The following is a 55,742-nucleotide window of genomic DNA, read 5'->3' as shown; positions in this document are numbered from 1 at the left end:
GACGGCCGACGACGCCCGCGAGAGGCTGGACGCCGGCGCCGACCTCGTGCAGGGCTACACGGCGTTCGTCTACGACGGCCCGCTGTGGCCACGACGCATCGTGAAGGGGCTCCGTTAGATGTTGGGTTTCGAGACACCGGTTGCGAGCGCCGAGGGCGCTCGCACGGCTCCTCAACCTCCCCGCGTGAGCCACCTCCGAGCAAGCTCGGAGGTGGCGCGGTGAGCTTCGGTGACTACCAGATCGCGCTCTACCTCGGCGCGCTCGGCGGCGTCCTGCCGCAGCACCCCTTCTCCTACGCCGAGCTGGAGGCCGCCGCGCTCGCCGCGCTGCCGCCCGAGCTGCGCACCTACGTCGCCGGCGGGGCCGGCGACGAGACCACCCAGCGCGGCAACGCCACGGCCGTCGACGACTACGCCGTGGTGCCGCGCATGCTCCGCGCCTCCGAGAGCCGCGACCTGTCGGTCGAGCTGTTCGGCACGACGCTGCCCAGCCCGCTGCTGATGGCGCCGGTCGGGGTGCTGGGCCTGTGCTCGCCCGACCAGCACGGCGACGTCCACGGGGCCGAGGCGGCCGCCGCGACCGGCGTCCCGTTCATCGGCTCGACCCTGATGAGCGACCCCCTCGAGGACGTCCTGCCCGCCACGGGCGACACGCCGGCCTGGTTCCAGCTCTACACCCCCAAGAACCGCGACCTCGCGGCCAGCCTGGTCTCGCGCGCCGAGGCCGCGGGCGCCGAGGCGCTCGTCGTCACGCTCGACACCTGGGTGCCCGGCTGGCGCCCGCGCGACCTGGCGAGCGGCAACTTCCCGCAGCTGCGCGGCAAGGCCCTGGCCAACTACACCTCCGACCCGGTGTTCCGCGAGCTCGTCGGGCCCGACGCCGACGTCGGCACCATCGTGATGACGTGGGTCGGGCTGTTCGGCCACCCGGTCACCTGGGACGACCTCGCCTGGCTGCGCTCGCTCACCGACCTGCCGCTCGTGCTCAAGGGCGTCTGCCACCCCGACGACGCCCGCCGCGCGCTCGACGAGGGCGCCGACGGCATCTACGTCTCCAACCACGGCGGCCGTCAGGCCAACGGCGGCGGGGCAGCGCTCGACTGGCTGCCCGACGTGGCCGCCGCGGTGGGGGAGCGCGCGCCGATCGTCTTCGACTCCGGCGTGCGCACCGGCGACGACGTCGTCAAGGCCCTCGCGCTCGGCGCCACCGCGGTCGCGGTCGGCCGGCCCTACGTCTACGGGCTCGCCCACGGCGGGGTCCCCGGTCTCGTGCACGTGCTGCGCTCGCTGCTCGCCGAGGCCGACCTGCTCATGGCCGTCGACGGCTACCCGACCGTCGCCGACCTGACCGCCGACGCCCTGAGGAGGCTCCGATGAGCTTCGGCAGGCGTTTCAGCCAGGCCCTCGAGGCACGCGGCCCGTTCTGCGTCGGCATCGACCCGCACGCGGCGCTGCTACGCGAGTGGGGTCTCGACGACGACGTCGCCGGGCTCGAGCGGTTCGCCCTCACCGTCGTCGAGGCCGTGGCGCCGCTGTGCTCGATGGTCAAGCCGCAGTCGGCGTTCTACGAGCGGTTCGGCTCGCGCGGCATCGCGGTGCTCGAGCAGGTCGTGGCCGCCTCGCGCGCGGCCGGCGCGCTCGTGCTGCTCGACGTCAAGCGCGGCGACATCGGCTCGACGTCCGAGGCCTACGCCGAGGCCTACCTCGACCCCGCGAGCCCGCTGGCGGTCGACGCCGTCACCGTGAGCCCGTACCTCGGGTTCGGCTCGCTCGACCCGTTCGTCGACGCCGCCCGGCGCCACGACGCCGGCCTGTTCGTGCTCGCGCTCACCTCCAACAAGGAGGGTCCGGAGGTGCAGCACGCCCGCACCGACACCGGTGAGACCGTCGCCGACCGGGTGCTCGACCACCTGCGCCGCCTCAACGCCGGCGCCGAGCCGCTGGGCTCGTTCGGCGCCGTCGTCGGTGCGACCATCGGCGAGACCGGGGCCGACTTCGCCTTCAACGGCCCGATCCTCGCGCCCGGCTTCGGCGCCCAGGGCGGCACCACCGCCGACATCGCCCGGATCTTCGGCAGCGCCGCGCGGCACGTCGCCCCCAGCTCGTCGCGCGAGGTGCTGCGCGCCGGACCCGACGCCGGCGCCATGCGCGACGCCGTCCGCCGGGCCAACGACGACCTCCGGGCGTTGGGGTGAGGCTGGCCCCGACCGTCCTCGTCGTCGTGCTCGCCGCGGCCGGGCTCGCCGCGTGCGGCGAGGAGGACCGGTTCGAGGCCTACTGCGACGTCGTCGCCACCGAGGCGCCCCGCATCGCCGAGGCCCTCGACCGTGACGACGGAGCGTCCGGGCTGCTGCCCGCCCTGCCCAGCTTCGAACGGCTCGGCGAGGCCGCCCCCGGCGATATCGCCGACGACTGGTCGGTGATCGTGCAGCGCCTCGACACCCTGGCCGACGCGCTCGAGGACGCCGGCGTCGACCCGTCCGACTACGACCCCACCGACCCGCCCGACGGCGTCACCGACGAGCAGCAGGAGGCCATCCGGCTCGGTGCCGGCAGCGTGGGCACCGAGGCGGTCCAGGAGGCGCTGGCGAACGTCCAGCAGCAGTCGCTCGACGTCTGCGGCCAGGCCCTGGTCCCGCCGGGCTGAGTCGGCAAGATCACCCTGGCCCGGAGGGCGGTGCGCCCACGTTGCCGCTCGTCGAGTGTCGTGACTAGTGTGAGCCGCTAGCGGCCCTCCCTCCGCTGCTCATCCAGCCCTCAGAAGGACCCGCACACGTGGCACTTCCTCGCCAGACACCCGAACAGCGCCAGGCAGCGCTCGACAAGGCCGCTGCGTCACGTCGCGAGCGGGCCGAGGTGAAGAACCGTCTGAAGAACTCCGGCGCCTCGATCATCGAGGTGATCCACGAGGGCCAGGTCAACGAGGCCATCGGCAAGATGCGCGTCGTCGACCTCCTGCAGTCGATGCCCGGGCTGGGCAAGGTGCGCGCCCGGCAGGTCATGGAGCGCCTCGGCATCGCCGAGTCGCGTCGGGTGCGCGGCCTCGGGACCAAGCAGATCGCCTCGCTCGAGCGCGAGTTCTCGCCCGAGCAGAGCTGAATGACCGAGCCCCGACCCACCCGGCTCGTCGTGCTCGCCGGGCCGACCGCCGTCGGCAAGGGCACGGTCGCGGCCGCCGTCCGGGCCGACCACCCCGAGGTCTGGATCTCGGTCTCGGCCACCACCCGCAAACCGCGCCCGGGCGAGGTCGACGGCGTCCACTACCACTTCGTCGACGACGCCGAGTTCGACCGGCTCGTCGCGGCCGACGAGCTGCTCGAGTGGGCCGTCGTGCACCGCGCCGCGCGCTACGGCACGCCGCGCGGGCCGGTCGAGGCGTCCCTGGCCGCCGGACGCCCCTCGATGCTCGAGATCGACCTGCAGGGTGCGCGGCAGGTCCGGCAGACGATGCCCGGCGCCCTGTTCGTCTTCCTCAAGCCACCGTCGTGGGACGAGCTGGTCCGTCGGCTGGTCGGCCGGGGCACCGAGACGGCCGAGGAGCGCGAGCGCCGACTGGCCACGGCGCGCGACGAGCTGGCGGCCGAGGAGGAGTTCGACGTCACCGTCGTCAACCACGAAGTTCATGAGGCAGCCACCGAGTTGGTAGCCTTGATGACGCTCGGTTGATCAGTCGCTCCGCGACGTGCTCCACCTGCCCCTCCGAGCTCACCATCTTCACTAGCGAGGCACTTGCATGGCTGCGCCCAACATCGATGCCGTCGGCGTCACGAACCCGTCGATCGACGACCTGCTGACCAAGACCGACAGCAAGTACAAGCTGGTGCTCTACAGCGCCAAGCGTGCGCGTCAGATCAACGCCTACTACTCCCAGCTCGGCGAGGGCCTGCTCGAGTACGTCGGCCCGCTCGTCGACACCCACGTGCAGGAGAAGCCGCTCTCCATCGCACTGCGTGAGATCGCCGACGACAAGCTCACCTGCGAGGACGTCGACCCGGCCGAGCTCGCCGCCGAGGAGGCCGCCGCGAAGGCTGCTGCCGCCGACGCCGCCGCCCAGGCCGAGTGACCAGGTCCTGACGCTGACCGGCCACACCACCGAGGCCGCGACCCCCCCGGGGTCGCGGCCGTCGGTCGTTCTGGGGGTGAGCGGCGGCATCGCGGCCTACAAGGCGTGCGAGCTGCTGCGGCGCCTCACCGAGTCCGGTCACGACGTCACCGTCGTGCCCACGGCGGCCGCGCTCGAGTTCGTCGGCGCGCCCACGTGGGCGGCTCTGTCGGGCAAGCCGGTCGCCACCGACGTCTGGACGTCGGTGCACGAGGTGCCGCACGTGCGCATCGGCCAGTCCGCCGACCTCGTCGTCGTCGCCCCGGCCACCGCCGACCTGCTCGCCAAGGCAGCGCACGGCCTCGCCGACGACCTCCTCACCTCCACGCTGCTCACCGCCCGGTGCCCGGTCGTGCTCGCCCCCGCGATGCACACCGAGATGTGGGAGCACGCGGCCACGCAGGCGAACGTCGAGACCCTGCGCTCGCGGGGCGTGCTCGTCGTCGAGCCGGCCGAGGGCCGGCTCACCGGCAAGGACACCGGCAAGGGCCGCCTGCCCGAGCCGGCCGCGCTGTTCGAGGTGTGCACCGACGTGCTCGCCCGCGGCGCCGTCCCGGCCGACCTGGTCGACCGTCATGTCGTCGTCTCAGCCGGCGGCACCCGCGAGCCGCTCGACCCCGTCCGCTACCTCGGCAACCGGTCGTCCGGCCGCCAGGGCTACGCACTGGCCCGCGCCGCGGCGGCCCGGGGAGCCTCGGTCACGCTGGTCGCGGCCAACGTCGACCTGCCCGACCCGGCCGGTGTCAGCGTCGTCCGGGTGGGCACCACGGCCGAGCTGCGCGACGCCGTCGTCGCCGCGGCGAGCACCGCCGACGCGGTGGTGATGGCCGCGGCGCCCGCCGACTTCCGGCCCACCGACGTCAGCGGCGCCAAGATCAAGAAGACCGCCGACGGCTCGGCGCCCACGATCGCGCTCGTGCAGAACCCCGACGTCCTGCACGAGATCTCCACCCACCGTGCCCGCGCCGGCTCGGTCATCGTCGGCTTCGCCGCCGAGACCGGCGACGCGACCGGCACCGTGCTCGACCTCGCCCGCGCCAAGCTGGCCCGCAAGGGCTGCGACCTCCTCGTCGTCAACGACGTCAGCGGGGGAGCGGTCTTCGGCAGCAGCGACAACGAGGCCGTCATCCTCGGCGCCGACGGTGGCTCGCGGGAGGTGCCGCACGGCACCAAGCACGCGCTCGCGCACGTCATCTGGGACGAGGTGGCCCACCGATGGGCCCCGGGATTCGCACCGTGAGACGGCCGTCTTGCATGCTGGTCCCTCTCTACACTTTTCACCTGCAGCTACTGCCTTCGATCGAGAGTGAGTACCACCGTGGCTGGACGCCTGTTCACCTCCGAGTCCGTGACCGAGGGGCACCCCGACAAGATCGCTGACCGGATCAGTGACACCGTCCTCGACTACTTCCTCGAGAACGACGAGCAGATCGCCGACCTGCGCGTCGCCTGCGAGACCCTGCTGACCACCGGCCTCGTCGTCGTGGCCGGCGAGGTGCGCTCCACGGCGCCGCTGCCGCCGCCGACCGTCATCCGCGAGGCCATCAAGGACATCGGCTACGACCACTCCGACAAGGGCTTCGACGGCGACACGTGCGCCGTCCAGTTCGCCGTCGGTGCCCAGTCGGCCGACATCGCCCAGGGCGTCGACTCCGGCATCGAGCAGCGCGTCGGCGCCTCCGACGACGAGCTCGACGCGCGGGGCGCGGGCGACCAGGGCCTGATGTTCGGCTACGCCTGCGACGACACCGACGTGCTCATGCCGCTGCCGATCGTCATCGCCCAGCGCCTCGCCGAGAAGCTCACCGAGGTGCGCAAGAACGGCACGATGGCCAACCTGCGCCCCGACGGCAAGACCCAGGTGACCATCGAGTACGACGAGCACGACGTGCCCGTCCGCATCGACACCGTCGTGCTCTCGACCCAGCACTCCGAGGACACCGACCTCGACAAGCTCGAGGCCGAGATCAAGCAGCACGTCATCGACCCCGTGCTCGCCACCTTCACCCTGCCCTCCGAGGGCTACCGCCTGCTGGTCAACCCGACCGGGCGGTTCGTGACCGGTGGCCCCATGGGCGACGCCGGCCTGACCGGCCGCAAGATCATCGTCGACACCTACGGCGGCATGGCCCGCCACGGTGGCGGCGCCTTCTCCGGCAAGGACCCGTCGAAGGTCGACCGCTCCGCCGCCTACGCGATGCGCTGGGTCGCCAAGAACGTCGTCGCCGCCGGCCTGGCCAAGCGCTGCGAGGCCCAGGTCGCCTACGCCATCGGCAAGGCCCAGCCGGTCGGCGTGTTCATCCAGACGTTCGGCACCGGCGTCGTGAGCGACGAGAAGATCCAGGAGGCCGTGCTCGAGGTCTTCGACCTGCGCCCCGCCGCGATCCTGCGCGACCTCGACCTGCTCCGCCCGATCTACGCCAAGACCTCCGCCTACGGCCACTTCGGCCGCGAGCTGCCGGAGTTCACCTGGGAGAAGACCGACCGCGCCGACGCGCTCAAGGCTGCCGCCGGCGTCTGACGCCTCGCGCCGACCGACGTCCGGGCCGGTACCCCTCGCCACGAGGGGTGCTGGCCCGGTCTCGTCGGTGGGCGCTGCTAGACAGGCCCCATGACCGAACGACCGAGCCCCGACGAGCAGCCCGAGCTGCTCCCGGGGCTCGTGCGCGCCACGGTCAAGCAGGCGCAGGCCAAGGCGCGTGCCACGCGCGAGCGCAAGGCGGCCGAGGCGGCGATCACCGACGTCCTGCCGGTGGCCCGGGTGCTGGTCGACGTCGCCCTGGCCCACCTCGACCGCACCTTCGACTACGCCGTGCCGGCGACCATGGCCGACTCCGCCGTCCCGGGCGCGCGGGTCAAGGTCCGCTTCGCCGGTCAGGACGCCGACGGGTTCGTGCTCGAGCGGGCCGAGAGCTCCGACCACGCCGGCCGGCTCGCCCCGCTGCGGCGCGCGGTCAGCGCCGAGCCCGTGCTCACCCCCGCCGTGGCCGGTCTCGTCGCCGACGTCGCCGAGCGCTACGCCGGCGTCCGCTCCGACGTGCTGCGCCTCGCCGTCCCGCCCCGGCACGCCACCACCGAGAAGCAGCCGTCGCTCCCGGCGCCCCAGCCACCCCGCCCCCCGGTCGCCGATGCGTGGGCCGGCTACCTGCACGGCGCCGCGTTCCTCACCCACCTCGCCGACGGTGGCCGACCGCGCGCCGTCTGGTCGGTGGCGCCGGGCGACGACTGGCCCGCTCTCGTCGCCGCAGCGGCGGCCACCGCTCTGGCCGCCGGGCGCGGCACGGTGGTGTGCGTGCCCGACGGCAAGGACGTCGCGCGCGTCGACGCCGCCCTCTCCAACGCCTTGGGCGAGGGTCACCACGTCGCCCTCACCGCCGACGCCGGCCCGGCCGCCCGCTACCGCGACTTCCTCGCCCTCAGTCGCGGTGCCCGGCGTGTCGTCGTCGGCACCCGTGCGGCCGCCTTCGCCCCGGTGGCCGACCTCGGCCTCGTCGTCTGCTGGGACGACGGCGACGACCTCCACGCCGAGCCGCGCGCGCCCTACCCGCACACCCGCGAGGTGCTGCTGCTGCGCTCCGAGCGCGAGGGCGCGGCCGCGCTCGTCGGCGGGTTCGCGCGCAGCGTCGAGGCGGCCTACCTCACCCGCGGCGGGTGGGCCCACGAGCTCGTCGCCCCGCGCGAGCGGCTGCGCGCCGCCGCCACCGTCGCGATCGCCGGCGCCAGCGACCACGACCGGGCCCGCGACCCCAGCGGCGCCGGTGCCCGCATCCCGTCACAGGTGCACGCCCTGGTCAAGCAGGCACTCGAGGCCGGGCCGGTGCTGGTGCAGACGCCGCGGTCGGGCTACGCGCTCGCGTTGGCCTGCGAGCGGTGCCGCACCCCGGCCCGCTGCCCGGCCTGCGCCGGTCCGCTCGGGCTCACCTCGCCCACCACCCCGCCCGCGTGCCGCTGGTGCGCCACCCCGGCCGTCGGGTGGTCGTGCCCCGAGTGCGCCGCGGTCGGGCTCCGCGCGCCGCTGCTCGGCGAGGCCCGCACCGCCGAGGAGCTCGGCCGGGCGTTCCCGTCGGTGCGCGTGCGCGCCTCGGCCGGCGAGCACGTGCTGGCCGAGGTGCCCGACGTGCCGGCCATCGTCGTCGCGACCCCGGGTGCCGAACCGGTCGCGGACGGGGGCTACGCGGCCGTCGTCCTGCTCGACACGTGGCTGCTCCTCGCCCGCGACGACCTCCGGGCCGCCGAGGAGGCCCTGCGGCGTTGGAGCAACGCCGTCGGTCTGCTCCGCACGGGCGGACGGGCCCTCGCCGTCGGCGACCCGACGCACCCGGCGCTCCAGGCGCTCGTGCGCTGGGACCAACCCGGCTTCGCGCGCCGCGAGGCGATCGACCGTCACGGCGCCCACCTGCCGCCCAGCACGCGCGTCGCCACCGTCACCGGCGAACCGGGCGCCGTCGACGACGCCCTCACCCTGCTCGCCCCGCCCACCCACGTCGAGGTGCTCGGCCCGGTGCCGGCCGGCCCCGACGACGAGCGTCTGGTGCTGCGCACCCCGCGCTCCCACGGGGCCGACCTGTCGCGCGCGCTCGCCGACCTGCAACGGGTCCGCTCCAGTCGCAAGCTCGACGCCGTCCGGGTGCAGGTCGACCCGGTCACGTTCTGAGGCGCGTCGGAGGCACGCTCCGCGTGGGCGACGTCACCGTGCCCGGGTGACGCCGAACCCGCCCGGTCGCTCACCGCGCGGCCGTAGGATGATCATCGGCCAGACCACCCCGACACCGCAGAGGAGCTCCGTGGCGATCCAGCCGATCCGGCTCTTCGGCGACCCGGTGCTGCGCCGTCCGGCGGCCGCGGTCGTCGACTTCGACAAGGAGCTGCGCACGCTCGTCGCCGACCTCACCGACACGATGCTCGAGGCGCCCGGCGCCGGGCTCGCGGCCCCGCAGATCGGCGTCGGCCTGCGGGTGTTCACGTGGTTCGTCGACGGCGAGGTCGGCCACCTGGTCAACCCCGACCTGACGCTGTCGGAGGAGACCCAGCACGGCCCCGAGGGGTGCCTGTCGATCCCGGAGCTGCGGGCCGACTGCACCCGCGCCCTGTCCGTCGTCGCCCGCGGCTGGGACATGCACGGCGAGCCCCTCGTCGTCGAGGGCTCCGAGCTGCTCGCGCGCGCCATCCAGCACGAGACCGACCACCTCGACGGCGTCTTGTTCCTCGACCGGCTCGACACCGCGGCCCGCAAGGCGGCGATGAAGGAGATCCGCGAGTCCGAGTGGTTCGGACTCGAACGACCGACGGTCAAGGTCAGCCCGCACGCCACCCGCGGGTTGGGCCTGTGAGCACGACTGCGAGCATCCTCTGATGCGTCTCGTCTTCGCCGGCACCCCCGAGGTCGCCGTCCCCAGCCTCGACGCCATCGCCGCGTCCGGTCACGAGCTCGTGGGCGTGGTCACCCGCCCCGACGCGCCCGCCGGTCGCGGACGACGCCTCGTGGCCAGCCCGGTGGCCCAGCGCGCCGACGAGCTCGGCGTCCCGGTGCTCAAGCCCGACCACCCGCGCGACCCCGACTTCCAGGCGGCGCTGCGCGCGCTCGAACCCGACTGCTGCCCCGTCGTCGCCTATGGCGCGCTGCTACCGCAGTCGGCGCTCGACATCCCCCGGCACGGCTGGGTGAACCTGCACTTCTCCTGCCTGCCGGCGTGGCGCGGTGCGGCCCCGGTGCAGCACTCCATCTGGGCCGGCGACGAGGTCACCGGCGCCACCACGTTCCGCATCGTCAAGGCCATGGACGCCGGGCCCACGTTCGGCGTCATGACCGAGCGCATCCGTCCCACCGACACCGCCGGCGACCTGCTCGGCCGCCTCGCCGAGGGCGGTGCCGGGCTGCTCGTCACCACGCTCGACCACCTCGAGCAGGGCACCATCGAGGCGCGCGAGCAGCAGGCCGAGGGCGTCAGCATGGCGCCGAAGATCACCGTCGATGACGCCGAGGTCGTCTGGACCGAGCCCGCCGTCGCCGTCGACCGCCGGGTGCGCGCGTGCACCCCGGCCCCCGGCGCCTGGACGACGCACGAGGGCGAGCGCCTCAAGCTCGGCCCGGTGCGGCCTACCGACGAGACGGTGCCGGCCGGCACCCTCGAGGTCCGCAAGCAGGAGGTCCTGGTCGGCACGGCCACGACCGCCGTCCGGCTCGGCGACGTGAAGCCGTTCGGCAAGAAGCAGATGCCGGCCGCCGACTGGGCGCGCGGCGTCCGGCTCGAGAGCGGCACCCGCCTCGGAGGGCCGCTCGGGGCCGCGCCGTGACCGAGCGCCCGGTCGACCGAGCCGCGGTGCCCGCCGACGTCGACGAGATCTGCGCGGCGCTGCCCGAGACCGAGCTCGGCACGTCGTGGGGCGACGTCCCCACGTGGAAGGTGCCGCGCGGCGACAAGGGCAAGGGCTTCGTGCTCTACCGCCCGCCCGGCCGCACGGCCATCGACCCGGCCACCGGCGAGCCCTACGACGACCTGCTGGTGATCGTCACGCCCACCGAGGCCGAGAAGGCCGCTCTGGTCGACGACGAGACGACGCCGTTCTTCACCGTCCCGCACTTCGACGGCTACGCCGCCGTGCTGGTGCAGCAGTCACGCATCGGCGAGGTCGGGCGCGACGAGCTCGCCGAGATCATCTTCGACGCCTGGGCCACGCGCGCGCCGAAGCGGCTCGTGCGTGAGCACCTGCCGGTGACGGGACGGCCGGGCGGGGCCGACCGTGGCTGAGCGCGGCGGCGGCGGCAAGGCGCGGGCGGCCGACCCGGCCCGGCGAGCGGCCTGGGAGGTGCTCAAGACCGTCCGGGTCGACGACGCCTACGCCAACCTCGTGCTGCCGGCGGTCATCGAGCACTTCAGGCTCGACCAGCGCGACGCCGCCTTCACCACCGAGCTCGCCTCGGGCACGCTGCGCTGGCGCGGGCTCTACGACGCGATCCTCGCCACCTGCGTCGACCGTGCCCTGTCGCGGGTCGAGGCGCGCGTGCTCGACGCCCTGCGGCTCGGGGTGCACCAGCTGCTCGCGATGCGGGTGCCGACCCACGCCGCGATCAGCGCCACCGTCGACCTCGTGCGTGACATCGGCAACGAGGGCGCGGCCGGGTTCACCAACGCCGTCCTGCGCAAGGTCTCGGCCCGCGACCGCGACGAATGGGTCGCCGAGGTCGCCGGGCCGGCCGGCACGCGCAAGCACCTCGAGGTCGCCCTCAGCCACCCCGCCTGGGTCGTCGAGGAGCTCGCCCGCGGCCTCGGCCCGACCCGCGTCGACGAGCTCGCTGACCTGCTCCAGGCCGACAACGACCCGCCTGCGGTCACCCTCGTGGCCCGCCCCGGACGCGCCGAGCCCGCCGAGCTGCCGGGCACCCCGACGCGCTACTCGCCCTACGGCGTCGTGCTCGACGGCGGCCGCCCGTCGGCCGTGGCCGCGGTGGCCGAGGGCCGTGCCGGCGTGCAGGACGAGGGCTCGCAGCTGGTGGCGCTCGCCCTCGCGCGTGCCGGGCTCGACGGCCCCGACCGCACCTGGTTCGACATGTGCGCCGGCCCGGGCGGCAAGAGCGCGCTGCTGGCCGCCCTCGCGGCCGAGCGCGGCGCCGTCCTGCTGGCCGGCGAGCGAGCGCCGCACCGGGCCGGGCTGGTCCGCAAGGCCCTGGCCGGCGCCTCCGGCGTCGCCGGTGTCGTCGTCGCCGACGGCGCTCGCCCGCCGCTGCGGCCGGGCTCGGTCGACCGGGTGCTGGTCGACGCGCCGTGCACCGGCCTGGGCGCCTTGCGCCGTCGTCCCGAGGCCCGGTGGCGGCGCCGCTACGACGACATGATGAACCTCGTGCTGCTGCAGCGCTCGCTGCTGAGCAGCGCGCTCGACCTCGTCCGCCCGGGCGGCGTGGTCGCCTACGCCACCTGCTCGCCGGTCTACGCCGAGACCTCCCAGGTCGTCGGCAGCCTGCTCGGCGGCCGCCAGGACTTCGTGCTCGACGACGCCACGCAGCTGCTGCCCGAGGTGCCCGACGCCGAGGGCACCCTGGCCGGCACCGTGCAGCTGTGGCCGCACCGCCACGGAACCGACGCGATGTTCGTGGCGGTGCTGCGCCGGTGGGACTGACCCGCCGCGACGGCGTCCTGGGTGTCAGTCGAGCACGTGGCGCAGGTAGCGCTGCGGGGCGTCGAGGTACGCCTTCCAGTGCTGCACCAGCTCGAGGTCGTCCCACGCCGTGCGCCGGTAGCCCCAGTCGCCCACCTCGAGGATCGTCGCGCCCGGCAGTGAGCACAGCACGGGGGAGTGGGTGGCGCAGAGCACCTGCCCGCCCGCTGCCGCGACGTCGTGGAGGGCCGCCATCGCACCCAGGGTCGAGGAGAACGAGAGCGCCGCCTCCGGCTCGTCGAGGCAGTAGAACGCGGGTGAGTCGAAGCGGCTGCGGAAGACGGCGAGGAACGACTCGCCGTGGCTCATCTCGTGGAAGACCGGGTCGCGGGCGCTGCCGACGGAGTCGAGGTAGGTGTACCAGCCGTGCATCGTCTCGGCACGCAGGAAGAAGCCCCACCGACTGGCGCCGATGCCGCGCCGCAGCGTGAGAGCCCGGCCCAGGTCCGACTCCGTGACGCGGGTGGAGTGGCTGCTGTGCGTCGAGCCGCCCTCGGGCGACAGGCCGTAGGCGATCGCGATCGCCTCGACCAGGGTCGACTTGCCCGTCCCGTTCTCGCCGACCAGGAACGTGACGCCCTTCGGCAGGTCGAGGCCCTCCCGTGCCAGCTGGGCGACGGCGGGGATGGTCATCGGCCAGGCGTCGCGGTCGAGCCGCGCCTGACGTGAGACGTCGACACGCACGACCGGAGGCTGGTCGAAGTCCATGCCCGTCAGACTAGGTTGGGATCGTGGCGTCGAAGTCCCCGTCGGTCGAGATCGAGGTCGACGACCGCGTCGTCCGGGTGAGCAACCCCGACCGCGTGTACTTCCCGCAGAGCGGCGCGACCAAGCGCGACCTCGTCGACTACTACCTCGCCGTCGGGCCCGGCATCGTCAACGCGCTGTTCGAGCGGCCGTGCATGCTGCACCGCTTCCCGAAGGGTCTCGACGGCGACAAGGTGCACCAGAAGCGGCTGCCCCAGGGGGCGCCGGGCTGGGTCGAGACGGTCCGCCTGCACTTCCCCCGCTGGAACCGCACCGCCGACGAGCTGTGCGTCACCGAGCTCGGCTCGGTCATCTGGGCGGTGCAGATGTCGACCGTCGAGTTCCACCCCTGGAACAGCCGTCGTGCCGACCCCGAGACGCCCGACGAGTGGCGCATCGACCTCGACCCCGGACCGGCGTCCGACTACGCCCAGGTCCGGCGGGTGGCGGGCGTCGTCCACGAGGTGCTCGACGAGCTGGGCGCCGTCGGCTACCCGAAGACCAGCGGCGGCAAGGGCCTCCACGTCTACGTGCGCATCGAGCCCGACCACGAGCACCCGGCCGTGCGGCGTGCCGCGCTGGCGTTCGCACGCGAGATCGAGCGACGCCTGCCCGACGACGTCACAACCACGTGGTGGCGCAAGGACCGCGACCCCCACCACCTTTTCGTCGACTACAACCAGAACGCCCGCGACCACACGATCGCCGCCGCCTACTCGGTGCGCGGCCTGCCCGACGCCCGCGTCAGCGCGCCCGTGCGCTGGGACGAGATCGACGACGCCGACCCGCGCGACTTCACCATCTTCACCATGCCCGAGCGGTTCTCCGCCCTCGGCGACCTGCACGCCGACATCGACGACCACGTCTTCGACATCGCCCCGCTGCTGGAGTGGGCCGACCGCGACGAGGCCGACGCTGCCGAGACGCCCGACGAGCCCGAGGACGACGCGGGGTGAGCGGAACCCGAGCCATGAGCCAGCCGCGACTCGTGCTCCTCAACGGCATGCCGGGCGCGGGCAAGTCGACGCTCGCGCGTCGCTACCGCGACGACCACCCCGGCGTCCTGTGCGCCGACGCCGACGACCTCCGGACGGCGATCGGCGGCGTCCCGGCCGACCACGACGAGGCGACGCAGCGGCTCGTGCTCGCGCTGGCGGCCGCGCACCTCGCGTCCGGCTACGACGTCGTCGTCCCGCAGCTGGTGGTGAGCCCCGAGCACCTGGCCCGGTTCGAGGAGGTGGCCCTCGACGCCGGCGCCGAGCTCGTCGAGGTCGTGCTGCACGGTGGCGTCGTCGACTCGCGGGTGCCCGACGCCGCCGTCGAGCACCTCGTCGAGTACGCCCACGGCCTCGCCGACCTGCTGGTCCACCGCCCCGGCACCCACCGCCTCGCCACCCGCCACGGCGACGTCGACGCCGCCTACGGTGCCCTCGTCGACCTGCTCGACCCCGACCTCCCCGCCTGAGCCGCCCCGGGATACTCCGGTCGCTGGTCGACCTGTTCCGGCGGATCGAGGTCGACCAGGGACCGGAGTATCCGGCCCGGCGGATAGGGTCGGGACCCGTGAGTCACGTGCAGATCACCCCGTCGATCCTCAACGCCGACTTCGCGGCACTGGGCGCGGAGGTGGCCCGCATCGGCAGCGCCGACTGGGTGCACGTCGACGTGATGGACAACCACTTCGTGCCGAACCTGACGTTCGGCCCGACGATGGTCGAGGCGATCGCGCGCGGCACCGAGGTGCCACTCGACGCCCACCTGATGATCGAGGAGCCCGACCGGCACGCCCCCGCCTACATCGAGGCCGGGTGCGGGTCGGTGACCTTCCACGTCGAGGCCGCGAAGGCGCCCGTGCGCCTGGCGCGCGAGATCCGCCGGCTCGGGGCACGGGCGAGCATGGCCCTCAAGCCGGCCACGCCCGTCGAGCCCTACGAGGACCTCCTGCCCGAGCTCGACATGCTCCTGCTGATGACCGTCGAGCCCGGCTTCGGCGGCCAGTCGTTCCTCGACCTCGTGCTGCCCAAGATCCGCCGCGCCCGGGCCCTCATGGCCAAGCACGGCGTCGAGACCTGGCTCCAGGTCGACGGCGGCGTCTCCCTCGACACCATCGCGCGGTGCGCCGAGGCCGGCGCCGACGTGTTCGTGGCCGGCAGCGCCGTCTACTCGGCCGACGACCCCGACCGCATGGTCGCCGAGCTACGCGCCGCGGCCGAGGCCGCCCGGGCAGGGGACGACGCATGACCGCGTTCACCCGCGGCGCCCACCTGTTCCGTGCCGCCACGGCCGACCTGACCCCGTCCGAGCTCGACTGGCCGGTGCCCTCGTGCCCTGGCTGGACGATCTCCGACGTCATCACCCACGTGGCCGACAACCTCGCCGCCGTGCTGCGCCACCACGGCGTCGACGACGCGGTCGCCGACGTCACCGTCGCCTACGAGCAGCACCTGCTCAAGCAGCCGCGCGCCCTCATCGACGCCCTCGACCTGACCATCCACGCCTGGGACGTCGCCCACGCCCGCGGCATGAAGGCCGAGCTCGACGACGTCGTCCTCGACTTCCTGCTCGCCTTCGCCGTCGACGCCGGCGAGCAGCTCTACGTCGACGGCGAGTTCGAGCTGATGCTCGTCGGCGACGACGAGTCGAAGCAGGCGCGGGTGCTCGCCCTCTACGGTCGCGACGCGCGCGAGCCGAAAAGCACCTGAGCCGACGCGCCGCCGCAGGCAGACTGTCCCGGTGCTGCTGACCATCTCGACCACCGACGCCCGGGCGCCCGCGACCGATCTCGGCTATCTGCTGCACAAGCACCCCGAGCGGGTGCAGTCGTTCCCCCAGTCGTTCGGCACGGCCACGGTGGTCTACCCCGAGGCGAGCGCCGAGCGGTGCACCGTCGCGCTGCTGCTCGAGGTCGACGCCGTCCGGCTGGCCCGCACGCGGGGGCGCGACAGCCCCGACTTCAGCCTCGCCCAGTACGTCAACGACCGGCCCTACGCCGCGTCGTCGCTGCTCGCGGTCGCCCTCGCCGACGTGTTCTCCACCGCGCGCGCCGGCATCTGCAAGTCGCGCCAGGACCTCGCCGACGGCCCGCTCCCGCTGACGATCACCATCCCGGTGCTGCCGTGCCGCGGTGGCCCCGACGTCGCCCGCCGGTTCTTCGAGCCGCTCGGCTGGACCGTCGCGGCCACGTCGGTGCAGCTCGACCCGGCGTTCCCCGAGTGGGGCGCGTCGCGCTACGTCTCGTTGGTGCTCACCGGCGAGGTCCGGCTCGCCGACGCGCTCAACCAGCTGCACGTGCTGCTGCCGGTGCTCGACGAGTCCAAGCACTACTGGCAGGGCCCCGACGAGGTCGACAAGCTGCTCCGATCCGGGGGTGAGTGGCTGGCCGCGCACCCCGATTGCGAGCTCGTCGTCCGCCGCTACCTCGGCCGCCGGACGACGCTCGCCCGGGTCGCGCTCGCCCGTCTCGCCGAGCTCGACGACGTCGCCGAGGCGGACGTCGACGCCGACCCGGACGACGAGCACGCCGTGCCGGAGCCGGCCCGCGTGCCGCTCAACACCCTGCGCCACGAGGCGGTGCTCGCGGCCCTCGCCGAGGTCGGCGCCGAGACCGTGATCGACCTCGGCTGCGGACCCGGCCAGCTGCTGCGGAAGCTGGTGGCCGACCACCGGTTCGTGCGGCTCGCCGGGGTCGACGTGTCGGTGCGCTCGCTGCAGCAGGCCGCGCGCGCCGTCCGGCTGGAGAAGATGAGCGAGCGGCAGGCCGAGCGGACCTCGTTGTTCCAGGGGGCGCTCACCTACGAGGACCCCCGCTTCGCCGGCTACGACGCCGCCGTGCTGATGGAGGTCGTCGAGCACGTCGACCCGCCGCGGCTGGCCGCGCTCGAGCGCGTCGTGTTCGGCGTCGCCGCACCCGCCACCGTGCTGGTCACGACGCCGAACGTCGAGTACAACGACCTCTACGAGGGGCTCACGGGTCACCGCCACCACGACCACCGCTTCGAGTGGACCCGGGCCGAGTTCCGGGCGTGGTGCGACGCGGTGGCCTCCGAGCACGGCTACTCCGTCGAGGTCCGCGGCATCGGCGACGTCGACCCCGAGCGCGGCACTCCTTCGCAGCTGGGGGTGTTCCGTCGTGGCTGAGACCACCCGGGAGATCTCCGTGCCGCAGATGGGTCTCGTGCTGCTCGTCGGGGTGTCCGGCAGCGGCAAGTCGACCTTCGCCGCCCGGCACTTCCGGCCCACGCAGGTCGTCTCGAGCGACGCCTGCCGCGGTCTCGTCGCCGACGACGAGACCGACCAGTCGGCCACGCCCGACGCCTTCGACGTGCTGCACTACATCGTCGGCACCCGTCTGCGTCGCGGGCTCCTCACCGTCGTCGACGCCACCAACGTGCAGAAGGACGCCCGCGCCCAGCTCGTGCGCCTGGCCAGGAGCCACGACGTGCTCGTCGACGCGATCGTGCTCGACGTGCCCGAGCAGGTGGCCGTCGAGCGCAACGCGAGCCGGCCCGACCGCACCTTCGGCCGCCACGTGATCGCCCGCCAGCGCCGCGACCTCCAGCGCTCGCTCAAGGGCGTGCGCCGCGAGGGGTTCCGGCGCGTGCACGTGCTCGAGGGCGCCGAGATCGACACGGTGACCATCGGTCTCGAACGGTCGTGGAACGACAGGCGTGACCTGACCGGGCCGTTCGACGTCATCGGCGACGTGCACGGCTGCGCCGCCGAGCTGCGCGCGCTGCTCACCACCCTCGGCTACACCGTCTCGGCCGACGGGGCCCACCACCCCGCCGGCCGCACCGCGGTCTTCGTGGGCGACCTCGTCGACCGCGGTCCTGACTCGCCCGGCGTCCTGCGCCTGGTGATGGGCATGGTCGCCGCCGGCGACGCGCTGTGCGTGTCGGGCAACCACGAGGCCAAGCTGGTGCGCGCGCTCAAGGGTGCCGACGTCAAGCGGACCCACGGCCTCGCCGAGTCGCTCGAGCAGCTCGACGCCGAGTCCGAGGAGTTCCGCGCGGCGGCGCTCGCGTTCATGGACGGGCTGATCAGCCACTACGTCCTCGACGACGGCCGCCTCGTCGTCGCGCACGCCGGCCTGAAGGAGAGCTACCACGGCCGCTCCTCGGGCCGGGTGCGCTCGTTCGCCCTGTACGGCGACACCACCGGCGAGACCGACGACTTCGGCCTGCCGGTGCGCTACCCGTGGGCGAGGGAGTACCGAGGGCAGGCCGTCGTCGTCTACGGGCACACCCCCGTGCCGACGGCCGAGTGGGTCAACAACACGATCTGCCTCGACACCGGGGTCGTGTTCGGCGGCGAGCTCACCGCGCTGCGCTATCCCGAGCGCGAGCTGGTCGCCGTCCCGGCCGAGCAGCAGTGGTACGAACCCGTACGACCGATCGACGCCGGGGCGATCGGCAGCCGCGAGCCCACGGCGCTGCACGTCGACGACGTCACGGGCACCCGGTGGCTCGAGACGCCGCACGCCGGCAAGGTGAAGGTCGGCGAGGAGCACGCCGCCGCCGCGCTCGAGGTGATGAGCCGCTTCGCGGTCGACCCGCGGTGGCTGGTCTACCTCCCGCCCACCATGTCGCCCGCGCCCACCTCCACGCTCGACGGGTTCCTCGAGCACCCCGAGCGCGCCTTCGACGCCTACGCGGAGGCCGGCGTCACGCACGTGGTGTGCGAGGAGAAGCACATGGGCTCGAGGGCCATCGCCGTCGTGTGCCGCGACGCCGACGTCGCCGCCACACGCTTCGGCGTCGACGACGGCACCTCGGGGGCGGTCCACACGCGCACCGGGCGCCCGTTCTTCGCCGACCGCGAGGTGCATGCCGAGCTCGTCGCGCGCGTGCGCCGCGCCGTCCTGCCGCTGCTCGACGAGCTCGGCTCCGACTGGGTCGCGCTCGACGCCGAGCTGCTGCCCTGGTCGGCCAAGGCGATCGGTCTCGTCCGCGACCAGTACGCCGCCGTCGGCGCCGCGGCCCGCACCGCGCTGCCGGTGGCGGTCGACGTCCTGGCGAGGGCTGCGGCCCGCGGCGTCGACGTCGGCGACCTGCTCGCCCGTACCGAGCGGCGGCGCGAGCACGCCCGGGCGTTCCGCGACGCCTACGCCGGCTGCTGCGAGCCCGACACCGGCCTCGACGGCGTCCGCCTGGCGCCGTTCCAGGTGCTCGCGGTCGAGGGCGAGACCTGTGCCCTCACCCGCCCCCACCCGTGGCACCTCGACGTGCTCGGCCGGCTGGACGACCCGCTCGTCACGCCGACGCGGCACGTCGCGGTCGACCTGACGTCGTCGGCCGAGCGCGAGGCCGCGACGCGGTGGTGGCTCGACCTGACCGACGCCGGGGGAGAGGGCATGGTGGTCAAGCCGGCCGCCGTGCCCGAGGCCGGCGCGCGCGTGCAGCCGGGCCTGAAGGTCCGCGGCCGCGAGTACCTGCGGATCATCTACGGCCCCGACTACACCGACGCGCTCGACGTGCTGCGGGGGCGTCACCTGGGCAGGAAGCAGGCGCTGGCCCACCGCGAGCACGGCCTCGGCGTCGACGCCCTCGACGCCTTCGTGCGCCGCGAGCCGCTGTGGCGCGTGCACCAGCTGGTCTTCGCCGTCCTGGCGCTGGAGTCGGAGCCGGTCGACCCCCGCCTGTGAGGCCGATCGGGCATTTATGTCAGTCAAGACGACTGAGATAGTTGCTTTTGTGGGGTCCGCTGCCGAGACTGCGAGCATGACGCCCACGGCCCGCTACCTCGCCGACCCGTGGCTGCGCGCGTGCGCCGCCGTGGGCGCGCTGGGTCTCGCCGTCGAGGCGATCGCCGGGCTGCCGTGGCCGCTGTGGTTCGGCTGGGCCTACGTCGTGCTGCTCTCGGCGTGGGAGGTCGCACGCCACCGCGAGGGCTGACCGGTCCACTCCGTGACACGACCCACACCGTGCCGGTGGGACGCGTGTGGCAAACTCGACCCGACGAGTGAAGTTTGCTCGCGTGCTCTGGGGTCGGTGCAATTCCGAGCCGGCGGTGACAGTCCGCGACCCACGCGCAGCCAGTGCGTGGTTGACCAGGTGGAACTCCTGGACCGACGGTGAAAGTCCGGATGGTAAGCGCACGCAGGTGGTCCGTCGACGATCTCTCCCGGTGAGAGCGTCCCCGGCCGTCGTCCCCGGAGACCGTGAGCCCGACCGGCCCGGAGGGTGAGATGGCGTTCAGCGCCGCCGAGCGCGACGCGATGGCGCGCGCCCTCGCGCTCGCCGCCACCGACGGCGTTCCTCTCGGCCCGAACCCGCGCGTCGGTTGCGTGCTCCTGGCCGACGACGGCTCCACCGTCGCCGAGGGCCACCACCGCGGCGCCGGCACACCGCACGCCGAGGCCGACGCCCTCGCCCGGGCCGGCGCTGCCGCCCGCGGGACGACGGCCGTGGTCACGCTCGAGCCGTGCAACCACACCGGACGCACCGGTCCGTGTGCCCGTGCACTCGTCGAGGCCGGCGTGCGCCGCGTGGTGATCGCGCAGCGCGACCCGAACCCGGTCGCGGCCGGCGGAACCGAGACCCTGCGGGTGGCCGGCATCGAGGTCGAGCACGGCCTGCTCGCCGACGACGCGCGTGCCCTCAACGAGGTCTGGACCTTCGCGGTCGAGCACGCTCGTCCCTTCGTCACCTGGAAGCTGGCCACCACCCTCGACGGCCGCAGCGCCGCCGTCGACGGCACCTCGCGCTGGGTCTCCAGCGAGGCCGCGCGCCGCGACACGCACCGGCTGCGGTCGCTCGCTGACACGATGCTGGTCGGCACCGGCACGATCGCCGTCGACGACCCGCTGCTCACCGTGCGTGACGCCGAGGGCCGACCGCACGCCGTCCAGCCGCTGCGGGCGGTCATGGGCGAGCGCGACCTGCCGGCGTCGCGGCGGGTGTTCAACGACGACGCCGAGACGGTCCACCTGCGCACCCGCGACCCGCACGTCGCGCTGGCCGAGCTGCGCGCCCGCGACCGCCAGCACGTGTTCCTCGAGGGCGGCCCCACGCTCGCCGCCGCGTTCCTGCGCGTCGGCCTGGTCGACGAGGTCGTGGCCTACGTGGCGCCGATGTTCCTCGGCGCCGGTCTGTCGTCGCTCGGCGACCTCGGAATCACCACGATCGCCGCGGCGTTCCGGCCCACGGTCACCGACGTGACCGTGCTCCCGGACGACCCCGAGCACAACGTCCGCTACACCCTGCGACCCGAGAGGGACTGACATGTTCACCGGCATCGTCGAGGAGCTCGGCACCGTCGAGTCCGTCGAGGACCAGGGCGACGCCATCCGGCTCACCCTTCGCGCCACCGTCGTGCTCGACGACGCCGCGCTCGGCGACTCCATCGCGGTCAACGGCTGCTGCCTCACCGTGGTCACGCACGACGGCGAGCTCTGGACCGCCGACGTCATGCAGGAGACCCTCGACAAGACCAGCCTGCACGGGGTCGTGCCCGGCGACGTCGTCAACCTCGAGCGCGCGGTCACCGCCGACAAGCGCCTCGGCGGCCACATCGTCCAGGGCCACGTCGACGCCGTCGGACACGTCGTCCGACGGACCCCGAGCGAGCACTGGGAGGTCGTCGAGGTCTCGATGCCCGCCGAGCTCGGCAAGTACCTCGTCGACAAGGGCTCGGTCACGGTCGACGGCGTCAGCCTCACCGTCGTCGAGGCCGGCCCGACGTCGTTCACGGTGAGCCTCATCCCCGAGACCCTCGCCCGCACCACCCTCGGCCTGCGCCAGCCCGGCGACCGGGTCAACCTCGAGGTCGACGTGCTCGCCAAGCACGTCGAGAAGCTCCTCGACGCCCGCCTCGACAGCCTCGAGAACCGCGCGAACCGCGAGAACCGCGACGACACGGCCAGCACCACGGCCAGCACGGAAGGAACCGCACGATGACCTACCCCACCATCGAGGAGCAGCACGGTGGCGTGCGCCTCGACCCCGTCGAGCGCGCCATCGCCGACATCGCGGCCGGCAAGGCCGTCGTCGTCGTCGACGACGAGGGCCGCGAGAACGAGGGCGACATCATCTTCGCCGCCAGCAAGGCGACGCCGGAGCTGATGGCATTCACGATCCGTCACTCCAGCGGCGTGATCTGCGTGCCGATGCCGGGCTACATGCTCGACCGCCTCGAGATCCCGCTGATGACGCCGCACAACAAGGACAAGCTGCGCACGGCGTACACGATCTCGGTCGACGCCCGCGACGGCGTCACCACCGGCATCAGCGCGGCCGACCGGGCGCACACCGCCCGGGTGCTGGCCGACAGCGCCACCGAGCCGTGGGAGCTCACCCGGCCCGGGCACGTGTTCCCGCTGCGCTACCGCGACGGCGGCGTGCTCAACCGCCGCGGCCACACCGAGGCCGCCGTCGACCTCGCCACCCTGGCCGGGCTGACGCCGGCCGGCGTGCTCGTCGAGGTCGTCAACGACGACGGCACGATGAAGCGCGCCGACGAGCTGCGGGCGTTCGCCGACGAGCACGGCCTCGCGATGATCTCCATCGAGGACCTCGTGCGCTACCGCCGTCGCACCGAGAACCTCGTCGAGCGCGTCGCCGAGACCCGACTGCCCACGCGGCACGGCGACTTCACCGCCTACGGCTACAAGGTCACCACCGACGACTCCGAGCACATCGCGCTCGTGCTCGGCGACGTCACCGGCCCCGAGCCGGTGCTCACGCGGGTGCACTCCGAGTGCCTGACCGGCGACGTCTTCGGCAGCGCGCGCTGCGACTGCGGCCCGCAGCTCGACGAGGCGCTCGAGCGCATCGCCGCCGAGGGCCGCGGCATCGTGGTCTACCTGCGCGGCCACGAGGGTCGTGGCATCGGCCTCGTCGCCAAGCTGCAGGCCTACCAGCTGCAGGACGGCGGCCGCGACACCGTCGACGCCAACCTCGACCTCGGCCTGCCCGCCGACGCGCGGCACTACGGCACCGCCACGCAGGTGCTCAAGGACCTCAAGGTCGAGAGCGTGCGGCTGCTGACCAACAACCCCGACAAGGTCGCCAACCTCGAGATGTACGGCGTGCCCGTCGTCGAGCGGGTCGGCCTCACGCCGCACCCCAACGACCACAACCTCGCCTACCTGCTCACCAAACGCGACCGCATGGGCCACGACCTGCCCGACCTCGACCCCGCCCACCTCACCACGGAAGGACCGACCGTCTGATGGCCGGCCACGGAGCACCCACCGACGCACCCACCGACGCCAGCGGCCTGCGGGTCGCCGTCGTCGCCGCCAGCTGGCACACCGTCGTCATGGACGGCCTGCTCGCCGGCGCCCAGCGCGCGCTCGAGGCCTACCGGGTCACCGACGCCGACGTCGTCCGCGTGCCCGGCACGTTCGAGCTGCCCGTCGTCGCCTCCGCGCTCGCCGCGCAGGGCTACGACGCCGTCGTCGCGCTCGGCGTCGTCATCCGCGGCGGCACCCCGCACTTCGACTACGTGTGCAACGCCGCCACCGACGGCCTCGGGCGCGTCGCCCTCGACCACACCGTCGCGGTCGGCTTCGGCGTCCTGACCTGCGACACCGAGCAGCAGGCACTCGACCGCGCCGGACTCGAGGGCTCGGCCGAGGACAAGGGCTACGAGGCCACCTCCGCCGCCATCGTCACCGCCCAGACGATCCAGCAGGTCCGGCGCGGCTGACCCGCGCCATCTCAGAGGGGTCGGGCGGGTTCGGGACGGCGGAGCCGGGCACCTAGGCTGAGGGCCGTGAAGACGTTCGACGGGTTGTGGGCCGAGCTCTCCGAGAAGGCGCGCACGCGCCCGGAGGGGTCCGGCACCGTGGCCGCGCTCGACGCCGGCGTCCATGCGATCGGCAAGAAGCTGGTCGAGGAGGCCGCCGAGTCGTGGATGGCCGCCGAGCACGAGGGCAGGGAGCGCGCCGCGGAGGAGATCAGCCAGCTGATCTACCACCTCCAGGTGATGATGCTCGCCCTCGACCTCTCGCCCGACGACGTCTACAGCCACCTCTGACCCCGGAAGCGCCCCGATGACCCTCCGCATCGCGATCCCCAACAAGGGCTCGCTCGCCCAGGCCGCCAGCGAGATGCTGCGCGAGTGCGGCTACCGCCAGCGCGACGACTCCAAGCAGCTCACCCTCGTCGACGCCGACAACGACGTCGAGTTCTTCTACCTCCGCCCCCGCGACATCGCGCTCTACGTCGGCGAGGGCACCCTCGACGTCGGCATCACCGGCCGCGACCTGCTGCGCGACTCCGGCGCGAAGGCCGAGGAGGCCCTCACGCTCGGCTTCGGCCGCAGCACGTTCCGCTGGGCCGGCCCGCAGGGCCGCTACACCGACGTCGCCGACCTCACGGGGTCCCGCATCGCGACGTCCTACACCGGCATCGTGCGCTCCTACCTCACCGAGCGCGGCATCGAGGCCACCGTCACGCGTCTCGACGGCGCCGTCGAGACCAGCATCCAGCTCGGCGTCGCCGACGTCATCGCCGACGTCGTCGAGACCGGGGCCACCCTGCGCCAGGCCGGCCTCGAGACCTTCGGCGAGCCGCTGCTGCAGTCGGAGGCCGTGCTCGTCACCCGCGCCGGCGCGGCCGACGGGCCCGGGTTCGACGTCTTCAAGCGACGCCTCGAGGGCGTGCTCGTGGCCCGCGCCTACGTGATGATGGACTACGACATCGCCGAGGCCGACCTCGAGCGCGCCGTCGCGCTCACGCCCGGCATCGAGAGCCCGACCATCGCCCCGCTCAACCGCGACGGGTGGGTCGCCGTCCGGGCGATGGTGCCGCGCGACGGCGTCCACCGCCGCATGGACGAGCTCTGGGAGATCGGCGCCCGCGCCATCCTGCTCACCGACATCCACGCGTGCCGCCTGTGAGCCCAGCCGACCCGACCCCGGTCTCCCTGCCCCGCACCTGGCGCCCGCTCGGCCCGCGCATCGCCGGGATCGCCGGCGGCGGGTCGCTGGTCGCCATCATGACGATCTTGTGGATCGGCCTCGACGACGACGTCAAGGAGACCGTCACGCCGCTGCAGCGCGGCATCGTCATCGGGGCGTTCCTGCTCGGTTTCGCCTGCCTGTACGCGATGATCCGCTCGCGCGTGGTCGCCCGCGAGGACGGGCTGACCGTGGTCAACGGCTACAAGCGTCACGACTACGAGTGGGCCGAGATCGTCGCCGTCCGGCTCAACCCCGGCGCCCCGTGGGTGACCCTCGATCTCTCCGACGGCGAGAGCGCGCCGGCCATGGGCATCCAGGGCTCCGACGGCGCCCGCGCGAAGAAGGCCGTGCGCGAGCTGCGCTCACTCGTCGACCGCTCGAACCCCCCAGGACACTGACACCTCGTCGCCCGGCTCGCCGGCCGGGGCGAGCGCGAGCAGGTCGACCCCCGAGCGGAACGCGTCGGCGTTGGCCGTCATCGGCTCGACCGCGATCGAGCGGCGCGCCGTGGCCGGGACGTCGTCGGCGGTGTAGAGCAGCACCCACCGGATGCCCTCGTCGACCCACAACGCCACGGCCCGGCCCGTCGACGGGTCGCGCAGCGTCACCGTCGCCACCCCGCGCTCGTCGCGCGCGAGGTCGGTGAACGCGCCGTTGAGCTCGGTGTCGCGCAGCGGGCGGGCCACCCGGAAGTCGTAGGGCGTGCCGTCGACCGGCTCGGTGCCGACCGGGATGAGCACGTCGTCGGTGATCGAGCGGGTGGACGCCGGCAGCGTCAGCTCCCACGAGTCGACCGGGCCGGGGCCGACGCTCAGGTAGGGGTGGGCACCGCACGCGTAGGGCGCGGGCTCGGGGGACAGGTTGGTCGCGGTCTGCGTGACGGTGAGCCCGTCGGCGGACAGGTCGTAGAGCACGTGCAGGTCGAGCGCCCACGGGTAGCCCGTCTGCGCCATCAGCCGGTACTGCAGCGACACCGACCCGGCCGTGTGCTCCTCCGGCGTCCACGCGACCCACCGGGCCAGGCCGTGCGAGGCGTGATGCCGCTTCGGCTCGGTGAGCGGCAGCTGCAGGTCGCGACCGCCGAACGTGTACTGCCCGTCGCGCACCCGGTTGGGCCACGGCACCAGCAGCTGGCCGCGTCCGCCGGGCGACATCTCGTGCTCGTCGAATCCGTCGAGCAGCGCCCGCCCGGCGTGCGTGAGCGAGCGCAGCGCCCCGCCGCTCTCGGTGACGACGGCCTCGTAGCCGCCGGCGGAGATGCGGAACTGGTCGCCGCTGGGTGCGATCCGAGAGCTCATGGGGGACACCTCATCACACGCGATCACTCGGGGGAGACACCTGCCGCGCCGTCCACGACCAGGTCGGCCCGCTCGCGCGTGCGGTGCCGGGCGAGGTGGGCGTCCTCGGCGTCCTGCCAGGCGTGCCACTGGGCGCGCAGCGCCTCGCCGTCGCGGTCGATGCCGCGCCGCAGCCGGAGGTCGCGCGGCGCCTCGACCCACACCAGCGCCGTCGTCAGGTGGGCGACGGACGGCGACCCCGAGCCGACGCCCTCGACCACGAGCAGCCCGGACGCCGGCACCGCGACGTCGACGGTCTCGGCAAACGCGTGGGCGTGCCAGTCGTAGCGGCGGTAGCGCCCCGGCCGACCGGCCGACAGGGGCTCGAGCAGCGTGCGGAGCTGGGCCGAGACCGTGTCGAGGCCGGTCCAGCCGTCGTACAGGTCGTCCATGTGGACGACGTCCGCCCCGGTCGCGGCGGCCACGGCGGCGGCGAGGGTGGTCTTGCCCGAGCCGCCCGGGCCGTCGACGGCCAGCAGCCGCGCCGGCCCGAGCGTCGGCGTCCGGCCGGCGAGCAGCGACAGCACCCGCTCGAGCACGGGGTGGTTCAGCTGATGCCCCGGTTCTTGAGGATCGCCTCGATGTCGGCGAGGTCGTCGTCGATCGGCGCCTGACCCTGCGGCGCGGGGCGGGACGGCGACGGCTGGGACGCCGGCAGGCGGCCCGGGTCGCGCTGGTCGCGCTGTCGGGGGGCCTTCGGGGGAGCGTCACCGGTGCGCGCATCGACCACGCGGCCGGCGCCGTAGAGCAGCACCCCGACCCCGGCGAGCACGATGCCCACCCACACGACCGGGCTGAACACCAGGCGCGTGGCCCAGTCGCCGACGGCGTCCCCGACGCGCACCAGCATCTCCAGGGTGTCGGTCAGCCACGCCGCGATCGGCAGCAGCGTGATGCCGGCGCCCTTGAGCCCGGCGCCGAGGCCGCGCTTCTGGTAGGCGAACCAGGTGGCGACGCCGGCCACGAGGCTGAGCGCGACCGCGAGGGCACCGTAGGAGAAGTCGTCCATGTCGCGAGCCTACGGCGCGGTCTCCGTCCGCGCGTGCCGCGGCGCTTCCCGCGGCCGACCGGGACGCCGGCGCGCCGCGGCGTGGAACGGGTTGAGATGATGAGGTCATGTCCGGCCCGCTCGACCGTCAGCTGCTCGCGCCGGCCTACCCCGACGACGACGGCACCGCCGACGCCGCCCTGGCCGCGGCGCTCGCCGCCTACGCCACCGACCGGACGGCGCTGCCCGCCGCCCTCGCCGCGCTCCAGGGCGCCCGCCTGCTGGTGCCCGTGGTCGCCGTCGCCGGCGAGGTCGAGCTCGACGAGCGCGGTCTCGCCCACGACAAGACCAGCGACATGGCCGCCGTCCTCGTGCAGGGGCCCGACGGGCGCCGCGGCCTGCTCGCCTTCACCAGCACCGAGACCATGGCGCGCTGGGACCCCGCCGCCCGGCCAGTGCCCGTGCCCGCCCGCACGGCGGCCCTGGCCGCCGTCCAGGACGACGCCGACGCGCTCCTGGTGGACCTCGCCGGCCCGGCCCGGCTGGTCGTCGAGGGCGACCACCTGCGCCCCCTCGCCGCGGGGTGGCGGCTCGTGCGGGTGGGGGCCGACCTCGGGTGGGTCGAGCCAACGGAGGCATGAGCGTCGTGAGACCCGCCTGGATTGGTCAGCGCGGGGAACAGTGGCCTAGAGTTCAGCGTTGACCGAACTGTGAGCACCTCCGGGTGCCCATAGTTCTACAAGCGGAGACCAGGCTCGATCGTCTCCCACCCGCATCGACCGCCGCTCCACCAGGTCGTCGGGTCCGGTCCATGAAGGCTTCCGGCCAGACCTCCCGTGCACGCCATGCACGTCGGGATCTCGGACGAGATGGTCGCTGACTGGTCTCCGCTTGTGCACCCACGCGGAGGCCTCGTTGCTTTTTCAGGGCAGGCGCCGGGTGGGACCGACCACCGTCTGACCCCTGGAGGACACATCAGCACCGAGCTCCGCATCAACGACCGGATCCGCGTTCAGGAAGTCCGGCTCGTTGGCCCCAGCGGTGAGACCGTCGGCATCGTGCCGACGGCCGACGCCCTGCGCCTCGCCCAAGAAGCCGACCTCGACCTCGTCGAGATCGCCCCGATGGCCCGTCCGCCCGTGTGCAAGCTCATGGACTACGGCAAGTTCAAGTACGAGAACGCCCAGAAGGCGCGCGAGGCCCGTCGCAACCAGACGAACGTGATCATCAAGGAGATGAAGCTTCGTCCGAAGATCGACGCCCACGACTACGAGACCAAGAAGGGCCACGTCGTCCGGTTCCTCAAGGCCGGCGACAAGGTCAAGATCACCATCATGTTCCGCGGCCGCGAGCAGCACCGCCCCGAGCTCGGGTTCCGGCTGCTGCAGAAGCTGGCCGAGGACGTCACCGACCTGGGCTTCGTCGAGTCGTCGCCCAAGCAGGACGGCCGCAACATGATCATGGTCCTGGGCCCGCACACCAAGAAGGCCGACGCCAAGGCCGCCCACGCCGTGCAGAAGGCCGAGAAGGAGGCCGAGCGCGCCGCCACGAAGGCCGAGGAGCAGGCCGAGCGCGACGCCGCCCACGCCGCCGGCCCCGTGGCGCAGAAGAAGGAGCGCGGCCGCTCCGAGAACCTCGACCCCGAGATCGAGGCCTGACCCGGCCGCACGGCCCCCGACCTACGTGCGGCCCCACCGGGCCGCACGTCGTACCACCCGAGGAGAGAACTCATGCCCAAGAACAAGACGCACTCCGGTGCCAAGAAGCGGTTCAAGGTGACCGGTTCCGGCAAGATCATGCGGCTGCAGGCCGGTCGCAAGTCGGGCGCTGCGTTCGCCTCGCAGCCCACCACCGGCAGCCGGAAGAAGCAGCGCCGCAACGCCGGGGCGGTCGAGCTCGAGAAGGCCGACGTCGCTCGCGCCAAGAAGATGCTCGGCATCTGAGCGCCTGACCTCCACGACCGTCCCTCGCACCACCTGAACCAAGGAGCAACCCCATGGCACGCGTCAAGCGCGCAGTAAACGCCCACAAGAAGCGCAAGGTCACCCTCGAGCGCGCCGCCGGCTACCGCGGCCAGCGCTCGCGCCTGTACCGCAAGGCCAAGGAGCAGGTCACCCACTCCCTGGTCTACAGCTACAACGACCGCCGCAAGAACAAGGGCAACTTCCGTCGCCTGTGGATCCAGCGCATCAACGCCGCTGCCCGCGCGGAGGGCCTGACCTACAACCGCTTCATCCAGGGCCTCAACCTGGCCGGCGTCGAGGTCGACCGCAAGATCCTCGCCGACCTCGCCGTCAACGACGCGCCCGCCTTCTCGGCCCTGGTCGAGGTCGCCAAGGCCGCCCTGCCGGCCGACGTCAACGCGCCCCGCGCGACGACCGAGGTCCCGGCCTGAACGAGACACCCCTGAGCGCGGGCAACGCCCGCCTCAAGGAGCTCCGCAAGTTGAGCCGTCGCTCGGTACGCACCGAGCGGCGGCTCTTCCTCGCCGACGGCCCGAAGGCCGTCGAGGGCGCGCTCGGCGTGCCCGGGTGCGTCGTCGAGGTGTTCACCACGGTCGCCGGCCGCTCGCTCGTGCCGGCCGGCCTGCCCGACGACGTCGCCGTGACGCTCGTCGACGACCGCGCGCTCGCCGGGCTCAGCGACTCGGTCACCCCGGCCGGCGTCGTGGCTGTGTGCCGCTTCGTCGACGTCGACCTGCCGGCCGCACTGTCGGGCGGGCTGGTCGCGATCTGTGCCGACGTGCGCGACCCCGGCAACGCCGGCACCGTCGTCCGCACGGCCGACGCCGCGGGGGCCGACGCCGTCGTGCTCGCCGGGTCGTCGGTCGACCTGTACAACCCCAAGACCCTGCGGGCCTCCGTCGGCAGCGCGTTCCACCTGCCGGTCGCGCTCGCGCCCGACCCGCTCGACGTCGTCCGCGCGGCGCAGGCCGCGGGGTTCACCGTGCTCGCGACCGCCGCCGACGGCGAGCTGGCCCTGCACGACCCGCTGCCCGCCGGCCCCACGGCCTGGCTCTTCGGCAACGAGGCCCACGGCCTGCCCGCCGACCTCGCCGCCGCGGCCGACCACCGGGTGAGCATCCCGATCCACGGCCGTGCCGAGAGCCTCAACCTGGCCACCGCCGCCGCGCTCTGCCTCTACGAGTCGGCCCGCCACCGGGCTCGCTGAGCCGCGACCGACGCTCAGAGGTCCTTGCGCAGGTGCACGTCGTCGTGGCCGACGTCCGGCACGGCGTCCCAGCGGAGGATCTCGCGGTAGCCCAGGCGCTCGTAGAAGGCCGGCGCCTGGAAGGTGAACGACGTGACGAAGGCGTGCGTGCAGCCGCGCCGCCGGGCCTCCTCCTCGAACTGCGTCATGAGCCGGGCGCCGAGCCCGGTGCCGCGGTGGTCGGCGCGCACCCAGGTCATCGCGATGCCGGCCGCCGTGCCCCAGGTCCACCCGCTCACGCCCCCGGCGAGCCCGTCGGCGTCGTCGGCGCGCACGGTCAGCTCCTGCTGAGGCGCGACGTCGAGGTCGCCCGTCGCGCTCGCGTTGAACGCGTCGAGCTCGTCGCTCAGCCGCTGGTCGAGGTCGGGGTCGCCTGCCCCCGTCGAGAGCTCCACGCACCTAGTGTGGACGCCGTGACCGACCCGAGCGCCCAAGCCCTCGCCGATGCGCTGCCCGACGGGGTCGTGCTTGCCGACGCCGACGGGCGGGTCACGCTCGTCTCGGCCCTGGCCGCGCGGATGCTCGGCCGGGTCGGCGAGGACGACGTCGGCCGCCCGCTCGCCGAGGTGCTGCGCCTGCAGGACCAGGACGCCCACGACTGGGCGTCGTGCAACACGCCGTACGACGGGCTGCGCACCCGCACCGGCGTGCCCGAGCAGCCGTGGCTCACGCCGGGCGGCATCGAGGTGCTGGTCGCCGCGCGGCTGCACCGGGCCGAGCGCCTCGGGCCGGTCACCGGCGTCGCGCTCACCATCCGGTGGGGCCACGGTCGCGCCCGGCTCGACCGCGAGCGCTCCGACCTCGTCGCCACCGTCGCCCACGAGCTCCGCTCGCCGCTCACGGGCGTCAAGGGCTTCGTGCAGGCTCTCCTCAACCGCTGGGACAAGCTCAACGACGAGCAGAAGAAGCTCATGCTCACCACGGTCGCGGCCGACTCCGACCGCCTCAGCCGGCTCATCGCCGAGCTGCTCGACGTCGCCCGGATCGACACCGGCCGGTTGCAGCTCTACCCGCGCCCGGCCGATGCCGCGGCGCTCGTCGAGCGCTGCGCCGCGTCGGTCGGCCAGGGCACCCACCGCGAGATCGTCGTCCGGCTGGCCGACGACCTGCCCGACGTGTTCATCGACCCCGACAAGTTCACCCAGGTCGTCACCAACCTGGTCGAGAACGGCGTGCGCCACGGTGAGGGCACCGTCGTGGTCGCGCTCGCGCGCGAGCCGCACGACGACGCCCCCGACGGCGTCCGGGTCACGGTCACCGACGAGGGCGAGGGCATCCCGCCCGAGCTGCGCCGCCGGGTGTTCACCAAGTTCTGGACCGGCGGCACGTCGGGTGGGTCCGGCCTCGGGCTCTACATCGTCAACGGGCTCGTGCGGGCGCACGGCGGCGTGGTCGTCATCGACGACGTCGAGGGCGGGGGAGCGCTGCTGTCGTGCACCTGGCCGGGGGTGCCGGCCGAGCTGGTGATCTGAGCGGCTCGCACCTGACGGTGGTCGAGGTGCGAGGTGCGAGGTGCGAGGTGCGAGGTGCGAGGTGCGTGAGCTGACGCTGGTCGAGGTGCGACGAGCTCTGCGAGGAGCCGCGAGACCCCGGCTGTGGCTGGCCTGGCCTCGTGGGGCCGGTGATCTCGAGGCTCGGCCGCAGGCGGCCTCGCACCTCGATCAGCGAAGGCCGGTGGTCGAGGTGCGACGAGCTCTGCGAGGAGCCTCGAGACCCCGGCTGTGGCTGGCCTGGCCTCGTGGGGCCGGTGATCTCGAGGCTCGGCCGCAGGCGGCCTCGCACCTCGATCAGCGAAGGCTCGACCTGCGATCAGTGGGCGGCGGGGGCGGTCCAGTGCGGGTCGCGGCCGTACCAGCCGAGCAGCCGCTGGTAGGAGGACGCGTCGTCGTCGACCTCGACGACCGGGCCGAAGGGCACCTCGTCGAGGTGGCGGATCTCGGCCGGCAGGAACCGGCGGGTCGGCTCGAGGCACGCCGCGGCGACCTCGTCGTCGAGGTCGGTGGTGCGGCCGAGGGCGGCGGCGAGGTCCCAGCCGTGGGCGGCGAGCTCGCTGGTGTAGGCGAGCATCGCGCCGGCGGCGGGCAGCTCGCCGGCCGGGTGGTGCACGGTGCGGTCGAGGACGCCGTCCTCGGCCAGCGACGCGGCGAGGTCGGGCTGACGCTCGGCCCAGGCCGCCGCCCAGCCGTCGTCGGCGACGCCCTCGACCATCGACGGCACGTCGAACGGGTGGCCGCCGCGCAGCAGGTAGGGCACGCGCGAGGCGACGGCGGCGAGGTGTGCGAGCAGGTCGCGCACGGCCCAGCCGTCGCAGGGGGTGGGGCGGTCGAGGTCGGCCGGCCGGACGCCGTCGATCAACGGCGTGACCTGGGCGGCGGCGGCGAGGAGGAGCGGGCGGGGGTCGGTCTGCGTGGTGGTCATGTCTCCATCGTCGAACCTGAATCAGACATGGAGTGTCAGGTTTTTCTGCCAGACTCGGATCGTGCGCGCCGACCGACTCCTGCGTCTGATGCACCTGCTGCAACGCCACGGCACCCTGCCGGCGGCGCGCCTGGCCGAGCTGCTCGAGGTGAGTGAGCGCACGGTGCTGCGCGACATGGACGCGCTCTCGGCGGCCGGCGTCCCGGTCTTCGCCCAGCGCGGTCGCGGCGGCGGCTGCGGCATCGTCGAGGGCTACCGCACCGACGTCAGCGGGCTGACCACCGGCGAGGCGCAGGCGCTGTTCCTGTGGGGTGCGCGCGACACCACGAGCGAGCTCGGGCTCGGCCCCGAGCTCGGCAACGCGCTGGCCAAGCTGGCCGCGACGGTGCCCACCGGCGCGATGCAGGAGGCCGACGCGCTCGCCTCGGTGCTCGTCGTCGACCGGCGCCGGTGGTTCGCGGCCGCCGAGGAGGTGCCGGTGCTGCCGGTGCTGCGTGACGCCGCCGCCCGCGGCCGGCGGGTGCGCCTGCGCTACGAGTCGGCCTCGGGCGGCGCGACCCGCACGGTCGACCCGTACGGCCTCGTCGAGAACGCGGGCCGCTGGTATCTCCTCGCCGCCCACCGCGGCGAGCGGCGCATCTACCGCGTCTCGCGGGTGCTCGACGCCACGGTGCTGGACGACGCCGCGAGGCGACCCGCCGACCTCGACCTCGCCGCCGAGTGGGCCGACGCCCGTCGCGGTCTCGAGGTCGGCGACGCCGTCGGGCTCGACGTCGCCGTCGAGCCCCGGGCCGAGGGGATCTTCCGGCGGCTCGCGACGTTCCAGGTCGTGCGCGACTCGGTCGTCGAGACCCTGCCCGCGGTCGACGGCGACCCGCGCGTGCGGCTGCGGCTCGTCGTCCGGGCGCGCATGCAGGCGATCGGGCTCGTGCTCACCTTCGGCGGCGACGTCGAGGTGCTCGCGCCGCCCGAGCTGCGGGCCGACGTCGTCGCGTCGGCGTGGGCCGCCCTCGCCGCGCACGACGGGGTGGCTCAGGCCTGACGCGTGGGGCGCACGACGATCTCGCCGACGTCGACGCCGTCGGGCTGCTCGAGGGCGAACGCCACGGCGCGCGCGATCGCCGACGGGTCGAGCCCGAGGTCGGCCATCGCTCGCTCGACCTCCTCGCGCTGGGCCACGTCGACGGTCGAGGCCGCCACCAGCGACGTGCGGGTCATGCCGGGGGAGACGGCGGTGACGCGGTAGCGGCCCTCGCTCTCCTGTCGCAGCCCCTCGCTGATCGTGCGGACGGCGTTCTTGGTCCCGGCGTAGACGGCCTGGCCCGGTACGATCTTCAGCCCCGACGTCGAGACCACGTTGACGACGTGGCCGGAGCGCCGCTCGAGGAAGTGGGGGAGTGCGGCGGCGATGCCGTGGAGCGTGCCGCGCAGGTTGACGTCGATCATGGCGTCCCAGCCGTCGACGTCGACGTCGGAGACCGGGCCGATCGGCGCGACGCCGGCGTTGTTGACGATGGCGTCGAGGTGGCCGAAGTGCTCGCGGGCGAGGTCGACGAGACCGACCAGGTCGTCGCGGCGCCGGACGTCGACGACGCGCGCCACGGCCTGGCCGCCGGCGGCGACGATGCGGGCGACGACGGCGTCGAGCGCCTCCGAACGCCGCGCGCCGAGGACGACGTGGGCGCCGCGTGCGGCCAGGTGCTCGGCCGTCGCGGCGCCGATGCCGCTGCTGGCCCCGGTGACGGCGACGACCATGCCGGTGAGTGCGGGTCGGGTGGTGATGTCAGTGACTGTCATGCTCTCGACCGTAGCAGGTGATGTCAGAGGCTGACGTCACTCGCTACGATGGCCCCATGAGCCGATGGCCCGACGACGCGCGCACCCGCCTGGCCGCCGCCGCGGTCGACCTCTACCTCGAGCAGGGCTACGACCGCACGACGGTCGCCCAGGTCGCCGGGCGCGCCGGCGTCACCGAGCGCACCTACTTCCGGCACTTCCCCGACAAGCGCGAGGTGCTCTTCGCCAACCAGGCCGCGATCGACGACGCGCTCGTCGACGCCGTGGCCACGGCGTCGGGGACCGTGCGCGACCTCGTCGTCGCCGGCCTCACCGCCGTCGCGGCATCGCTCCAGGACCGGCACGCCGAGCTCGCGCGGCGTCAGCCGCTGATGGACCAGCACCCCGACCTCCGCGAGCGCGAGCTGGCCAAGCTGGGGTCGTGGTCGACGGCGCTGGCCGCCGCCCTGGCCGCCCACGGCATCGCGCCGGACCGCGCCGCGCTGGCCGCCTCGGTCGCGATCGCCGTGCTCGACGTGACGGCGCGCGACTGGCTGGGCGGGCCCGGCGACGCCGACCTGGCCCGCGCGGTGCGCGAGGCGCTCGACGAAGCCGCGGCCCTGCTCGGCGGCTCCTGACGACGTCGGGCGGAACCGGTTCGCGGGCCCGGCCCGCGCGTTCCTAGACTCGACCCCGTGTCCGGACCCAACACCGACTACGACCCCGTCGAGGTCGACGCCTTGAAGCCCGAGGAGGTCGAGGCCGCGCGCGACGCGGCCCTGGCCGCGATCGACGACGCCCCCGACCTCGAGGCCCTCAAGCTCGTACGCACCGCGCACACCGGCGACCGCTCGCCGCTGGCCCTGGCCAACCGCGAGATCGGCGCGCTGCCGCCCGCCGCCCGCAAGGAGGCCGGCCAGCGCGTCGGCCAGGCCCGCGGTGCGGTCAGCAAGGCTCTCGCCGCGCGCCAGGTGGTGCTCGAGGCCGAGCACGAGGAGCGGATGCTGGCCGAGGAGACGGTCGACGTCACGCTGCCGACCGACCGGGTGCCCACCGGGGCGCGCCACCCGATCACCACCGGCTCCGAGCTGGTCGCCGACATCTTCGTCGCGATGGGCTGGGAGGTCGCCGAGGGCCCGGTGCTCGAGGCCGAGTGGCTCAACTTCGACGCCCTCAACCTCGGCCCCGACCACCCCGCGCGCACCATGCAGGACACCTTCTGGACCGACCCCGCGGGCGATGCGATGGTGCTGCGCACCCACACCAGCCCCGTGCAGGCGCGCACCATGCTCGAGCGCACGCCGCCGATCTACGTCGTGTGCCCGGGCCGGGTCTTCCGCACCGACGAGTACGACGCCACCCACTCGCCGATGTTCCACCAGGTCGAGGGTCTCGCCATCGACGAGGGCATCTCGATGGCCCACCTCAAGGGCACGCTCGACCACTTCGCGACCGCCATGTTCGGCGAGGGGATCACCACCCGGTTCCGCCCGTCGTTCTTCCCGTTCACCGAGCCGAGCGCCGAGGTCGACCTGGTCTGCTTCGTGTGCCGCGGCGCGCAGGTCGTCGACGGCGCGCCGTGCCGCACCTGCAAGGGCGAGGGCTGGATCGAGTGGGGCGGCTGCGGCGTCGTCAACCCGCGGGTGCTGCGCGCCTGCGGCGTCGACAGCGAGCGCTACTCGGGCTTCGCCTTCGGCATGGGCATCGACCGCACGCTGATGTTCCGCCACGGCATCGCCGACCTCCGCGACCTGTTCGAGGGCGACGTCCGCTTCACCACCGCATTCGGATCGGAGCTCTGAGCACGTGAAGGCCCCCGTCTCCTGGATCAAGGAGTACGTCGACCTGCCGGACGACGTGACCACCGCCGAGCTCGCCGCGCGGCTCACCGCCCTCGGCCTCAAGCTCGAGGCCATCGAGAGCCCCGGCGATGCGATCACCGGCCCTCTCGTCGTGGGCCAGGTGCTCACCCGCGAGCCCGAGCCGCAGAAGAACGGCAAGACGATCAACTGGTGCACCGTCGACGTCGGCGACGCCAACGGCACCGGTGAGCCGCAGGGCATCGTGTGCGGTGCCCACAACTTCGACGTCGGCGACCTCGTCGTCGTCGTGCTGCCCGGTGCCGTGCTGCCCGGCGACTTCGCGATCAGCGCCCGCAAGACCTACGGGCACCTGTCGGCCGGCATGATCTGCTCGGCCCGCGAGCTCGGCCTCGGCGACGATCACGAGGGCATCATCGTGCTCCCGCCCGGCACCGCCGCGCCGGGCACCGACGCGTTCGCCGTGCTCGGCCTCGACGACGACGTCATCGAGTTCGAGATCAACCCCGACCGCGCCTACGCCCTCAGCCTGCGCGGCGTCGCCCGCGAGGCGGCGCTGGCCTACGGCGTCCCGTTCACCGACCCGGCCGCGCGCGAGACGCCGGACGCCGACGGCGACGGCTACCCGGTCGTGCTCGACGACACCGACGGCTGCCCGCTGTTCGTGGCCCGGCTCGTCGAGGGCTTCGATCCCGCGGCCCCCACGCCCGACTGGATGGCGCAGCGCCTCGTGCAGGCCGGCATGCGTCCGATCTCGCTCGCCGTCGATGTCACCAACTACGTGATGCTCGAGATCGGCCGCCCGATCCACGGCTACGACGCCGACAAGCTCACCGGGCCGATCGGCGTCCGGCGGGCGCGGGCGGGGGAGCGGCTCACCACCCTCGACGGCACCGATCGCGCCCTCGACGTCGAGGACCTCGTGGTCACCGACGACTCCGGCATCATCGGCCTCGGCGGCGTCATGGGCGGAGAGCCCACCGAGATCTCCTCCACCACGACCCGCGTGCTGGTCGAGGCGGCGCACTGGGACGCCACGTCGATGTTCCGCACCGGCAAGCGGCACAAGATCTCCTCCGAGGCCGGCAAGCGCAACGAGCGTGGCGTCGACCCGACGGTCACCGAGGCGGCCGCCGACCGCGTCGTCGAGCTGCTCGTCGCGCACGGCGGCGGCACCGCGGCCCCGGGCGTCACCGTCGTCGGCACACCGCCGACCCGCGACCCGATCCCGCTCGCCGTCGACCTGCCGTCGCGCATCACCGGCATCGACATCCCTGACGAGACGGTCGCCCAGGCCCTCGTCGCCGTCGGCTGCGTGCCCGGCGAGACCGGGCTCGTGCCGCCGCCGTGGCGCCCCGACCTCGTCGACCCCTACGACCTCGTCGAGGAGGTCGCCCGCGTGGTCGGCTACGACCGGGTGCCCTCGGTGCTCCCGACGCCGGCTGCCGGCCGCGGGCTCACCCGCGAGCAACGGCTGCGCCGCCGCGTCGGCCGCACCCTCGCCGGGGCGGGTGCCGTCGAGGTGATCAGCTTCCCCTTCGTCGGCGACGCCGCCCTCGACGCCCTCGGCATCGGGGCCGACGACGTCCGCCGGCACACGGTGCGCCTGGCCAACCCGCTCTCCACCGAGGAGCCGGCCTACACCACCACGCTGCTGCCCGGCCTGCTGAAGGCCGCGGTGCGCAACCTCGGCCGCGGCGCCGCCGGCGTCACGCTGTTCGAGACCGGCACCGTCGCGTTCCCGGTCGACCGCGGACCCGCGCCCATCTACGGCGTCGACCAGCGGCCCTCCGAGGCCGACCTCGCGAAGCTGCTCGACACCCTGCCGCGCCAGCCGCTCCACCTCGCCGTCGTCCTCGCCGGCGAGCGCGAGCGGGCCGGCTGGTGGGGCGCGGGCAGCCAGCACGGCTGGTCCGACGCCATCGGCATCGTGCGTCGCCTCGCCACCGAGCTCGGCGTCCCGCTCGACGTGCGCTCGGCCACGCTGGCGCCCTGGCACCCCGGTCGCTGCGCCGAGCTGGTCGTCGGTGGGCAGGGCGACGGCGCCTCGATCGGTCACGCCGGCGAGCTGCACCCGGCCGTGTGCCGCACGCTCGGCCTGCCCGCGCGCAGTGCCGCCGTCGAGCTCGACCTCGACGCGCTGCTCGCCGCCGCGCGGGCCGTCGTCCCCGGGCCCGAGCTGTCGTCCTACCCGCAGGCCAAGGAGGACGTCGCGCTGCTGGTCGACGCCGCGGTCACGGTCGCCGACGTCGAGGCGGCGCTGCGTGCCGGCGCCGGTGAGCTGCTCGAGACCATCCGGCTCTTCGACGTCTACACCGGCGAGCAGGTCGGCGAGGGGCAGAAGTCCCTCGCCTTCGCGCTCCGCTTCCGCGCCCCCGACCGCACGCTGACCGAGGAGGAGACCTCTGCCGCCCGCGACGCCGCCGTCGCCGCGGCGGCCGAGCGCTGCGGCGCGGTCCAGCGATGACCGCGGTCGGCGCCGACGCAGCCGGGCGCTTCCGGCTCGGCGACCGCGACGTCGCCCGCCTCGGCCTCGGCGCCATGCGGCTCACGGGCTCGCGCCCGTTCTCGATGGGCGAGCCGAGCGACCGGACGACGTCGATCGCCATGCTGAGGCGCGCGGTCGAGCGTGGCGTCGACCACGTCGACACCGCCGCGTTCTACTTCTCCCAGACGCGTTCGGCCAACGAGATCATCAACGCCGCGCTCTCGCCCTACGACGGCGTCACGGTCGTCACGAAGGTCGGCCCGCACCGCGGCCTCGACGGCTCTTGGTTCGGCGCACCCGCGCCCGGCAACCTGCGCGGCCAGGTCGAGGAGAACCTGCGCCAGCTCGGCCGTGACCGCATCGACGTCGTCAACTACCGCACCTACGGCCCCGGCCCGGTCGCCGAGCACGTCGGCGTGCTGCACGACCTCGTCGCCGAGGGGCTCGTCGGCCACGTGGGCATCTCCAACGTCACGCTCGAGCAGCTCGAGGAGGCGTTCGCCGTCGGGCCGCTCGCGTGCGTGCAGAACCGGTTCTCGCTCGACTCCGACCACAGCCGCGACGTGCTGCGCCGCTGCGGCGAGCTGGGCGTCGCCTTCGTGCCGTTCTTCGCGATCGCCGGCCCGGGCCGCGAGGCCGGCACCGGTACGGAGGTCGACGTCGTCGCCGAGGTCGCGGCCGAGGTCGGGGCCGCGCCTGCCCAGGTGCGCATCGCGTGGACCCTCGCCCTGGGCGACCACGTGCTCGCCATCCCCGGCACCAGCCGGCCCGACCACCTCGAGGCCAACATCGACGCCGCGGCCCTCCGGCTCAGCGACGAGCAGGTGGCCCGCCTCACGCCGACGCCCGTCGGCCAGGCCTGAGCGAGACCTCCACCGTGCTCCGGCTGCTCGACGAGGTCTCCTACGACGGGCACCCGGTCGCCGGTGAGCGCAGCCAGGCCCTCCTCGCCGCCCTGGTCGCGGCCGGCGGTCGAGCGGTCGCCGAGGGCGACCTCGTCGGCGCCGTGTGGGGCACCGACGTGCCGGCCAACCCGGCCAAGGCGCTCCAGGTCGTCGTCAGCCGCACCCGGTCGCAGACGGCGCCCGGCGTCGTCGCCCGGGTCGACGGCGGCTACCGGCTCGGGCTCGCGCTCGGCGACGTCGACCGCGCCCGCCTGACGCGACGGGTGCGCAACGCCGTGCGTGCCGAGGCGGCCGGTGAGCCCGCGGCCGCCGTCGAGCACGCCCGCTCGGCGCTCGACCTGGTCGTCGTCGACGGCGCCGACGTCGAGGCGCTGGCCGACCTGCGCGCCGACGCCCGGGCCGACCGGGCCACGGTGACGGCGGTGCTGGGGCGCTCGCTCGCCGCGATGGGCGAGCACGACGCCGCGCTCGAGGCGCTCGCCACGGTGAGCGACCCCGACGAGACCACCCTGGCCGCGCTGCTGCGCAGCGAGGCCGCCGCGCACGGGGCTCCCGCGGCCCTCGCCCGCTACGAGCAGCACCGCGCGCGGGTGCGCGACCAGCTCGGCGTCGACCCCGGGCCGGTCCTCCAGGCCGTGCACGCCGAGCTGCTGGCGGCCGACAACCCGGTCCGCACCGGGCTGCAGTACGACGCCACGCCGCTCGTGGGCCGCGACGACGACGTCCGCCGGCTGCGGGCGCTCGTGCGCGGCTCGCGGGTCACCTCCATCCTCGGTCCCGGCGGCCTCGGCAAGACCCGCCTCGCGCACCTGCTGGGCCGGGAGGCCGAGCAGCCGGTCGTGCACTTCGTCGAGCTGGCCGGCGTCGCCTCGCCCGACGACGTCGTCGGCGAGGTCGGCTCGGCTCTCGGCGTGCGCGACTCGGTGAGCGGACGACGGGTGCTCACGGTCGAGCAGCGCAACGACGTCCGCGGTCGCATCGCCCAGCAGCTCGGCAGCGCGCCGACCCTGCTCATCCTCGACAACTGCGAGCACGTCGTCGAGGCCGTCGCCGACCTCGTGGCGCCGCTCGTGGCGGCCACCCGCGACCTGCGCGTCGTCACGACCACCCGCGCGCCGCTCGGCATCGCCGCCGAGCGCGTCTTCGCCCTCGACCAGCTCGACGACGTCGCCGCCGTCGAGCTCTTCCGCCAGCGCGCCGAGGCGGCCCGGCCCGGCGTGCGCCTCGACGACGACGCCGTCGGCTCGGTCGTCTCGCGTCTCGACGGCCTGCCGCTGGCCATCGAGCTCGCGGCGGCAAAGGTGCGCGCGATGTCCGTGGCCGACATCGACCGCCGGCTCGACGACCGGTTCGCGCTGCTCCGCGGCCACGACCGCGGCGCGCCCGACCGTCACCAGACCCTGCTCGCCGTGATCGACTGGTCGTGGAACCTGCTCGACGACGCCGATCGCCGTGCGCTGCGTCGCCTCTCGGTCTTCCACGACGGCTTCTCGCTCGACGGCGCCGAGGCCGTGGTGGGCCCCGACGTCCTGTCGGCCCTCGAGTCGCTGGCCGGCCAGTCGTTGCTCACCGTGCGCGACGGCCGCGACGAGCTGCGCTACCGGATGCTCGAGACCGTCCGCGAGTTCGGTCGCGACCGCCTCGTCGAGGTCGGCGAGGAGGACGACGCCCGGCTGGCCCTGCGGTCGTGGGCCCGGGCGTTCTGCGTGCGTGCCTCCCGCGCGATCACCGGGGCCGGCGAGATCGAGGCCATCCGGGCCGTCACGCGCGAGGAGAACAACCTCGCCGACGTGCTGCGCGAGTCGCTGGCCGACGGCGACCAGGCCGCCGTCGTCGAGGTGCTGGGCGCGCTCGGCACCTGCTGGACGGCGCGCGGCGAGCACCCGCGCGTCATCGCGCTCGTCGGGGCCGTCGACGCCGTCCTGGAGGGCTGGGAGCCGCCGGCCGGGCTGCGCGAGGCCACGGCACGGGCCACCGGGATGCTGGTCATGAACACCGCCGTCATCGAGATGGACGGGCCCGTGCGCAGCCGCGAGCTCTTCGCCGCGCTCGGCCCGCACGCCGCCGACGCCGGCACCCGGGCCCTCGCCGTCGTCATGGAGACGCTCGCCGACGGCGGCAGCGTCGCCGACCTCGTCGACCACCCCGACCGGCACGTGGCGATGCTCGCGCTGCAGTGGGAGAGCCACGACCGTGAGAACGACGGCGACGCCGGCGGGGCCGTCGAGGCCTCCGAGCAGGCGCTCGCGCTGTGGCAGCCCGACGACGGCCGGTGGTTGCAGGCCCTGCAGCACACGCAGCTGGCGGGGCTGCTCTGGCAGCAGGGACGCACCGACCTCGCCACCCACCACGCCAGGGCCGCGCTCGACACGCTCGACGCTCTCGAGGCCGACGACGACGCCATCCAGCTCCGCGCCGTGCTCGCCTCGGCGGCCATCAGCGACGGCGACCGCGACACCGCTCGGCGGCTGATCGCCGAGATCGAGGAGACACCGCGTCCGGGTCTGTTCGGCGGACGCATCGTCTTGTCGACCGTGACCGCCGAGCTCGCCCTCGCCGAGGGCCGCCACGCCCGTGGCCTGGCGCTCTACCGCGACAGCGTGGAGGTCTCGCGCAGCCTCAGGTTCCCGGGGCTCCACGTCGACGAGGGCCTCGAGCCCTGGCTCCTCTTCGCCGAGTCCGGCGCCGTCGCGGCGTTCGCCCGGCACTCGGGCGACGACGGCGCCGACCTGCACGCCGCGCTCGCGGGCAAGCTCGCCCGGGTCGTCGACCCGGGGCGCCCGCGCATGGACTTCCCGGTCGCCGGCTCCGCGTTCTTCGCCGTCGGTCTCTGGTCGCTGCTGCGCGAGCACGACGTCGAGCGCGGGGTCGCCCTCCTCGCCGTCGCCGACCGGTTCTCCTACAGCCGCACCACGCCGTCCCTGGCCTGGGCGCCGGCCCGGGCCGAGGCCGACGCCGTCGCGCCCGGCGCGCTCGACGCCGCCGTCGCGTCCTACGACGGACGACGCGGCCCGGCCGCCCTCGGCGACGCCCGGGCTCTCGTCGCCCGGTAGTCGTGGACGTTCCGCACGCGGTGCGCGACGTCCACGACTGTCGCGGTGTCACATCTTCCTGCCGTACGACCGCACGGCGAGTGGCGCGAACGCCGCGACCACGACGACGCAGCCGAGCAGCGCCCAGCCCACCTCGGCGGTGACCTCGCCGTCGTTCATCAGGTCGCGCACGGCCGAGACGACGTGGCTGACCGGGTTGACCCGCACGAACGTCTCGAGCCACCCGGGCAGGGTGCTGGCGGGCACGAAGGCGTTGGACAGGAACGTCAGCGGGAACATGATCATCATCGAGATGCCCTGCACGCTCTGGGCGGTGCGGGCGACGGTGCCGAGCCAGGTGAAGATCCAGGCCAGCGACCAGCCGGCGACGACGGTGAGCACGATCCCGGCCACGGTGCCGACGACGCCGCCGCCGGGCCGGAAACCCAGGGCCAGGCCGGTGGCGACCGTCAGCACCGCTGCCGTCGAGTAGCGCAGGAGGTCGGCCACCATCGGTCCGGCGAGCGGGGCGATCCGGGCGATCGGGAGCGACTTGAACCGGTCGAAGACGCCCTTGTCCATGTCCTCGCGCAGCTGGATGCCGGTGGCCATGCACGCCGTGAGCGCGGTCTGGGCCAAGATGCCCGGGATGATGATCGGCAGGTAGCTGGCGACGTCGCCGGAGATCGCGCCGCCGAAGATGAAGGCGAACATCGCGGTGAACAGCAGCGGTTGGACCGTGACGTCGAAGAACTGCTCCGGGTTGCGGCGCATCTTCTTGGTGGCCCGCCAGGCCATCGACAGCGTCTGGCTCACGGTGTCGCGCAGCGAGACGCGCGGGGCGAGGTCGCGCTCGTCGGCGCGCAGCGTCGGTGGCGGCGTGCCGGGCTCGAGCAGGGTGGTCATGACGCCTCCTGGTGGGCGTGGTCGTGGTCGTGGGCGTGGTCGGAGGAGTCGGGGGTGGTCTCGGTGCCGTGGCCGGTGATGGCGAGGAACACCTCGTCGAGCGTGGGCTTGGCGACGCTGACGGAGGCGACGGAGAGCCGGGCCTCGCGCAGCGCGATGAGCACGTCGCCGGCGCGGTCGGCGTCCGGCAGCGCGACGGTGAGCCCGCCGGACTCGGGCGTGAGCCCAGGCTCCTCGCCCAGCGTGCGGCGGACGACGTCCGCGGCGTCGGCGGTGCGCTCGCGGTCGGTGAGGCGCAGCTGCAGCGTCGAGGTGCCGACCGAGGACTTGAGCTCGTCGGGCGTGCCCTCGGCGACGGTGCGGCCGCGGTCGATGACGGCGATCCGGTCGGCGAGCTGGTCGGCCTCGTCGAGGTACTGCGTGGTGAGCAGCACCGTGCAGCCGTCGGCGACCAGCGAGCGGATGGTGTCCCACATCTGCCCGCGGGTGCGCGGGTCGAGGCCGGTGGTGGGTTCGTCGAGGAAGATGAGTGGCGGCCGGGTGATGAGGCTGGCGGCGAGGTCGAGACGGCGGCGCATGCCGCCGGAGAACTGCGAGATCGGTCGGTCGGCGGCCTCCTCGAGGGCGAAGCCGCCCAGCAGCTCGTCGGCGGTGGCCCGGGCGCGGCGCGAGGGCAGGCCCTGCAGCCGGGCGAAGAGCCAGAGGTTCTCGCGCGCGGTGAGGTTCTCGTCGACCGAGGCGTACTGGCCGGTGACGCCGACGAGCTGACGCACCTCGTGTGCCCGGCTCGCGACGTCCACGCCGAAGATCTCGGCGCGACCGCCGTCGATCGGCAGCAGGGTGGCGAGCATCCGGATCATCGTGGTCTTGCCGGCGCCGTTGGGACCGAGCACGCCGAAGACCTCGCCGCGACGCACGGCCAGGTCGATGCCGTCGACGGCCCGGGAGCCGCCGAAGTCCTTCACGAGACCCTGGGCGGAGACCGCCAGGTCGGAGTGGATGTGGTTCGTCATGCCACGAACGGTGGGGTGTCGCGGTTTCAGTGCGCCTTCACGACGGTTTCACCCGGCGGGCGGGGATCAGTCGAGCGGCGGGTCGAGCGCGGCCGCCAGGGCGTCGAGGGCGGCCCGGTCGCCGGTGCGGCGGACGGCCCCGGCACCGCGCTTCCACCACGCGACGTCGAGGTCGGCCGCGGTGCCGCTGACGATCGCGGCCGGCTCGAGGCCCGGGTCGTCGACGACGACGAGGTGTGGCCCGTCGAGCCCACGGCCGGAGTCGGGGTCGGTGCCGACGAGCGTGCCGGGCTGCACCCAGATGGAGCGGTCGACGTCGGCGAGGTCGATGCGCACCGGGGCAGTGATCGGCGTGAACCGGGCCCAGGACGGCGCGGCGCCGCCGTACATCACCTCGAGCAGCTCGGCGACGCCGTCGGCCGCGAGCGCGGGGTCGAGCGGCGTCGGCTCGACGCCGGCGGTCTGCTCGGCGTCGAGCCGGTGGACGAGCGCCTCGTGCGACTGACGGCGGAAGGTGAACCCGACGGTCTGCCCGTCCGGCACGTGGCCGGCCCACGACCACGCGGGCTCGTCGGGGTCGGCCGCGGCGAGGGCGTCGACCAGTCCGGCGGAGAGCTCGTCGTACTGCTCGAGCAGCCCGGGCCAGGTGTCGGCGCGGGCCGGACGGCGGTCGTCGTCGGGTGGTCCGTCGGGCCGGCGTCGCACGACGTCGCTCCAGAACCACTGGACGTCGGCCAGGTGCCACAGCAGGTCGGCGGCGTCCCAATCGGGGCAGGCCGGCACCCGGGCGGCCGGGTCGCAGTCGGCGAGCACGGCTCGGAAGCGGGCCGAGTCGGCGCGCAGGTGGCGCAGGTGGCTGGCGGAATCGGGTCGCATGGCTTCTCCCATGGACGGCACGGTAGACAGGGTGCATGCCCGGCGCCCCCGGTTTCCACCCCCGGTTGTGCATGAACATTCCGGTCCTTGTATGGTCATACGCATGACGACGACGTCACCACCCCACCCCCGTCCGCGCGTCGCGGTGGCCGGAGCGAGCGGCTACGCCGGCGGTGAGGTCCTGCGCCTCCTCCTCGCCCATCCCGGGGTCGAGATCGGTGCGCTCACGGCCGGCAGCAACGCCGGCGAGACGCTCGGCTCACTGCAGCCGCACCTCGTGCCCCTGGCCGACCGGGTGCTCGAGCCCACCGACGTGACTACCCTGTCCGGTCACGACGTGGTGTTCCTGGCCCTGCCGCACGGCCAGTCCGGCGCGCTCGCCGAGCAGCTGGGCGACGACGTCGTGGTCATCGACTGCGGGGCCGACTTCCGGCTCGACGACGCCGGGGCGTGGCAGCAGTTCTACGGCGGCGAGCACGCCGGCACCTGGCCCTACGGGCTGCCCGAGCTGCTGCGACCCGACGGCACCCGCCAGCGCGAGGTCCTCCGGGGCGCACGCCGCGTCGCCGTCCCCGGCTGCTACCCGACGATCAGCACCCTCACCCTCGCTCCCGCGGTCGCCGCCGGACTCGTCGAGCCCGACGTCGTCGTCGTCGCCGCCTCGGGCACCAGCGGTGCCGGCAAGGCGGCCAAGCCGCACCTGCTCGGCAGCGAGGTCATGGGCAATGCGAGCGCTTACGGCGTCGGCGGCGTCCACCGGCACACGCCCGAGATCACCCAGAACCTGACGCCGCTCGCGGCGTCCGGAGCGGTCAAGGTCAGCTTCACGCCGCTGCTGGTGCCGATGTCGCGCGGCATCCTCGCCACCTGCTCGGCGCCGGTGCGCGAAGGCATCACCGCCGACGACGCCCGCGCGGCCTACGCGAAGGCCTACGCCGACGAGCCGTTCGTGCACCTGCTGCCCGCCGGGCAGTGGCCGCAGACCCAGTCGGTGCTCGGCTCGAACGCCGTCCACCTGCAGGTCACCGTCGACGAGGCGGCCGGGCGGCTGGTCGCCGTCGGCGTCGTCGACAACCTCGCCAAGGGCACCGGCGGCGCCGCCGTCCAGTGCCTCAACCTCGCCCTGGGGCTCGACGAGACCCTGGGCCTGACGACCGTAGGACTCGCGCCATGAGCACCCTCCACCAGTTCCCCGAGAAGATCGCCGTCCTCCGGCTCGCCGCCGGCGCCGAGGTGCCCGAGTGGGCCGAGTCGTCGTCACTGTTCGCGATCAGCGCCAGCGCCACCGAGACCTCGGTGCTGTGCGCGGGCCGGTCGGTGCCCACCAAGGTGCCCGGCGACCGTGGCCTCACCGCCTTCTCGCTCGCCGACGACGGCGCAACCGCGGCCAGCTCGACCGCCGGCGTCCTGGTCGACCTGCTCGGCCCGCTGGCCGAGGCCGAGGTCAGCGTGCACGTGCACACCACCTCCAGCACCGTCTGGGTCCTGGTGCCGGCCGCCGACGCCGAGCGCGCGGCCGAGGAGTGGCGACGACGAGGTCACACCGTCGTCCCCGCACCCACCGACTGAGACCCCAGACCCAGGAGCACCACCAGCGATGAGCGTCACCACCCCCGCCGGCTTCACCGCCGCCGGGGTCGCCGCCGGACTCAAGTCCACCGGCGCCCCCGACCTCGCCCTCGTCGTCAACGAGGGCCCCACGTTCGACTCCGCCTCCGTCTTCACCGCCAACCGCTGTCTCGCCAACCCCGTGCTGTGGAGCAAGGAGGTCGTCAAGGACGGCGTCGTGCGCGCCGTCGTCCTCAACTCCGGCGGCGCCAACTGCTACACCGGCCCCGACGGCTTCCAGACCACGCACGCCGTCGCCGAGCGGGTCGCCGAGCGCCTCGGCATCGGCGCGATCGACGTCGTCGTGTGCTCCACGGGCCTCATCGGCCTCGCTAATTCACGAGACGACCTGCTCGCCGGAGTCGACGCCGCCCACGTCGCGCTGACCGCCGACGGCGGTGCCGACGCCGCCACGGCGATCATGACCACCGACTCGGTCAGCAAGCAGGCCGTCGTCGAAGGTGCCGGCTGGAGCATCGGCGGCATGGCCAAGGGTGCCGGCATGCTCGCCCCGCAGCTGGCCACCATGCTCGTCGTCATCACCACCGACGCCGTCGTCCCGGCGGCCGACCTCGACACCGCCCTGCGCGCGGCGACCCGGGTCAGCTTCGACCGTCTCGACTCCGACGGCTGCATGTCGACCAACGACACCGTCACCGTGCTCGCCAGCGGCGCCAGCGGCATCACGCCCGGTCTCGACGACTTCACCGAGGCGCTCACGCAGCTGTGCACCGACCTGGCGATGCAGCTGCTGCACGACGCCGAGGGCGCCGACCACGACATCGCCATCACCACCCTCAACGCGGCCAGCGAGGACGACGCCGTCGAGGTCGGCCGCAGCGTCGCCCGCAGCAACCTGTTCAAGGCCGCCGTGTTCGGCAAGGACCCCAACTGGGGCCGCGTGCTCGCCTCCATCGGCACCACCACGGCCGCCTTCGACCCCGCCGACCTCGACGTCGCCATCAACGGCGTGTGGGTCTGCCGGCAGTCGACCCCCGCCGAGGACCCCGCCCTGGTCGACCTCGAGGCCCGCGAGGTCTCGGTCACCATCGACCTCAAGTCCGGTTCCGACCGCGCCACGGTCTGGACCAACGACCTCACCCACGCCTACGTCCACGAGAACAGCGCCTACTCCTCATGACCGACACCGACCTGAACCCGCAGCCCGGCAAGCCCGACCCGGCCAAGGCCCGCACCCTCGCGGCCGCCCTGCCGTGGCTCCAGCGCTACCACGGCAAGATCGTGGTGGTGAAGTACGGCGGCAACGCCATGATCGACGACGAGCTCAAGCGCGCCTTCGCCGAGGACGTCGTCTTCCTGCGCCTCGCCGGGTTCAAGCCCGTCGTGGTCCACGGCGGCGGACCGCAGATCTCCGCGATGCTCGACCAGCTCGGCATCGAGTCCGAGTTCCGCGGCGGCCTCCGTGTCACCACGCCCGAGGCCATGGAGGTCGTGCGGATGGTGCTCGTCGGCAAGGTCCAGCGCGACCTCGTGGGCCTCATCAACGAGCACGGCCCGCTCGGCGTCGGCCTGTCCGGCGAAGACGCGGGACTGTTCACCGCGACGCAGACCAACACCGTCGTCGACGGCGAGGAGGTCGACCTCGGCCTGGTCGGCGAGGTCACCAGCGTGCGGCCCGAGGCGGTGCTCGACATCATCGAGGCCGGCCGCATCCCGGTCGTCTCCAGCGTCGCGCCCGACGTCGACGGCGTCGTCCACAACGTCAACGCCGACTCGGCGGCGGCGTCGCTGGCCATTGCGCTGGGGGCCGAGAAGCTGCTCGTGCTCACCGACGTCGAGGGCCTGTTCCTCGACTGGCCGAGCTCGGAGGACGTCATCGGCGAGATCAGCCCCGAGTCGCTCGAGGAGATCCTGCCGAGCCTGGCCAGCGGCATGGTGCCCAAGATGGGTGCCTGCCTGCAGGCGGTGAAGGGCGGCGTCTCCCGCGCCACCGTCGTCGACGGCCGCGAGCCGCACGCCGTGCTGCTCGAGCTGTTCACCCAGGAGGGCGTCGGCACCCAGGTGCTGCCCGGGGTCGAGACCAAGACCCGGAAGGCGCGTGACGCATGAGCGCCCCTTCCTACGGCGAGCGCTACGCCGCCTCGCTCATGAACACCTTCGGCCCGCCGAAGCTCACGCTGGCCCGCGGCGCGGGCGCGCACGTGTGGGACACCGACGGCAAGGAGTACGTCGACCTGCTCGGCGGCATCGCCGTCAACGCCCTGGGCCACGCCCACCCGGCGCTGGTCTCGGCCGTGACGGAGCAGATGTCGACGCTCGGACACGTCTCCAACTTCTTCGCGACCACACCGCAGATCACGCTCGCCGAGCGGCTGGTGTCGCTGCTGGGCCACGGGCCCGGCAAGGTCTTCTTCACCAACTCGGGCACCGAGGCGGTCGAGGCCGGCTTCAAGCTGTCGCGCCGCACCGGCCGCACGCACGTGGTCGCGATGGAGGGCGGCTTCCACGGCCGCTCGATGGGCGCGCTCGCGCTCACCTCGAAGGACGCCTACCGCACGCCGTTCGAGCCGTTGCCCGGCCACGTCACCTTCGTGCCCTACGGCGACGCCGAGGCGCTGGCCGCGGCGGTCACCGACGAGACCGCCGCCGTCCTCCTCGAGCCCATCCAGGGCGAGGCCGGGGTCGTCGTCCCGCCCGAGGGCTACCTCGTCGCCGCGCGTGAGACGTGCTCGCGTCACGGAGCACTGCTCTGGGTCGACGAGATCCAGACCGGCACCGGCCGCACCGGCCTGTGGTTCGAGCACCTCCGCAGCGGTGTCGTGCCCGACGTCGTCACGCTGGCCAAGGGTCTGGCCGGTGGCTTCCCCATCGGCGCCTGCATCGCGCTCGGCGCCGCGGCCGACCTGCTGCAGCCCGGCAACCACGGCACCACGTTCGGCGGCAACCCCGTGGCCTGCGCCGCCGCGCTCGCCGTCCTCGACACGATCGAGGCCGAGGGCCTGCTCGAGCACGTCACCGTGCTCGGGCAGAAGATCCGCGACGGCCTCGCCGCCGACCCGCGCGTCGTCGAGGTGCGCGGCGAGGGTCTCCTCATCGGTCTCGACCTCAGCACCGACGTCTCGGCCGAGGTCGCCGCGGCCGCGCTGGACGCGGGGTTCATCGTCAACAACCCCACGCCGGCCCGCATCCGCCTCGCGCCGCCGCTCGTGCTCACCGCCGACGACGCCGACGCGTTCCTGCAGGCCTGGCCCGGCATCCTCGACGCCGCCACGGGGGAGGGCTCGTGACCACCCGCCACTTCCTGCGCGACGACGACGTCACCCCGGCCGAGCAGGCCGAGCTGCTCGACCTCGCCGCCACGCTCAAGGCCTCGCCCTGGTCGCGTCGTCCGCTCGCCGGCCCCAAGTCGGTCGCGATGATCTTCGACAAGCCGACCCTGCGCACCCAGGTCAGCTTCGGCGCCGGCATCGCCGAGCTCGGCGGCAACCCGATGCTGGTCGAGGGCAAGCTCGCCGGCATCGGCGTCCGCGAGTCGGTCGAGGACGTCGCTCGCGTGCTCGGGCGCCAGGTCTCAGTCGTCGTGTGGCGCACGTTCTTCCAGGCCGACCTCGACACGATGGCCGCCCACGCCGGCGTCCCGGTCGTCAACGCGCTGACCGACGACTTCCACCCCTGCCAGCTGGTCGCCGACCTGCTCACCGTGCGCGAGCACAAGGGCGACCTCGCCGGGCTCACCGTCGCCTTCGTCGGCGACGGTGCGTGCAACATGGGCAACTCCTGGCTGCTCGCCGGCGCGACGGCCGGCATGCACGTGCGCATCGCCGCGCCGTCCGGCTACCAGCCGAGCGAGGCCATGTACGCCCGTGCCGCCGAGATCGCCGCGACCACGGGCGGTTCGGCCACGGCGTTCGACGACGCCGAGAAGGCCGTGGCCGGCGCCGACGTCGTCGTCACCGACACGTGGATCTCGATGGGCAAGGAGGCCGAGGAGGCCGACCGCACCACGGTGTTCGCGCCCTACTCCCTGACCACCGAGCTCATGGCGCTCGCCGAGCCCGACGCCGTCGCGCTGCACTGCCTGCCGGCCTACCGCGGCAAGGAGATCGCCGCCGAGGTGCTCGACGGCCCGCAGAGCGTCGTGTGGGACGAGGCCGAGAACCGCCGCCACGCGCAGAAGGCGGTCATGACCTTCCTGCTCGAGAGGTCGAGCCGATGACGGCGCGCGCCGCGGTCACCAAGAACGCCCGGCACCAGCGCATCGTCGACCTGGTGACCCAGCACGAGGTGCACTCGCAGACCGAGCTCGCCGACCTGCTCGACTCCGACGGCCTGCGGGTCACCCAGGCCACGCTCTCGCGCGACCTCGTCGAGCTCGACGCGCTGAAGGTGCGCTCGGCGTCCGGGGCGCTCGTCTACGCCGTCCCCGGCGAGGGCGGCGACCGACGACCCCAGACGGGGGAGACCGCGGCCGCGGCCAAGCGACTCAGCCGCCTGTGCGGCGAGCTGCTGGTCAGCGCCGAGGCCAGCGCCAACCTCGTCGTCCTCCGCACCCCGCCGGGAGCCGCGCAGTTCCTGGCCTCGGCCTTCGACAAGGCCGAGCTGCCCGACGTCCTCGGCACCATCGCCGGCGACGACACCCTCCTCGTCATCGGGCGCGACCCGCTCGGCGGTCAGGCCCTCGCCGACCGCTTCCTCGCGCTCGCCTCCAGCCACACCGAACCCAAGGAACTCTGATGTCCAAGGTCCTCACCTCCCTGCCCGCCGGCGAGCGCGTCGGCATCGCCTTCTCCGGCGGCCTCGACACCTCCGTCGCCGTCGCCTGGATGCGCGACAAGGGCGCGGTGCCGTGCACCTACACCGCCGACATCGGTCAGTACGACGAGCCCGACATCGCCGGCGTCCCCGACCGTGCGCTGGCCTACGGTGCCGAGCTGGCCCGCCACGTCGACTGCAAGCCCCAGCTCGTCGAGGAGGGCCTTGCCGCCATGGCGTGCGGGGCGTTCCACATCCGCTCCGGTGGACGCACCTACTTCAACACCACCCCGCTCGGCCGCGCCGTCACCGGCACCCTGCTGGTGCGTGCCATGCACGACGACGGCGTCGACATCTGGGGTGACGGGTCAACGTTCAAGGGCAACGACATCGAGCGCTTCTACCGCTACGGCCTGCTCGCCAACCCCGAGCTGCGCATCTACAAGCCGTGGCTCGACGCCGACTTCGTCACCGAGCTCGGCGGTCGCGACGAGATGAGCCAGTGGCTCACCGAGCACGGCCTGCCCTACCGCGACAGCAAGGAGAAGGCCTACTCCACCGACGCGAACATCTGGGGTGCCACGCACGAGGCCAAGACCCTCGAGCACCTCGACGTCTCGCTCGAGACCGTCGAGCCGATCATGGGCGTGAAGTTCTGGGACCCCTCGGTCGCCATCGAGACCGAGGACGTCACCATCCGCTTCGAGGCGGGCCGGCCGGTCGCCATCGACGGCACCACCTACGACGACGCCGTCGAGCTCGTCCACCAGGCCAACGCGATCGGCGGGCGCCACGGCCTCGGCATGAGCGACCAGATCGAGAACCGCATCATCGAGGCCAAGTCGCGCGGCATCTACGAGGCGCCGGGCATGGCGCTGCTCTGGACGGCGTACGAGCGCCTGCTCAACGCCATCCACAACGAGGACACGATCGCGCTCTACCACGCCGAGGGACGTCGTCTCGGCCGGCTTCTCTACGAGGGCCGGTGGCTCGACCCGCAGGCGCTGATGCTCCGCGAGTCGATCCAGCGGTGGATCGCCTCCCTCGTCACGGGCGAGGTGACCCTCCGGCTCCGGCGGGGCGAGGACTACTCGGTGCTCAGCACCGAGGGGCCGGCGTTCTCGTACCACCCGGACAAGCTGTCCATGGAAAGGACCGAGGGCGCGGCGTTCGGGCCCACCGACCGCATCGGTCAGCTCACGATGCGCAACCTCGACATCGCCGACTCGCGCGCCAAGCTCGAGCTCTACGCCAACCAGCCGCACACGCAGGGCCAGGTGCTGGTGGAGAACGGCACGCTCTACGGCGAGATCGAGGCCGGGGGCGCCGAGCGGATCGCCAGCAACCCGGCCGTGGACCCCGACGCCGACGACGCGCTCGACGCCGCCGCCATGGAGTTCGGCACCGACTGATGAGCGGGACCAACGAGGGCAAGCTCTGGGGCGGCCGGTTCGCGGGCGGGCCGTCGCCCGAGCTCGAGGCGCTGTCGCGCTCCACCCACTTCGACTGGCGCCTGACGCCGTACGACCTCGCCGGCTCGCGCGCGCACGCCAACGCGCTGCACCGCGCCGGCCTGCTCGCCGACGACGACCACGCCGAGCTCCTGCGCGGTCTGGCCGTGCTGGGGGAGCGGTACACCGCCGGCGACCTGCACCCCGCCGAGTCCGACGAGGACGTGCACGGTGCGCTCGAGCGGCTGCTGCTCGAGGAGGTCGGTCCCGACGTCGGCGGCCGGCTCCGTGCCGGCCGCAGCCGCAACGACCAGGTCGCCACGCTGTTCCGCATGTACCTGCGCGACCACGGGCGCACCGTGGCGGGGCTGGTCCTCGACCTGGTTGACGTGCTGGTCGCGCAGGCCGCCGAGGCCGGCAACGCCGTGATGCCCGGACGCACCCACCTGCAGCACGCCCAACCGGTGCTGCTCGCCCACCACCTGCTCGCCCACGCACAACCGCTGCTGCGCGACGTCGACCGCCTGCTCGACTGGGACGACCGGGTGGCCGGCGACTCGCCCTACGGTTCTGGCGCCCTTGCCGGTCAGACGCTGGGGCTCGACCCCACGGCCGTCGCCGCCGAGCTCGGCTTCACCGGGTCGTCGGCCAACTCGATCGACGGCACCGCGGCGCGCGACTTCGTGGCCGAGTTCGCTTTCGTGGCCGCCCAGGTGGGCGTCGACGTCAGTCGCCTGGCCGAGGAGGTCATCCTCTGGACCACCCGCGAGTTCGGCTTCGCCCGGCTGCACGACTCGTGGTCGACCGGGTCGAGCATCATGCCGCAGAAGAAGAACCCCGACATCGCCGAGCTGGCCCGGGGCAAGGCCGGACGACTGGTGGGCAATCTCGCCGGGCTCCTGACGACGCTCAAGGCGCTGCCGCTGGCTTACAACCGCGACCTCCAGGAGGACAAGGAGCCGGTCTTCGACTCCGTCGACACCCTCGAGGTGCTGCTGCCGGCGTTCTCCGGCATGGTCGCCACGCTGGCGTTCGACACCGACCGGATGGCCGAGCTCGCGCCGCAAGGCTTCTCGCTCGCCACCGACGTCGCCGAGTGGCTGGTGCGCGAGGGCGTGCCGTTCCGCATCGCCCACGAGGTCGCCGGCGCGTGCGTCCAGCGGTGCGAGGAGCTCGGGGTCGAGCTCGACGAGCTCACCGACGCCCAGTACGCCGAGATCTCGCCGCACCTGCGCCCGGAGGTCCGCTCGGTGCTGACCGTCGCCGGCTCGGTCGCGGCCCGCGACGGCCGCGGCGGCACGGCGCCGGTGCGCGTGCGTGAGCAGCTGGGCGTCGTCCAGGAGACCGTGGCCGCGTTCCGTGACCGCCTGGCCTGAGCTGCTCGGGGCCCCCGACGAGGTGGCGCCGAGGCTGCTCGGTGCCACGTTGCGCCACGGCGCGGTCGTCGTCCGGATCACCGAGGTCGAGGCCTACGGGGGAGCGGACGACCCGGGGTCGCACGCCTACCGCGGCCGGACGCCGCGCACCGGCGTCATGTTCGGGCCGGCGGGACGTCTCTACTGCTACCTCAGCTACGGCATGCACGTGTGTGCCAACGTCGCCCTGGGCGAGGAGGGGGTGGCCGGAGCCGTGCTCGTGCGCGCTGGCGAGGTCGTCGACGGTCTGGACGTCGCTCGTGCACGACGCCCGGGGTCCTCCGACCAGGACCTGGCGCGAGGGCCGGCTCGACTGACGAGGGCCCTGGCGATCTCGCTCGACCACGACGGCGCCGACCTCGCGTCCGGCGCGGTGACCCTCGAGCTCGGCGCGCCCGTCGACGACGTCGCGGCTGGGCCGCGGACGGGTCTCCGTCTCGCGGCCGACCGCCCGTGGCGGTTCTGGATGCCCGGGGAACGGAGCGTCTCGCCGTACCGGAAGCACCCTCGAGCGACTGCGCACCACCCCGATTTGTGAACTCCAGATGACGTGGTCTAAGTTTCTCTACGTCGCGGTGAGCGACTCCCACTCGGGGCCAAGGCCGCAAGGCAGGCTCAAGATCGAGCGGAGTCTGCACGCCCGGCACCGGTCACCCAGGCTGCCGAAACTCTCGAGTTGACGCGGGCCACGCGGATCGGTAAGGTTTCACAGGTTGCCCCAGATCACATCCCGCAAGGATCTTGAGGGGGCAAGCGCCTGATGTTTGAGAACTCAACAGTGTGTCATAGTCGACGGATTAGTTTGTATGCCTGTCTGTTTCTTTGATGGGTAAAGTTTTTTCGACAATGATTCTGGCGATAGCTAGTGATCGTTT

60 protein-coding genes and 1 riboswitch (1 of these 61 running past the window's edge) are annotated in these 55,742 nt (G+C 73.7%); of the genes, 50 read left to right on the top strand and 10 right to left on the bottom strand.

Features of this window, described 5'->3' with window-relative positions; genetic code table 11:
- The 14 genes from ABFT23_RS16615 to ABFT23_RS16550 all read left to right on the top strand — a co-directional run.
- Positions 1-118: the 3' end of a quinone-dependent dihydroorotate dehydrogenase gene (locus ABFT23_RS16615; protein WP_347897166.1), read on the top strand. It extends 926 nt beyond the left edge of the window; 118 of the gene's 1,044 nt are visible here — the last part of the coding sequence; the start codon falls outside the window, past its left edge; its stop codon occupies positions 116-118.
- 101 nt (positions 119-219) lie between these two features.
- The gene (locus tag ABFT23_RS16610) at positions 220-1,377 is read left to right on the top strand and encodes an alpha-hydroxy-acid oxidizing protein (protein WP_347897164.1); all 1,158 of its coding nucleotides are present in this window, start codon (positions 220-222) and stop codon (positions 1,375-1,377) included.
- Positions 1,374-2,195 (top strand): orotidine-5'-phosphate decarboxylase, encoded by an 822-nt coding sequence (pyrF, locus tag ABFT23_RS16605; RefSeq protein ID WP_347897162.1) that lies wholly within the window; start codon positions 1,374-1,376, stop codon positions 2,193-2,195. The genes ABFT23_RS16610 and pyrF overlap by 4 nt, the downstream gene beginning before the upstream one ends.
- A complete protein-coding gene (locus ABFT23_RS16600) occupies positions 2,192-2,647 on the top strand; it encodes a hypothetical protein (protein WP_347897160.1) in 456 nt (151 codons plus the stop codon). Before pyrF ends, ABFT23_RS16600 begins: the two co-directional genes overlap by 4 nt.
- 128 nt (positions 2,648-2,775) lie before the next feature.
- Positions 2,776-3,099 (top strand): integration host factor, actinobacterial type, encoded by a 324-nt coding sequence (gene mihF, locus ABFT23_RS16595; protein ID WP_347897158.1) that lies wholly within the window; start codon positions 2,776-2,778, stop codon positions 3,097-3,099.
- Positions 3,100-3,666 (top strand): guanylate kinase, encoded by a 567-nt coding sequence (gene gmk / locus ABFT23_RS16590; RefSeq protein ID WP_347897156.1) that lies wholly within the window; start codon positions 3,100-3,102, stop codon positions 3,664-3,666. It abuts the gene before it with no gap.
- A 67-nt stretch (positions 3,667-3,733) separates the two neighbouring features.
- The gene (gene rpoZ / locus ABFT23_RS16585) at positions 3,734-4,063 is read left to right on the top strand and encodes a DNA-directed RNA polymerase subunit omega (RefSeq protein ID WP_347897154.1); all 330 of its coding nucleotides are present in this window, start codon (positions 3,734-3,736) and stop codon (positions 4,061-4,063) included.
- 13 nt (positions 4,064-4,076) lie between these two features.
- Positions 4,077-5,342 carry a bifunctional phosphopantothenoylcysteine decarboxylase/phosphopantothenate--cysteine ligase CoaBC gene (gene coaBC / locus ABFT23_RS16580; protein WP_457623724.1) on the top strand — a complete coding sequence of 422 codons (1,266 nt, stop codon included), beginning with the start codon at positions 4,077-4,079 and terminating at the stop codon, positions 5,340-5,342.
- Positions 5,343-5,420: 78 nt separating this feature from the next.
- Positions 5,421-6,623, top strand: a complete 1,203-nt coding sequence (gene metK / locus ABFT23_RS16575; protein ID WP_347897152.1) for a methionine adenosyltransferase — start codon at positions 5,421-5,423, stop codon at positions 6,621-6,623.
- A 90-nt stretch (positions 6,624-6,713) separates the two neighbouring features.
- Positions 6,714-8,756, top strand: a complete 2,043-nt coding sequence (locus ABFT23_RS16570) for a primosomal protein N' (RefSeq protein ID WP_347897150.1) — start codon at positions 6,714-6,716, stop codon at positions 8,754-8,756.
- A 130-nt stretch (positions 8,757-8,886) separates the two neighbouring features.
- Positions 8,887-9,432: a peptide deformylase gene (gene def / locus ABFT23_RS16565; protein WP_347897148.1), complete on the top strand. Its 546-nt coding sequence runs from the start codon at positions 8,887-8,889 to the stop codon at positions 9,430-9,432.
- Between the two features lie 22 nt (positions 9,433-9,454).
- Entirely contained in the window at positions 9,455-10,396 is a 942-nt protein-coding gene (gene fmt / locus ABFT23_RS16560; RefSeq protein ID WP_347897146.1) for a methionyl-tRNA formyltransferase, read from the top strand.
- Complete coding sequence (locus tag ABFT23_RS16555; protein WP_347897144.1) at positions 10,393-10,851, top strand: MmcQ/YjbR family DNA-binding protein; 459 nt, start codon at positions 10,393-10,395, stop codon at positions 10,849-10,851. Before fmt ends, ABFT23_RS16555 begins: the two co-directional genes overlap by 4 nt.
- Entirely contained in the window at positions 10,844-12,217 is a 1,374-nt protein-coding gene (locus ABFT23_RS16550; RefSeq protein WP_347897142.1) for an RsmB/NOP family class I SAM-dependent RNA methyltransferase, read from the top strand. The genes ABFT23_RS16555 and ABFT23_RS16550 overlap by 8 nt, the downstream gene beginning before the upstream one ends.
- Positions 12,218-12,241: 24 nt before the next feature.
- Here the strand turns inward: ABFT23_RS16550 and ABFT23_RS16545 are convergent, their stop codons facing one another.
- Positions 12,242-12,964 (bottom strand): AAA family ATPase, encoded by a 723-nt coding sequence (locus ABFT23_RS16545; RefSeq protein WP_347897140.1) that lies wholly within the window; start codon positions 12,962-12,964, stop codon positions 12,242-12,244.
- 23 nt (positions 12,965-12,987) lie between these two features.
- Here ABFT23_RS16545 and ligD point away from each other — a divergent pair, with 23 nt between their 5' ends.
- The 14 genes from ligD (at position 12,988) to ABFT23_RS16475 (ending at position 25,309) form a co-directional block, all read left to right on the top strand.
- Entirely contained in the window at positions 12,988-13,959 is a 972-nt protein-coding gene (ligD, locus tag ABFT23_RS16540) for a non-homologous end-joining DNA ligase (protein WP_347897138.1), read from the top strand.
- A 14-nt stretch (positions 13,960-13,973) separates the two neighbouring features.
- Complete coding sequence (locus ABFT23_RS16535) at positions 13,974-14,468, top strand: AAA family ATPase (protein ID WP_347897136.1); 495 nt, start codon at positions 13,974-13,976, stop codon at positions 14,466-14,468.
- A gap of 98 nt (positions 14,469-14,566) precedes the next feature.
- Complete coding sequence (gene rpe / locus ABFT23_RS16530; RefSeq protein ID WP_347897134.1) at positions 14,567-15,244, top strand: ribulose-phosphate 3-epimerase; 678 nt, start codon at positions 14,567-14,569, stop codon at positions 15,242-15,244.
- A complete protein-coding gene (locus tag ABFT23_RS16525) occupies positions 15,241-15,705 on the top strand; it encodes a maleylpyruvate isomerase N-terminal domain-containing protein (protein WP_347897132.1) in 465 nt (154 codons plus the stop codon). The genes rpe and ABFT23_RS16525 overlap by 4 nt, the downstream gene beginning before the upstream one ends.
- Before the next feature lie 31 nt (positions 15,706-15,736).
- Positions 15,737-17,140: a 3' terminal RNA ribose 2'-O-methyltransferase Hen1 gene (locus ABFT23_RS16520; RefSeq protein WP_347897130.1), complete on the top strand. Its 1,404-nt coding sequence runs from the start codon at positions 15,737-15,739 to the stop codon at positions 17,138-17,140.
- Positions 17,133-19,646 (top strand): polynucleotide kinase-phosphatase, encoded by a 2,514-nt coding sequence (locus tag ABFT23_RS16515; protein WP_347897128.1) that lies wholly within the window; start codon positions 17,133-17,135, stop codon positions 19,644-19,646. The genes ABFT23_RS16520 and ABFT23_RS16515 overlap by 8 nt, the downstream gene beginning before the upstream one ends.
- A 76-nt stretch (positions 19,647-19,722) precedes the next feature.
- Positions 19,723-19,896, top strand: coding sequence for a hypothetical protein (locus ABFT23_RS16510; protein ID WP_347897126.1), 174 nt, complete (start codon positions 19,723-19,725; stop codon positions 19,894-19,896).
- A gap of 78 nt (positions 19,897-19,974) precedes the next feature.
- Positions 19,975-20,104: riboswitch (FMN riboswitch) on the top strand.
- Positions 20,105-20,189: 85 nt separating this feature from the next.
- Positions 20,190-21,224, top strand: a complete 1,035-nt coding sequence (gene ribD / locus ABFT23_RS16505) for a bifunctional diaminohydroxyphosphoribosylaminopyrimidine deaminase/5-amino-6-(5-phosphoribosylamino)uracil reductase RibD (protein ID WP_347897124.1) — start codon at positions 20,190-20,192, stop codon at positions 21,222-21,224.
- Between the two features lies 1 nt (position 21,225).
- The gene (locus ABFT23_RS16500; protein WP_347897122.1) at positions 21,226-21,900 is read left to right on the top strand and encodes a riboflavin synthase; all 675 of its coding nucleotides are present in this window, start codon (positions 21,226-21,228) and stop codon (positions 21,898-21,900) included.
- The gene (locus tag ABFT23_RS16495; RefSeq protein WP_347897120.1) at positions 21,897-23,174 is read left to right on the top strand and encodes a bifunctional 3,4-dihydroxy-2-butanone-4-phosphate synthase/GTP cyclohydrolase II; all 1,278 of its coding nucleotides are present in this window, start codon (positions 21,897-21,899) and stop codon (positions 23,172-23,174) included. Before ABFT23_RS16500 ends, ABFT23_RS16495 begins: the two co-directional genes overlap by 4 nt.
- Complete coding sequence (ribH, locus tag ABFT23_RS16490; RefSeq protein ID WP_347897118.1) at positions 23,174-23,653, top strand: 6,7-dimethyl-8-ribityllumazine synthase; 480 nt, start codon at positions 23,174-23,176, stop codon at positions 23,651-23,653. Before ABFT23_RS16495 ends, ribH begins: the two co-directional genes overlap by 1 nt.
- A 66-nt stretch (positions 23,654-23,719) precedes the next feature.
- Positions 23,720-23,983 carry a phosphoribosyl-ATP diphosphatase gene (locus ABFT23_RS16485; RefSeq protein ID WP_347897116.1) on the top strand — a complete coding sequence of 88 codons (264 nt, stop codon included), beginning with the start codon at positions 23,720-23,722 and terminating at the stop codon, positions 23,981-23,983.
- Positions 23,984-23,999: 16 nt separating this feature from the next.
- On the top strand, positions 24,000-24,848 hold the full coding sequence (gene hisG, locus ABFT23_RS16480; RefSeq protein WP_347897114.1) for an ATP phosphoribosyltransferase: 849 nt from the start codon (positions 24,000-24,002) through the stop codon (positions 24,846-24,848).
- Positions 24,845-25,309 (top strand): PH domain-containing protein, encoded by a 465-nt coding sequence (locus ABFT23_RS16475; protein WP_347897112.1) that lies wholly within the window; start codon positions 24,845-24,847, stop codon positions 25,307-25,309. The genes hisG and ABFT23_RS16475 overlap by 4 nt, the downstream gene beginning before the upstream one ends.
- Here the strand turns inward: ABFT23_RS16475 and ABFT23_RS16470 are convergent.
- Genes ABFT23_RS16470 through ABFT23_RS16460 form a run of 3 tightly spaced genes read right to left on the bottom strand, consistent with a single transcriptional unit; the run spans position 25,274 to position 27,257 of the window.
- Positions 25,274-26,209 carry an aldose 1-epimerase family protein gene (locus tag ABFT23_RS16470; protein ID WP_347897110.1) on the bottom strand — a complete coding sequence of 312 codons (936 nt, stop codon included), beginning with the start codon at positions 26,207-26,209 and terminating at the stop codon, positions 25,274-25,276. The two genes, ABFT23_RS16475 and ABFT23_RS16470, sit on opposite strands and share 36 nt — an antisense overlap.
- 23 nt (positions 26,210-26,232) lie before the next feature.
- Entirely contained in the window at positions 26,233-26,787 is a 555-nt protein-coding gene (locus tag ABFT23_RS16465; protein ID WP_347897109.1) for a nucleoside/nucleotide kinase family protein, read from the bottom strand.
- 8 nt (positions 26,788-26,795) lie between these two features.
- On the bottom strand, positions 26,796-27,257 hold the full coding sequence (locus tag ABFT23_RS16460) for a hypothetical protein (protein WP_347897108.1): 462 nt from the start codon (positions 27,255-27,257) through the stop codon (positions 26,796-26,798).
- 107 nt (positions 27,258-27,364) lie between these two features.
- On the opposite strand from ABFT23_RS16460, the gene ABFT23_RS16455 reads away from it, so the two are divergent.
- The 5 genes from ABFT23_RS16455 (at position 27,365) to ABFT23_RS16435 (ending at position 30,407) form a co-directional block, all read left to right on the top strand.
- Positions 27,365-27,877, top strand: coding sequence for an SseB family protein (locus tag ABFT23_RS16455; RefSeq protein ID WP_347897106.1), 513 nt, complete (start codon positions 27,365-27,367; stop codon positions 27,875-27,877).
- A 315-nt stretch (positions 27,878-28,192) separates the two neighbouring features.
- Positions 28,193-28,894, top strand: a complete 702-nt coding sequence (gene infC / locus ABFT23_RS16450) for a translation initiation factor IF-3 (protein WP_347897952.1) — start codon at positions 28,193-28,195, stop codon at positions 28,892-28,894.
- A gap of 72 nt (positions 28,895-28,966) precedes the next feature.
- Entirely contained in the window at positions 28,967-29,179 is a 213-nt protein-coding gene (locus tag ABFT23_RS16445) for a large ribosomal subunit protein bL35 (protein ID WP_347897104.1), read from the top strand.
- A gap of 53 nt (positions 29,180-29,232) precedes the next feature.
- Positions 29,233-29,631, top strand: a complete 399-nt coding sequence (rplT, locus tag ABFT23_RS16440; protein WP_347897102.1) for a 50S ribosomal protein L20 — start codon at positions 29,233-29,235, stop codon at positions 29,629-29,631.
- A complete protein-coding gene (locus ABFT23_RS16435) occupies positions 29,628-30,407 on the top strand; it encodes a TrmH family RNA methyltransferase (RefSeq protein ID WP_457623722.1) in 780 nt (259 codons plus the stop codon). Before rplT ends, ABFT23_RS16435 begins: the two co-directional genes overlap by 4 nt.
- Before the next feature lie 14 nt (positions 30,408-30,421).
- On the opposite strand, the gene ABFT23_RS16430 is transcribed toward ABFT23_RS16435, so the two are convergent.
- The gene (locus ABFT23_RS16430) at positions 30,422-30,841 is read right to left on the bottom strand and encodes a GNAT family N-acetyltransferase (protein WP_347897098.1); all 420 of its coding nucleotides are present in this window, start codon (positions 30,839-30,841) and stop codon (positions 30,422-30,424) included.
- A gap of 18 nt (positions 30,842-30,859) precedes the next feature.
- Here ABFT23_RS16430 and ABFT23_RS16425 point away from each other — a divergent pair, with 18 nt between their 5' ends.
- Complete coding sequence (locus ABFT23_RS16425; protein ID WP_347897096.1) at positions 30,860-31,918, top strand: sensor histidine kinase; 1,059 nt, start codon at positions 30,860-30,862, stop codon at positions 31,916-31,918.
- A 337-nt stretch (positions 31,919-32,255) separates the two neighbouring features.
- Here ABFT23_RS16425 and ABFT23_RS16420 read toward each other — a convergent pair whose 3' ends face one another.
- Positions 32,256-32,864 carry a TIGR03086 family metal-binding protein gene (locus ABFT23_RS16420; RefSeq protein ID WP_347897094.1) on the bottom strand — a complete coding sequence of 203 codons (609 nt, stop codon included), beginning with the start codon at positions 32,862-32,864 and terminating at the stop codon, positions 32,256-32,258.
- A 61-nt stretch (positions 32,865-32,925) separates the two neighbouring features.
- Here ABFT23_RS16420 and ABFT23_RS16415 point away from each other — a divergent pair, with 61 nt between their 5' ends.
- A complete protein-coding gene (locus ABFT23_RS16415; protein ID WP_347897092.1) occupies positions 32,926-33,906 on the top strand; it encodes a helix-turn-helix transcriptional regulator in 981 nt (326 codons plus the stop codon).
- On the opposite strand, the gene ABFT23_RS16410 is transcribed toward ABFT23_RS16415, so the two are convergent.
- Entirely contained in the window at positions 33,897-34,661 is a 765-nt protein-coding gene (locus ABFT23_RS16410; protein ID WP_347897091.1) for an SDR family oxidoreductase, read from the bottom strand. The genes ABFT23_RS16415 and ABFT23_RS16410 overlap by 10 nt on opposite strands.
- Before the next feature lie 56 nt (positions 34,662-34,717).
- Between ABFT23_RS16410 and ABFT23_RS16405 the strand changes: the two genes are divergently transcribed.
- From ABFT23_RS16405 to ABFT23_RS16385, 5 genes are read left to right on the top strand one after another with little or no spacing between them, the layout of a single operon-like run.
- Positions 34,718-35,278 carry a TetR/AcrR family transcriptional regulator gene (locus tag ABFT23_RS16405; protein ID WP_347897089.1) on the top strand — a complete coding sequence of 187 codons (561 nt, stop codon included), beginning with the start codon at positions 34,718-34,720 and terminating at the stop codon, positions 35,276-35,278.
- 57 nt (positions 35,279-35,335) lie between these two features.
- Positions 35,336-36,442 carry a phenylalanine--tRNA ligase subunit alpha gene (pheS, locus tag ABFT23_RS16400; protein ID WP_347897087.1) on the top strand — a complete coding sequence of 369 codons (1,107 nt, stop codon included), beginning with the start codon at positions 35,336-35,338 and terminating at the stop codon, positions 36,440-36,442.
- Positions 36,443-36,446: 4 nt separating this feature from the next.
- Positions 36,447-38,927 (top strand): phenylalanine--tRNA ligase subunit beta, encoded by a 2,481-nt coding sequence (gene pheT, locus ABFT23_RS16395; protein WP_347897085.1) that lies wholly within the window; start codon positions 36,447-36,449, stop codon positions 38,925-38,927.
- A complete protein-coding gene (locus ABFT23_RS16390; protein WP_347897083.1) occupies positions 38,924-39,811 on the top strand; it encodes an aldo/keto reductase in 888 nt (295 codons plus the stop codon). The genes pheT and ABFT23_RS16390 overlap by 4 nt, the downstream gene beginning before the upstream one ends.
- 14 nt (positions 39,812-39,825) lie before the next feature.
- On the top strand, positions 39,826-42,906 hold the full coding sequence (locus ABFT23_RS16385) for an ATP-binding protein (protein ID WP_347897081.1): 3,081 nt from the start codon (positions 39,826-39,828) through the stop codon (positions 42,904-42,906).
- Positions 42,907-42,954: 48 nt separating this feature from the next.
- Here ABFT23_RS16385 and ABFT23_RS16380 read toward each other — a convergent pair whose 3' ends face one another.
- The 3 genes from ABFT23_RS16380 to ABFT23_RS16370 form a co-directional block, all read right to left on the bottom strand.
- Positions 42,955-43,791 (bottom strand): ABC transporter permease, encoded by an 837-nt coding sequence (locus ABFT23_RS16380; RefSeq protein ID WP_347897080.1) that lies wholly within the window; start codon positions 43,789-43,791, stop codon positions 42,955-42,957.
- Entirely contained in the window at positions 43,788-44,804 is a 1,017-nt protein-coding gene (locus ABFT23_RS16375; RefSeq protein WP_347897078.1) for an ATP-binding cassette domain-containing protein, read from the bottom strand. Before ABFT23_RS16375 ends, ABFT23_RS16380 begins: the two co-directional genes overlap by 4 nt.
- A 66-nt stretch (positions 44,805-44,870) precedes the next feature.
- Positions 44,871-45,680, bottom strand: a complete 810-nt coding sequence (locus ABFT23_RS16370; protein ID WP_347897076.1) for a maleylpyruvate isomerase family mycothiol-dependent enzyme — start codon at positions 45,678-45,680, stop codon at positions 44,871-44,873.
- Between the two features lie 103 nt (positions 45,681-45,783).
- Here ABFT23_RS16370 and argC point away from each other — a divergent pair, with 103 nt between their 5' ends.
- Genes argC through ABFT23_RS16320 form a run of 10 tightly spaced genes read left to right on the top strand, consistent with a single transcriptional unit; the run spans position 45,784 to position 55,405 of the window.
- Positions 45,784-46,854 carry an N-acetyl-gamma-glutamyl-phosphate reductase gene (gene argC / locus ABFT23_RS16365; RefSeq protein ID WP_347897074.1) on the top strand — a complete coding sequence of 357 codons (1,071 nt, stop codon included), beginning with the start codon at positions 45,784-45,786 and terminating at the stop codon, positions 46,852-46,854.
- A complete protein-coding gene (locus ABFT23_RS16360) occupies positions 46,851-47,249 on the top strand; it encodes an ACT domain-containing protein (protein ID WP_347897072.1) in 399 nt (132 codons plus the stop codon). Before argC ends, ABFT23_RS16360 begins: the two co-directional genes overlap by 4 nt.
- Before the next feature lie 28 nt (positions 47,250-47,277).
- Positions 47,278-48,429, top strand: coding sequence for a bifunctional glutamate N-acetyltransferase/amino-acid acetyltransferase ArgJ (argJ, locus tag ABFT23_RS16355; RefSeq protein WP_347897070.1), 1,152 nt, complete (start codon positions 47,278-47,280; stop codon positions 48,427-48,429).
- On the top strand, positions 48,426-49,358 hold the full coding sequence (gene argB / locus ABFT23_RS16350; protein ID WP_347897068.1) for an acetylglutamate kinase: 933 nt from the start codon (positions 48,426-48,428) through the stop codon (positions 49,356-49,358). The genes argJ and argB overlap by 4 nt, the downstream gene beginning before the upstream one ends.
- Positions 49,355-50,536 carry an acetylornithine transaminase gene (locus ABFT23_RS16345; RefSeq protein WP_347897066.1) on the top strand — a complete coding sequence of 394 codons (1,182 nt, stop codon included), beginning with the start codon at positions 49,355-49,357 and terminating at the stop codon, positions 50,534-50,536. The genes argB and ABFT23_RS16345 overlap by 4 nt, the downstream gene beginning before the upstream one ends.
- Positions 50,533-51,465: an ornithine carbamoyltransferase gene (gene argF, locus ABFT23_RS16340; protein WP_347897064.1), complete on the top strand. Its 933-nt coding sequence runs from the start codon at positions 50,533-50,535 to the stop codon at positions 51,463-51,465. Before ABFT23_RS16345 ends, argF begins: the two co-directional genes overlap by 4 nt.
- On the top strand, positions 51,462-51,983 hold the full coding sequence (locus ABFT23_RS16335; RefSeq protein WP_347897063.1) for an arginine repressor: 522 nt from the start codon (positions 51,462-51,464) through the stop codon (positions 51,981-51,983). Before argF ends, ABFT23_RS16335 begins: the two co-directional genes overlap by 4 nt.
- Positions 51,983-53,413 carry an argininosuccinate synthase gene (gene argG / locus ABFT23_RS16330; protein WP_347897062.1) on the top strand — a complete coding sequence of 477 codons (1,431 nt, stop codon included), beginning with the start codon at positions 51,983-51,985 and terminating at the stop codon, positions 53,411-53,413. The genes ABFT23_RS16335 and argG overlap by 1 nt, the downstream gene beginning before the upstream one ends.
- The gene (gene argH, locus ABFT23_RS16325; protein ID WP_347897060.1) at positions 53,413-54,828 is read left to right on the top strand and encodes an argininosuccinate lyase; all 1,416 of its coding nucleotides are present in this window, start codon (positions 53,413-53,415) and stop codon (positions 54,826-54,828) included. The genes argG and argH overlap by 1 nt, the downstream gene beginning before the upstream one ends.
- A complete protein-coding gene (locus ABFT23_RS16320) occupies positions 54,812-55,405 on the top strand; it encodes a DNA-3-methyladenine glycosylase (RefSeq protein WP_347897058.1) in 594 nt (197 codons plus the stop codon). The genes argH and ABFT23_RS16320 overlap by 17 nt, the downstream gene beginning before the upstream one ends.
- Positions 55,406-55,742: the final 337 nt, after the last annotated feature.

Source organism: Nocardioides secundeburneus, from assembly GCF_039939255.1.
Lineage (GTDB): Bacteria > Actinomycetota > Actinomycetes > Propionibacteriales > Nocardioidaceae > Nocardioides.
Note: the sequence above shows the minus strand (reverse complement) of the source record. Positions and strands in the feature narration are given on the sequence as shown.

Coding starts and splice junctions, on each gene's coding strand:
- ABFT23_RS16500 (WP_347897122.1), top strand. CDS start 21,226: ATGTTCACCGGCATCGTCGAGGAGCTCGGCACCGTCGAGTCCGTCGAG.
- ABFT23_RS16445 (WP_347897104.1), top strand. CDS start 28,967: ATGCCCAAGAACAAGACGCACTCCGGTGCCAAGAAGCGGTTCAAGGTG.
- ABFT23_RS16455 (WP_347897106.1), top strand. CDS start 27,365: ATGTCCGGCCCGCTCGACCGTCAGCTGCTCGCGCCGGCCTACCCCGAC.
- ABFT23_RS16380 (WP_347897080.1), bottom strand. CDS start 43,791: ATGACCACCCTGCTCGAGCCCGGCACGCCGCCACCGACGCTGCGCGCC.
- ABFT23_RS16360 (WP_347897072.1), top strand. CDS start 46,851: ATGAGCACCCTCCACCAGTTCCCCGAGAAGATCGCCGTCCTCCGGCTC.
- ABFT23_RS16375 (WP_347897078.1), bottom strand. CDS start 44,804: ATGACGAACCACATCCACTCCGACCTGGCGGTCTCCGCCCAGGGTCTC.
- ABFT23_RS16405 (WP_347897089.1), top strand. CDS start 34,718: ATGAGCCGATGGCCCGACGACGCGCGCACCCGCCTGGCCGCCGCCGCG.
- ABFT23_RS16545 (WP_347897140.1), bottom strand. CDS start 12,964: ATGGACTTCGACCAGCCTCCGGTCGTGCGTGTCGACGTCTCACGTCAG.
- gmk (WP_347897156.1), top strand. CDS start 3,100: ATGACCGAGCCCCGACCCACCCGGCTCGTCGTGCTCGCCGGGCCGACC.
- argJ (WP_347897070.1), top strand. CDS start 47,278: ATGAGCGTCACCACCCCCGCCGGCTTCACCGCCGCCGGGGTCGCCGCC.
- ribH (WP_347897118.1), top strand. CDS start 23,174: ATGGCCGGCCACGGAGCACCCACCGACGCACCCACCGACGCCAGCGGC.
- ABFT23_RS16470 (WP_347897110.1), bottom strand. CDS start 26,209: ATGAGCTCTCGGATCGCACCCAGCGGCGACCAGTTCCGCATCTCCGCC.
- ABFT23_RS16495 (WP_347897120.1), top strand. CDS start 21,897: ATGACCTACCCCACCATCGAGGAGCAGCACGGTGGCGTGCGCCTCGAC.
- ABFT23_RS16460 (WP_347897108.1), bottom strand. CDS start 27,257: ATGGACGACTTCTCCTACGGTGCCCTCGCGGTCGCGCTCAGCCTCGTG.
- argC (WP_347897074.1), top strand. CDS start 45,784: ATGACGACGACGTCACCACCCCACCCCCGTCCGCGCGTCGCGGTGGCC.
- hisG (WP_347897114.1), top strand. CDS start 24,000: ATGACCCTCCGCATCGCGATCCCCAACAAGGGCTCGCTCGCCCAGGCC.
- argG (WP_347897062.1), top strand. CDS start 51,983: ATGTCCAAGGTCCTCACCTCCCTGCCCGCCGGCGAGCGCGTCGGCATC.
- ABFT23_RS16370 (WP_347897076.1), bottom strand. CDS start 45,680: ATGCGACCCGATTCCGCCAGCCACCTGCGCCACCTGCGCGCCGACTCG.
- ABFT23_RS16345 (WP_347897066.1), top strand. CDS start 49,355: ATGAGCGCCCCTTCCTACGGCGAGCGCTACGCCGCCTCGCTCATGAAC.
- ABFT23_RS16335 (WP_347897063.1), top strand. CDS start 51,462: ATGACGGCGCGCGCCGCGGTCACCAAGAACGCCCGGCACCAGCGCATC.
- ABFT23_RS16410 (WP_347897091.1), bottom strand. CDS start 34,661: ATGACAGTCACTGACATCACCACCCGACCCGCACTCACCGGCATGGTC.
- rplT (WP_347897102.1), top strand. CDS start 29,233: ATGGCACGCGTCAAGCGCGCAGTAAACGCCCACAAGAAGCGCAAGGTC.
- ABFT23_RS16570 (WP_347897150.1), top strand. CDS start 6,714: ATGACCGAACGACCGAGCCCCGACGAGCAGCCCGAGCTGCTCCCGGGG.
- ABFT23_RS16525 (WP_347897132.1), top strand. CDS start 15,241: ATGACCGCGTTCACCCGCGGCGCCCACCTGTTCCGTGCCGCCACGGCC.
- fmt (WP_347897146.1), top strand. CDS start 9,455: ATGCGTCTCGTCTTCGCCGGCACCCCCGAGGTCGCCGTCCCCAGCCTC.
- rpoZ (WP_347897154.1), top strand. CDS start 3,734: ATGGCTGCGCCCAACATCGATGCCGTCGGCGTCACGAACCCGTCGATC.
- argH (WP_347897060.1), top strand. CDS start 53,413: ATGAGCGGGACCAACGAGGGCAAGCTCTGGGGCGGCCGGTTCGCGGGC.
- ribD (WP_347897124.1), top strand. CDS start 20,190: ATGGCGTTCAGCGCCGCCGAGCGCGACGCGATGGCGCGCGCCCTCGCG.
- pyrF (WP_347897162.1), top strand. CDS start 1,374: ATGAGCTTCGGCAGGCGTTTCAGCCAGGCCCTCGAGGCACGCGGCCCG.
- argB (WP_347897068.1), top strand. CDS start 48,426: ATGACCGACACCGACCTGAACCCGCAGCCCGGCAAGCCCGACCCGGCC.
- ABFT23_RS16390 (WP_347897083.1), top strand. CDS start 38,924: ATGACCGCGGTCGGCGCCGACGCAGCCGGGCGCTTCCGGCTCGGCGAC.
- ABFT23_RS16535 (WP_347897136.1), top strand. CDS start 13,974: ATGAGCCAGCCGCGACTCGTGCTCCTCAACGGCATGCCGGGCGCGGGC.
- ABFT23_RS16510 (WP_347897126.1), top strand. CDS start 19,723: ATGACGCCCACGGCCCGCTACCTCGCCGACCCGTGGCTGCGCGCGTGC.
- ABFT23_RS16420 (WP_347897094.1), bottom strand. CDS start 32,864: ATGACCACCACGCAGACCGACCCCCGCCCGCTCCTCCTCGCCGCCGCC.